Raw genomic sequence first — 57,671 nt, 5'->3', positions numbered from 1 at the left:
GGCGAGCGATCCGAATCGTCGTGCGAGATGACCACCTGCGCGGCGTCGAGGCCGAGCTGCGTGGCCACGACGGGAGCGAACGTCGTCTCGTGACCTTGACCGTGAGGCGACGTTCCCACCACCACCTCGACGGTGCCGTCTTCGAGCAGCAACGCCGTCGCGCGCTCGCCTTCGCCGCCGCCGGTCACCTCGGTGGTGCAGCTCACGCCGATGCCGAGCAGCGTGTCGCCGTCGCTGTCGCCGACTCCGGCTGATCGGCGAGCGGTCTGCTCTGCCCGCAGGCCGTCGTAGTCGGCCAGCTCTGCTGCCATCAGCAGTGCATCGGTGTAGTTGCCGCTGTCGTAGGTGGCACCCACAGCCGTGCGGTAGGGGAACCGGTCCGCGGGCACCAGGTTGGCGAGTCGCACCTGCAGCGGATCGCGGCCGATCGCCGCAGCGAACCGATCCACGGCTCGTTCGATTGAGCACGCGGCCTCGGGGCGACCGGCGCCCCGGAAGGCCACCGTGGGGGTGGTGTTGGTGACCACCGAAGTGCCGCGCAGTGTGGCGTGCGCGATGTCGTAGACGCCGGTGCCGCTGTTGCGCAGGTTCGTCGTGACGTTCGTGCCCATCGCCGGAAAGGCCCCGCTGTCTTGGAGGGCGTCCACCGAGTAGGCCACGATGGTGCCGTCGAGGTTGCCGCCGATGCGGACCCGGTGACGTGATGCTCGCCCATGGCCCATCGCCAGGGAGGCCTCCGAGCGGGTTTGTGCCCAGCGAATCGGTCGGTCCAGCCGGCGTGCCGCCCACGCCACCACGACGTCTTCGGGATAGCAGCCCCAGCCGCCCTTGGCGCCGAAGCCGCCGCCGACGTCGGGCGAGATGGCCCGCACGGTGCCGTGTTCGAGGCCGAGCAGCGTCTCGATGACGTGCTTGGCGCCCGCCGGTCGCTGCGAGCACACCCAAGCGGTGCAGCGACCGTCGGGACCCCAGCGCGAGGCGCCGGACAGCGGCTCGATGGGGTGCGGACCGAGCCGCGGATGCCACAGGTCGAACTCCACGGTCACGTCGCAGCCGTCCCACACCTCGCTCGGCAGCTCGGCAAGCTCCCAAGCCAGTGCCACGTTGGTGCCGGCGTGCTCATGCACCAAGGTCTCGCCGGCGAGACTGGCATCGAGGTCCACCACTGGCGGCAGCGGCTCGTAGTCCACGACGACCAGCTCGGCGGCGTCCACGGCAGCGGCGCGGGTCTCGGCGACCACCACGGCGATGGGCTCGCCGACGAAGCGGACGGTGTCGGCGGCCATCAGGGGCCGCCACAGATCGCGGTTCATCGACGGAAGCCGCGGCGGGAACGGCCAGCCGTCCACCTCGGGCCCGAGATACACGGCGACCACGCCGTCGGCCGCCCGAGCCTCGGTGACGTCTACCGAGGCGAGCCGCGCGTGGGCCTCGGCCGAGCGCACGAAGGCGGCGTGCGCGGCGCCGGCCAGCTCGGGGACATCGAGCCCGTCGATGTAGGTGCCGCAGCCTCGCAGCAGCGGCTCATCCTCGCGTCGACCGTCGAATCCCGATGTCGTCATGGCCGCAACGTAGTCTCAGTGAGTTCGTGCCACCCTTGGAGGCACGTCACGTCGGCGTCAGACCGAATCGGTCTCGGACTGCATCGGCTTAAGCCTGCATCGGCTGCAGAATGGGCTATCGCAGATCGAAGCGGTCGAGGTCCATCACTTTGGCCCAGGCTGACACGAAGTCGTCCACGAACTTGGCCTCGGCGTCGTCGCAGCCGTAGACCTCCGCAATCGCTCGCAGCTGCGAGTTCGCACCGAACACCAGGTCGACCGCGCTGGCCGTCCACTTGAGCGCGCCCGAGACGCGGTCGCAGCCGTCGTAGACATGCTCGGCGTCCGCGGCCTGCCACTGCGTGCTCATGTCGAGCAGATTCACGAAGTAGTCGTTGGTGAGCACACCGACACGGTCGGTCAGCACTCCCATCGACGAGCCTCCCGTGTTGGCGCCGAGCACCCGCATGCCGCCGACCAGCACCGTCATCTCCGGCGCGGTCAGCGACAGCAGGCTCGACCGGTCGATCAGCATCACCTCCGGCCGACGCTTGTCGGCAGGCCGCCAGTAGTTGCGGAAGCCGTCGGCGGTGGGCTCGAGCACGGCGAACGAATCAGCGTCGGTCTGGTCTGGTGTGGCATCGGTGCGGCCAGGCGAGAACGGCACCGTCACCTGGTGTCCTCCGGCGCGGGCTGCCTGCTCGACAGCAGCGCACCCGCCGAGAACGATCAGGTCGGCCAAGGACACTCGCTTCGCACCGTCGTGCGCGTCGTTGAACGCCGCTTGGATGCCCCCGAGCACGGCGAGCACGTTCGCCAGCTCGGCTGGGTCGTTGACTTCCCAGCCGTTCTGCGGCGCCAGCCGGATGCGGGCGCCGTTGGCACCGCCGCGTAGATCGCTGTCGCGGAACGTGGACGCCGATGCCCATGCCGCCTTCACCAGTTCGGGGACGGACAGGCCCGCGTCGAGGATCGTGGATTTCAGCGCCGCGACATCGTCGTCGTCCACCAAGTCGTGGTCGACGGCAGGCACCGGGTCCTGCCAGATGAGCTCCTCATCGGGGACTTCCGGGCCGAGGTAGCGCGCCACCGGGCCCATGTCGCGATGGGTGAGCTTGAACCAGGCTCGGGCGAACGCGTCCGCGAACTCGTCGGGATGCTCCAGGAAGCGCCGCGAGATCGGCTCGTAGATCGGATCCATCCGCAGCGACAAGTCGGTGGTGAGCATCACCGGAGCGTGACGCTTCGACGGATCGTGTGCGTCGGGCACGGTGCCGGCCGCGGCGGGATCGGTCGGCACCCACTGGTGCGCGCCCGCCGGGCTGCGGGTCAGCTCCCACTCGTAGCCGAACAACACCTCGAAGAACGTGTTGTCCCACGACACGGGCGTGGGCGTCCACGTGCCTTCGAGGCCGCTGGTGATCGCATCGCCCGCCTTGCCGCTGCCGAACGTGCTCGTCCAGCCGAAGCCTTGCTCCTCCAGGGCGGCGCCTTCGGGCTCGGGGCCGACATGCACGTCGCCGTCGGCGGCGCCGTGGGTCTTGCCGAAGGTGTGGCCGCCTGCGATCAGCGCGACCGTCTCCTCGTCGTTCATGGCCATGCGCGCGAAGGTCTCGCGGATGTCTCGGGCTGCGGCCAGCGGGTCCGGCGTGCCGTTGGGTCCTTCGGGGTTGACGTAGATGAGGCCCATCTGCACAGCGCCGAGCGGATTGGCCAGGTCGCGCTCCCCGCTGTAGCGCTGGTCGTCGAGCCAGACCGTCTCGGGACCCCAGTAGATGTCCTCCTCGGGTTCCCAGACGTCCACGCGGCCGCCTCCGAAGCCGAACGTCTCGAAGCCCATGGACTCCAGCGCGACGTTGCCGGCCAGGATCATCAGATCGGCCCAGGAGATCTTGTTGCCGTACTTCTGCTTGACCGGCCACAGCAGCCGGCGGGCCTTGTCCAGGTTGGCGTTGTCGGGCCAGCTGTTGAGCGGTGCGAACCGATGCGTGCCCGAGCCGCCTCCGCCACGCCCGTCGTGGACGCGGTAGGTGCCGGCGCTGTGCCACGTCATGCGGATGATCAGCGGGCCGTAGTGGCCGAAGTCGGCCGGCCACCAGTCCTGCGAAGTTGTCATCACCGCTGCGAGGTCGGCCTTGACGGCTGCGAGTTCGAGGTTCTCGAATGCCGCGGCGTAGTCGAACCTCTCGCCGTTGGGATCGATCAACGGGGAGTTCTTGCCCAGCGGGCGAAGGTTGAGCTGCTCGGGCCACCAGCGCTGGTTGGCCAGCGAGCCCATGTAAGCCTGCTCGTGCAGTACCGGGCAGCTTCCGCCCGAAGGTGTCGTGGTGGAGGTGCTGTCGTCGCTCACTGTTGCTCCTTGCTGTTAGGTACTGGGCTGTCGAGTATTGGGCTGTCAAGCACCGGGCGCTCACGTACCGGACTTCCCTGTGCTGAACTGCCCGGTTCGGCGCTGCGGTGTTCTGGGGGCGATCCGTGGCCAGTGTACGTCCGGCCCAGGGTGAGCTCGGGCCGCGACGTCCAGGATGCTGGCTGTGGCGAAGGCGAGGTCAGTACCGGCAGATGACGGCTGCCGCGGAACCGCCGCAGCCGAAGACTGTTGGTGACCACGAACAGCGACGACGCCCCCATAGCGCCGGCGGCCACCATGGGGTTCAAGACGCCGAATGCCGCCAGCGGGATAGCTGCTGCGTTGTAGACGAACGCCCAGAACAGGTTGCCCCTGATGGTCGCGAGCGTCCGACGCGCCAGCCCGATCGCATCCACCACGCCCCGCAGGTCGCCGCTGACCACCGTGAGATCGGACGCCTCGACGGCCACGTCGGCGCCGGTGCCGACGGCGATGCCCAAGTCGGCTTGGGCAAGTGCAGGGGCGTCGTTGAGACCGTCTCCCACCATCGCCACTCGCTTGCCGGCGGCTTGCAGTTCCTTCACCGCTGCGGCTTTGTCGTCGGGGTAGACCTCCGCTATCGCCGAATCGATGCCGACTTCGGCGGCTACGCGGTGGGCGGTACGTCGGTTGTCGCCGGTCAGCAAGGTCACCTGCAGCCCTTGCGCCTGCAACGCTGCAACCGCCGCAGCCGACGTCGGCCTGACGCGGTCGGCGACCACCAGCACGATCTCGGCGCTGCCGCCGCGGCCGGCGAGCACAGCGGTTGCTCCTGAGGCCTCGGCGTCTGCGGCGAGCGCTTCGACCGATGCCGCGACATCGTGGAACAGGCTGCGGCGGCCGACACGTATCTCGACGCCACCTACCGAGGCCGTCACGCCCACGCCCGGAGTGAACTTGATGTCGCGAGCGTCGGGCGGTCTGTCGACCGATCCGGCGATGGCCACAGCGATGGGATGGCTGGACAGCGTCTCGGCTGCTGCGGCCAGACGATGCACTTCGTCGCGCTCAGCGGACGGGAGCGTTCCTGCACGTACATCGGCGAGTGTCATGGCGCCCTCGGTGACCGTGCCGGTCTTGTCCAACAGCACGACGTCGATCGACCGGGTGTCCTCGAGGACGTCTCCTCCCTTGATGATCACGCCGAGCTGGGCACCGCGCCCAGTTCCCACCAAGATCGCCAGCGGTGTCGCCAATCCGAGCGCGCACGGGCAGGCAACAATCAGCACTGCGACTGCAGCGCTCACTGCTGCGCCGCCAGCTTCGCCAAGCAGCAGCCACGTCGCCAGCGTCACGATGGCGACGGCCATCGCGACGGGAACGAACACCGCCGACACCCGATCGGCGAGCCGCTGCACTTCGCCTCGGCCGTCTTGGGCCTGACTGACCAGACGGATGATCTGGGCCAGCACCGTGTCGGCGCCGACACTGGTCGCTTCCACCACGAGCACGCCGTGGGCGTTGACTGTGGCGCCGATCACCTCGTCGCCGGGCCCGACCTCGACCGGCGTTTCCTCGCCGGTGACCATCGACGCATCGACAGCGGATCGCCCGTCAATGACGACGCCGTCGGTGCTGATCCTATCCCCGGGGCGCACCACGAAGCGCATCCCAATGGCCAGGTCGGCAATCGGGATCTCGCGGCCGTCGACCAAGCGGGCGGTGCGCGCACCCAGAGCGGCGAGCGACCGGATGGCGTCGCCGGCGCGGCGGGTAGCCCGAAGCTCCAGCCACTTGCCCAGCAAGATCAGCGTGACGATCACCGCACCCGTCTCGAAGTAGACGTGACCGTCGCCGACGCCCGCGACCGTGACCGCCGCCGACCACGCCAACGCCGACAGGGACCCCAACGACACCAGCGTGTCCATCGTCACGCTGCGCTGCCGGAGATTCGCTCCAGCCGCCCGGTGAAATGGCCACCCCGCGCCCACGATCACGCCGCTCGCCAGCATCGCCGCCGGCCACTGCCAGGCGCGGAACTGCAAGGGCGACAGCATCGAGACCACCACGACCGGCAACGTCAGCACTGCGGCGACTGTCAGCCGGACCGAGAGTTCACGAAGGCGGCGCCGCTCGGCAGCTTCGGCGTCGCCTTCAGCAACCGCCGAGTACCCCAGCGCGGCGACCTCGGCCGCGAGACCGGCCATGTCGAGCGATCCGTCGTGAACCACGGTGGCCCGTCGCGTGGCGAAGTTCACCTGCGCTTGCGCGACGGCGTCCAGCTCGTCGAGACGGCTGCGGATCCTGCTCGCGCACGCAGCACACGTCATGCCGCCGACAGCGAACTCGGACCGGGCAGTCACAGCGCCCACCACCCCACACTACGCGCCCGCGCAGCGATGTCCGCGTCTCGCGCCAACCACTTTGCCCACCGCAGCTATGTCTGCAGAGGGCTTTTTCTGCACAGGCCTCGGTTGCCCACCGCTGTCCATTCCTGCCAAGCACACGAGAGTATGCTCTGGTCATGGCTGCCGCACATGTGACGGTGTCGCTCGAAGCTGAGCTGGCGGAAGCTGTGCGCGAAGCCGCCCAAGCCGACTCCCAAGACGTCTCCGCATGGATGACCGATGCCGCTCGTCGTCGGCTGGCCAGCCGCGGGCTGCGTGATGTCCTAGCTGAATGGGAAGCCACGCACGGTCGCCTCTCCGAAGGCGAGCTTGCCGCCGCCCGCGCTCGCACAGAGGAGTGACTGCTGCGATCGTCCTCGATACAGGTGCACTCATTGCGCTCGATCGCAATGACCGTCAGATGTGGGCAGTGCTCCGAGTCGCAGCCGATGCCGGCAGGTCGGTCTATGTGCCTGCTGGCGTCATAGCCCAAGCTTGGCGAGATGGCTCACGCCAGTCGTTGCTTTCGCGAGCACTGCGGTACTGCGAAGAGGTCCCACTCGACGGCGTGGCTGCTCGAGCTGCGGGCTTGCTGTGCGGGCAGGCTGCGACTGCCGATGTCATCGATGCATCTGTTGCGCTGACTGCCAGCATGCTCGCCCGATTCGAGTCTCCGTCAGTCTTCACCTCCGACCCTCATGACATCACACACCTCGTCCACACGCTGGGTGCAAGCGTCCGGCTCGAGTCGGTCTAGTCGCTCGGATCGCGCAAGTCGCCGTGAGCTTGGTCCCCACAACGATCCGCCAAGCCATCCACCTGCTCGCGAACCAAATCCGTCATGGATGAACCGGTGCTTACATCGCTGCGTCATACCGCGACCTTCTTCAGAGCGCCGACGGCGGCAACCCGGCCATGACCAAGGTCAAGCCGTGTCGGATCAATGCCGCTGACACATTGAGCGTGCCGCTTGGCAAGGAGCCAGAAACTATAGTGAAGGATCTCGATACAATCGCCAACATCCTCGGCGAGCCTTCTAAACCTGAACTTAAGGCGCTGGGGCAATTTGTTCTCGTCACGGCACCGGACACAATTGGTGCATTGACATCCAAGCTAAAGGCCGCCATCAACAATCCAGTAAAGGAGAGAATTGCGGTCGACTGGCCCCGCGAGAGAATTCACGACAACGGCACTCCCGCTGCATACAAGCTGACTGGGTTCAGGCGGCGTATGGTTAGACTGTACCAGCAATTGTGTCAATCTACACCTGATGCAGGCAGGTATGCTCATGTGTATCGCGATAGATTTCCCTCGGTTACGCTCGGCATGGCTCGATCAAAATTTGTGAGCTCTGCCGAACTCTATAGTTTTAGCCAAGTGACGCTGACCCGCCTTGATGTTTCTCTTGCTGAGGCAGGCATCAGGTTAACTGTGGTGCCGATTAGGCGCATCTGATTGACGCGAAATGAGTATGACGGGAACCGCCGCCAGCAGACGCTGCGTATAACGGTGGGCTTGCGCGGCGCAGGTCCTCCTTCGACAAGCTCGCCGTTCGACATCACGCCGATGCGGGCGCGTAGGTGCCCTACTACAGCCTAGGCGTGCGCGATGAACAAGTACGACGCGTCAACTATCGCCTCGTGCTCACTCCCGGACGAACAGTGCGGTCGTCTCGATGTTGAGCTGACCGGCCAGCCCTGCTGTGCGGTGCACTGCGGCTTCTTGCCACTCAGGCGACGATGACATTGCCAGCAGCGCCGCCCGGTTCGGATACTTGGCGATTGCAATCTCGTCCCACAGTTCCTCCACCTGTCCGAGCGACAGGAAGGTCACTCTCGCCGCGAACTGGACTTCGCCGCCGTACTCGCCGATGAGCCTCGAAACTGCCCGCCCGTACCGCTGATAGGCCTCGAACCCGGTCAGATCAGTCTCGCGCCCGTCTTCGTACTCCGCCTTGTCCTTGAATTTCAGAAGATTCACCATGTAGATCGGTCCGTCGGGGCCTGGCTGCATCATCTCGTCGATACGCGCCTGGCTCGTCGGCATGACCTCGTTGACAACTTCCATCAGTTCACCATCCTGTCGTTAGCGCGGGTACCATCAGTAAAGTACCATCAGTAACCTAGGTATGTGGGCATGCATGTTCGGCAAGTCCCGCGCAGCTAGTCCTAGGCGCCGAGGTGGAAGGCTCCGCGGGGCAGGACCCGCTACCGCTTCCCCACGTCCAGGTCTCCGGCGATCAGTTGGACATCGGTGTGCGGTTTGCTCCGCAAGCTTCGCCGCGTCGCTGCAGGCGGTAGTCGCGGAACGAGTCGGCGCCGACGAAGGGATCGATCACGACGGTCTCGCCGCATTCGACAGCCTTGCCGCCGTGCCGAAGTCCGTCCTCGCGACCAGACTGGGCCGGCTCGCGGTCCACGGACGCCAACAGATCTGCGCGGCTCTCGAGGCCATGGCCGACTGCTGAGAGCCCCACGTTTCTTTCGCGAATGCACCGATGCCGGAGGCACGACCGCCGGCGAACGTGTCGGAGGGGGGAATTGAACCCCCACGCCCTTGCGGGCACTAGATCCTTAATCTAGCGCGTCTGCCTTATTCCGCCACTCCGACAGGAACCCTGACCACCGGCCGCCGAGCAGCCCATGGGGGGCACGTCAGCATAGCGGCGCTGCTCGAAACAGCTCAGCCGGCAGCGCAGGTGAAGCTCATGCCTTGCCGATAGCGGTGGCCAGCGCTTCAAGGTGAGCCGGGTCCAGCTCGCCGCGCCAGGACCACACGACGACGTCGACGCCAGCGTCGAAGAACTCCTGCGCTCCGGCAACTGCCGCCCGAAGGTCGCCGTCGGTCTCGAAGCCGAGATGGACCGAGCGGGCAATGGCGGACTGGTCGCGCCCCGCCCGCTCGCAGTGCGCCCGCAGCACCTCGTCGAGCTCGCGCCACGCAGCCACGTCTGCGGGGAACGTCATGTCCCATTGATCGGCGTACTTGGCCGCAGTGTGCAGCGTCCGCAGGCGACCCTGGCCGCCGATGACGACGGGGATGCGCTCCTGCAGCGGCTTGGGCTCGCACCAGGCGTCGGTGAGCTGGTAGAAGCGCCCGGAGTGGGTAACCGAGCGCTCGGTCAGCAGCCGGACGATCACCTCCATGCCTTCTTCGAGCCGGTCGGAGCGGTCACGCAGCGGCCCCAGCTCGATGCCGTAGGCGTCGCTCTCCATGAAGTTCCAGCCGGCGCCCATGCCTAGCTCGAAGCGGCCTCCTGAGATGTGGTCCAGCGTCGCTGCCATGTTGGCCGTCACTGCCGGGTGGCGGTGATGCATGCCGTTGACCATGGCGCCGAGGCGCACCCGCTTGGTCGCCTGAGCCAACGCTGCCAGCATCGTCCAGCCCTCAAGGTTCGGTCCGTCGTAGGGCGGCGCCAGCGGGTAGAAGTGGTCCCAGTTCCACGCAGACTCGAAGACCTCGATCTCATCGGCGGCCTGCCAGATGGCCAAGTACTCCGGCCAGGTGCCGTGGTGCGGCGGCGTCTTGATGGCGTGACGTCCCATGCCGGCGCCGTTATGCGAGCAGCAGGCCGAGTATCAGCGTCGTGAAGCCGAACGAGACGGCGACCACGACGGTGATACGACTCAGGTTCTTCTCCGCGACCGTCGAGCCCGCAGCGGTGGAGCCCACCGTGCCGCCGAACATGTCGGACACACCGCCGCCACGTCCGCTGTGGAGCAAAACCAAGCCGATCAGACCGAACGCAGACAGCAGATGCACAGCACCGACGAGCCAGACCATCACGCACGCCCAGACTACCGGCGCGCAGCGCCAGCCATGCTCGCGGCGAATCTCTAGGCGGTGACGTCGGCGGCGGCCCGGACGATGCGGGCGAACTGCACCGCGTCCACCGACGCCCCGCCGACGAGCGCGCCGTCGAGGTCGGGCTGCGCCAGCAGCTCAGCCGCGTTGACGGGCTTTACCGAGCCGCCGTACTGAATCCGGACGCGCTCGCCGGCACCTCGGCGCAGCCCTTCGATCACGTTGCGGACTGCAGCGCACATCTCCTGCGCATCCTCGGGCGCAGCGGTGCGGCCCGTGCCAATCGCCCACACCGGCTCATAGGCGACCACCAGATCATCGAAGCCGGCCTTGGTGAGCTTGGCGAGGCTGCCCCGCAACTGTGTGCTGACGACGTCGACCGCACGACCGGACTCTCGTTCGTCGAGGTTCTCCCCGACACAGACGATGGGGGTCATGCCCGCCTTGGCGACGGCGGCCGCCTTCGCCGCAACGATGTCGTCGGTTTCGCCGAACAGGGCGCGGCGCTCGCTGTGGCCGACGATGACGTAGCGCACGTCGAGCCTGGCGAGCATGGCGGGCGACACCTCCCCGGTGTAGGCGCCGTGGCTGCGTTCATGGCAGCTCTGCGCTCCTAGCTTGAACTGCAGGCGATCCGCGTCGATGACGGTCTGGCAGCTCCGCAGGTCGACGAAGGGCGGGTGAACGCTGACCTCGACCTGGTCGTAGCGGTGGCGGGCCAGCTCGTAGCTCAGCTTCTGCAGCAACTGGATGGCCTCCAGGTGATCGAGGTGCATCTTCCAGTTGCCTGAGATCAACGGCACCCGACTCATCGCGTGTCCTCCATCCTCGTTCGAGAGCCGCTCCAGGCTGGATTGGTCAACATTGTGCTGGTCACCGCGGCGTCGATTCTCGCAGAGCAGCCAGCCCAGGCAGATCGCCACGCTCGATGAGCTCGAGACCCGCCCCTCCCCCGGTCGAGATGTGGTCCATGTACGGGGCGATGCCGAACTGGGCCACCGCTGCGGCGCTGTCCCCGCCGCCGACCACGGTGAACGCCCGCGAGTCGGCCATCGACTGCGCCACTGCACGGGTCCCGGCCGCGAAGCGCTCGTCTTCGAACAGCCCCATGGGGCCGTTCCAGAAAACTGTGCGGGCACCGGCGATCACGTCGTCGAACTCCGCAGCCGAACCCGGGCCGATGTCCAGTCCGCGGCACCCGTCCGGCAAGCTGCGGCCCATCTGACGCACCGTCCCGCCGGCGTCCACAGCCGTGATGTCCACCGGCAGCACGATGTTGGCGCCGCTGTCGAGCAGCCGACGGCACGTTGCGACGAAGTCGGTCTCGCAGAGCGAGTCGCCGATCGGGTGTCCGAGTGCCGCGAGGAACGTGAAGCACATGCCTCCGCCGATGAGCAGCGTGTCGACCACAGACGCCAGCGCCTCGACCACGCCGAGCTTGTCGCTCACCTTGGCGCCGCCCAGCACGGCTACGAACGGCCGCTTCGCTTCGTTGCGCAATCGCCCGAACACCTCGGCCTCTCGGTGCAGCAGGCGGCCTGCGGCACTGGGCAGATGCCGCGGCGGGCCCACAATCGAGGCGTGCGCTCGGTGGCTGGCGCCGAAGGCATCGTTCACGTATCCCTCGAAGGGCGCCGAATCAGACGGCGAAGCGGACGGTGACGCAGGCGACCCGCCACGGAGCGGAATGCCCAGGCGCCCGCTGACCAGCGCATCCACGAAGGCAGGGTCGTTGGCGGTCTCGCCGGGGCTGAAGCGCAGGTTCTCGGCCAGCCCTGATTCGGGGGCGAGCTGTGCCAAGCGCTCGGCCACTGGTGCCAGCGAGCAGCGCTGGTCGAACCGGCCGGCGGGACGCCCGAGGTGCGAGCATGCAGTGACGACCGCACCCCGCTCGCTCAGCCATCGCAGCGTCGGCAGCGCTGCCCGAATGCGCAGGTCGTCTGCGATCTCGGGCTCGCGGTTCGCACCGTCGCGCAGCGGAACGTTGAAGTCGCAGCGAACGAGGATGCGCCGACCGTCGAGACTGCCGAGCCGCTGCTCGAGGTCCTCAAGTCGCGGCAGGCTGCTGGCGGCATCGCTCATCGGTTGCAGGCGATCTCCACGAGATCGACGAGCCGGTTCGAGTAGCCCCACTCGTTGTCGTACCAGCCGAGCACCTTGACCATGGTGCCCATCGCCATCGTCAAGCCGGCATCGAACACACAACTCGCCGGGTTGCCCACGATGTCGCTGCTCACGAGCGGGTCTTCGGAGTACTCCAGGACGCCGGCCAGCGGGCCGCCGGCCGCTGCAGCAGCAAAGGCCTCGTTCACCTCCTCGACGCTGGGGGCGGCGTCCAGCGTCGCCGTGAAGTCGGTGATCGAGCCGTCGGGGATCGGCACCCGCAGCGACGTGCCGTCGAGCTTGCCTGCCATCGAGGCCAGCACCAGGCCGGTGGCGCGGGCGGCGCCGGTCGAAGTCGGAATGATGTTCACTGCCGCAGCACGCGCCCTGCGCAGATCGGCGTGCGGCCCGTCCACCAGCGACTGGTCGCCGGTGTAGGCGTGAATGGTGGTCATCAGGCCCTGCTGGACGCCGAATGCCTGGTCGAGCACCTGCACCATCGGCACGAAGCAGTTCGTGGTGCAGCTTGCATTCGAGATCACCGTGTGCGCTGCGGGGTCGAAGTCGGCATCGTTCACGCCCACCACGATGGTGGCGTCTGCGCCGGATGCCGGTGCCGACACGATGACGAGCGGCGCGCCCGCATCGAGGTGCGCTGCTGCGGCTGCACGCGAGGCGAATCGGCCGGTGGACTCCACCACGACGTCCACGCCGAAGTCGGCCCACCGCACGTCGGCCGGATTGCGCTCGGAGAGCACCGGCAGCACGGTGCCGTCGATCTCGATACCGCCTTCGACGGTGGCGATGTCGTGCGGCAGATTGCCGAGCACCGAGTCGTACTTGAGCAGATGGGCCATGGTGGCGGTGTCGCCGAGATCGTTGACCGCCACGACCTCGACCTCGCAGCCCTGGCGGTCTGCTGCCCGATAGAAATTGCGCCCGATCCGGCCGAAGCCGTTGACGCCCACGCGCACGCTCATCTGGTGTCGTCCTCTTCGCCTTGTGCGGGCCCGGGCCCCGCAGACTGCTTGCAAGCCCTGCCCGTTCCGTCGCTAGCTGTCTAGCGGACGCACAGCGGCTTGTGGGTGAACGGCGTCACTGCGCACCACGACTAGCGGGCGATATCGCGGTGACGACACGCCGGCTCTTGGGCCTCGTCGAGGACCAGACGTGCCACGTGCTCCGCAATGGCCACGCTGCGGTGGCGCCCGCCGGTGCAGCCGAACGCGATCGTCAGGTACGACTTGCCTTCGTTGCGATACCACGGCAGCAGCTCCTGGAGCATCGGCACCAGGTGCGCGAGGAAGACGCCGGTCGCGGGCTGTGCCAGCACCCATTCGCGCACGCTGGGATCCAGGCCGGTGCGATGCCGCAGCTCTGGCACCCAGTGCGGGTTGGGCAGGAAGCGGCAGTCGAAGACGAGGTCGGCATCGGGGGGCACGCCGTGCTTGTAGCCGAAGGAGGTGACCGCTGCGCGCATGTGAGGATCGTCGCCCGGCGTACCGATCTCCTCACGCACCCGGTCACGCAGCTCATGGACGTTCAGATCGCCCGTGTCGATGACGACATCGGCGATGCCGCGCACGTCGGCGAGCAGCTCGCGCTCCAGCTCGATGGCATCGATGACCGACTCCGCCACCGGCTCTGGGCTCGACGGCCCAGCATCGGGCGGTCCGGTATCCGAAGATCCGGCATCCGACGGCCGGCTGTGGCGGACGGCGACCGGCTGGTCGCCGGTGTGCAGCGGGTGACGCCGTCTGGTGTCGTCGTAGCGCCGCACCAGCACCGCGGTCGGTGCATCGAGGTACACCACGCGCACCGACGCGTTGCGCTCGCGCAGCTGGCGAATCGCCGTCACCAGGTCCTCCCGGTACTCGCGGGTACCCGCCACCAGCACCACCCGGCGCAGGCGAGCACCCGGGCGAGCCACCATGTCCGCCACGTCGCCGATGAGATGAGGCGGCAGGTTGTCGATCACGAACCAGCCCACATCCTCGAGCGCATTGGCCGCAGTAGAGCGGCCGGCCCCTGACGATCCGGCCACGATGACGAATTCCGGCCCCCCAGCCACGGGTCGCAGCGTATGGCCGCGCGGAGGCTCAGCCGGGATGAGTTGCTGCATGCACAGCCCTCGCCACGGCGTCAGGAAGCCAGCTCAGCGCCTGCAAGTCCTCCAGCGACGCCGACTTCACTGCACCGACGCCGCCGAGCTCGCTCACCAGGCGCGCTCGCCGCTTGTCGCCGAGCCCTGCGATGCCGTCGAGCACTCCCCGCTTCATGGCCTTGCCGCGCAGCTTTCGGTGGTACGACACCGCGAAACGGTGACTCTCGTCGCGCACGCGCTGCAGCAGGTAGAGCGCCTCGGACTGACGGGCTATGCGCACCGCCTCCGCACGACCCGGCACGAAGACCTCCTCGAACTGCTTGGCCAAGGCACACACCGGTATCTGCTCTCGAAGGCCGAGCGCGTCGAGAACTTCCGCCGCCACGCCCAGCTGCCCTTTGCCGCCGTCCACCACCAGCAGCGAAGGCGGATGGGCGAACCGACCCTGCTGCGAGGCAGGCAGCTCACGCTCGGCCAAGTAGTTCCGCAGCCGGCGATGCAGCACCTCGCTCATGGCTGCGTAGTCGTCGTTGCCTTCGACGCTGCGCACCTTGAAGTGGCGGTACTCGCTGCGCCGAGGCAGTCCGTCTTCGAGCACCACCATGGAACCGACGTAGTCGGTTCCCTGCAGGTGGCTCATGTCGTAGCACTCGATGCGCAGCGGCGGCCCAGGCAGCTCCAAGTGGTCGGCCAGTTCGTTCAGCGCACGCGCCCGGCTGTTGTGGTCGCTGCCGCGACGCAGCCGATGACGCGCCAGGGACTCACGCGCGTTGTGGCTTGCCGTGTCCATCAGCGCTCGCTTGTCGCCTCGCTGCGGCACGCGCAGCCTCACACGGGAGCCGCGCCCGCGGCTCAGCCATTGCTCGTAGAGCGCTGCATCGCCAGGCAGCTCCGGCACCAGCACGGCCTTGGGCCAGCCCAGCGGATTCTCCTCGTGGTAGAGCCCCGACAGCACGCGCGAGACCAGTTGAGGACCGTCGAGCGGCTCCACCTTGTCCATCACGTAGCCGCGCTGGCCCATGACCCGGCCCTTGCGCACGAAGAACAGCTGGACGGCGGCTTCCAGCTCGTCGTCGCCGATGCCGATGACGTCGAAGTCCTCGTCGCGGGTCCCGGCAAGCTGCTGCTTCTCGATCGCGCGCCGAACGCTGGCCAGACGGTCTCGCAGCCGAGCAGCCAGCTCGAACTCGAGCTCGACGGAGGCGTCGGCCATGCGCTGTTCGAGATCTCCCACGACAGCGTCGGTGTCGCCTTCGAGGAACCGCACCAGCTCGCGCACGAGTCGGTCGTAGTCGTCGCGACCGATCTCGCCCACGCACGGCGCTGCGCACTGCTCGATGTGGTACAGCAGGCACGGCCGGCCGAGCCGCTGATGCGTCTTCATCTTGGTGTCGCTGCAGGTGCGGATCGGAAAGGTCCGCAGCAGCAAGTCGAGCGTCTCCCGGATGGCATAGGCGTGGCCGTACGGCCCGAAGTAGCGGTTGCCGCGCTTGCGCCGTCCGCGCATCACCATGGCACGAGGCCATTCGTCCAGCAGCGTCACGGCCAGGAACGGATACGACTTGTCGTCGCGCAGCCTGACGTTGAACCGCGGCTGGTGCCGCTGGATGAGGCTGTACTCGAGCATGAGCGCCTCGACCTCGGTCGACACCTCGATCCACTCCACGGACGCGGCGGCGGCCATCATCTGCGCGGTTCGGTCGTGCAGACCCGCTGGGTCGCCGAAGTAGCTGTTGAGGCGCGAACGGAGGCTCTTCGCCTTGCCCACGTAGATGATTCGTCCGTCCGCGTCCAGGAACTGATAGCTCCCGGGCGCATCCGGCACTGATCCCGCCGTGGGACGCAGGCTCACAGGGGCAGGCTAAGGCAATGCCGCTTGACTGTCCGGGTGCAACGGTGGGGTGCAGCTGCCGGTTGCTGCGGGCGAGTGCGCATGGCGAGGCCGTGTAGTAGGTTGCGCCGGCGGGACACCCCGTCTCGAGTCAGACGAGCTGCGCAGGAGGCTGCACACTATGGAACTCGCACAGGAGCGGGACGCTGGCACCAACGTGATCAGTCCCGCCGGCCGCGTGGACGGATCCAACTCCGCCGAATTCCATGAGGGGCTCGTCGCGGCCATCGCTGACGACGATGAGCGTGTCATCCTCGACTTGGGCGGCATCGACTACATCAGCAGCGCGGGCCTGCGGGTGCTGCTGCTGCTCGCGCAGAGCCTCGGCGGCCAATCGACGCCCTTCGCCGTCTGCTCCCTCGCCGCCTCGGTCGACGAAGTGTTCCGCATCAGCGGCTTCAATCAGATCATCTCGGTGTACGGGACGCTGGACGAAGCGAAGGCGCAGCTGGCGAACTAGGGCCGATGCCACAGCCTTGGCGTATCCTCGTCGTCGACGACGAGCCCGATCTGGAACCGCTGGTCCTGCAGCGCATGCGCAGGCAGATCCGCAGCGGGAAATACGACTTCCAGTTCGCAGCAAACGGCTTGGAGGCTCTGGAGAAGCTGCGGGCCGACGACACCATCGACTTGGTGCTGTCGGACATCAACATGCCGCAGATGGACGGGCTGACGCTGCTCTCTCAGCTCGGCTCGCTCAACCAGGACCTGCGGGCCGTGATCATCTCGGCCTACGGTGACATGGGCAACATCCGCACGGCCATGAACCGTGGGGCATTCGACTTCGTCACCAAGCCGGTCGACTTCGACGACCTGCAGATCACGATCGAGCGCACGGTCGAGCATCTCCGACAGTGGCGGGAAGCCACGGCGTCGCGCGACAAGCTGGTCACGCTCCAAAACGAGCTGGACATCGCCTCCAACGTGCAGCAGTCGATCCTGCCCGACGACTTTCCGGCGACCCAGACCTACGGCATCGACGCCAACATGGTCCCGGCGCGCAATGTAGGCGGAGACTTCTACGACTACGTGGCTGCGGCGGGCGACAAGGTGTTCGCGACCGTGGCCGACGTGTCCGACAAGGGCATCCCGGCAGCGCTGTTCATGATGTCCAGCAGAACGGCGCTGAAGGGCGCCGCCATCGGCACCGGCTCGCCGCGAGAAGCGTTGATCGAGGCAAACCGGGTGTTGCAGGCGGACAATCCCACGCTCATGTTCGTCACCGTCGTGATGGCGCTCTACGAGCCCCGCACCGGCGAGCTGGTCTACGCCAGTGCCGGGCACGACCCGCCGGTGATCGTGCGTGCCGACGGCAGCGCCGAGCGGATGTCGGCCACCGGCGGCATGGCCTTGGGCATCGCGCCCGAGGCCGTGTTCGCGTCGAATCTGGCGGAGCAGCGCCTGACACTCGCGCCCGGCGAGACCCTCGTGCTCTACACCGACGGCGTCAGCGAAGCGATGAACGTGGAGCAGGAGGAGTTCGGCACCGACCGTCTCCTGCAGCTCTTCGCGGACCGCCCGCCGCGCAGCGCCGAGGAAGCCATGCACGCGATCTTCGACGCGGTCTCGGCATTCGCCGGCGAAGCACCGGCATCGGACGACATCACCTGCTTGGCGCTGCACAGGAACATGAGCCCGTGAGGGCGGTGTCCGCGCCTGCGGCGGAACAGTACACATGCGCCGTTCGCTGACCATCACTCCGGTACCGGGAGCGGCGGCCGCTGACGCGTTGCCGCGCATCGTGGCGTTCGTCGAGGAGATGGCCGAGCTGGACGACTGGGCCCCGGATCTGGTCCTGAAGTCCAACCTCATTCTCGAGGAGCTGATCCTCAACACCCTCACGCACGGGCGCACCAGCGGGCTCAGCGACATCGAGATCACCTTGGAGAGCGGGGAGCACTCGGTGCAGATCACCGTCGTCGACGACGGCGCCGCCTTCGACCCGCTGAACGGCAAGCCGCCTCCCGATACCGACGTACCGCTGCAGGAGCGAGCAATCGGCGGCTTGGGCCTGCACCTCGTGCGCTCGATGGCCGAAGACCTCGCCTACCGGCACGCCGACGGCAAGAACCATCTGACGCTGGTCGCACGGGCTGGCGCCTGACAGCACGCAGATGCGACTGCGCCTGCTCTCACGACGGCGCGCAGCCGCGCCGGCGCTTGCCCTTGCTCTCGCCGCCGCAGCCGTCATCGGTGCTTGCAGCGACCCCGGCGCCGGCTCGGCGGTTGCGACCACGACGCTCGCTGCACCGCCCAGCACCGAACCGGCGCCCAAGGCAACAAGCGGCAAGATCGGCGTCTACCCCGACCGCATCGTGTTCGGGCAGTCCGCCGCGTTGAGCGGCCCCGCAGCAGAACTCGGCATCGGCATGCGCCTCGGGATTCTGGCCGCCTTCGAAGCAGTCAACCGATCAGGTGGAGTGAACGGCCGCCTGTTGGAGCTGAGATCGCTCGACGACCGGTACGAGCCCGAAGCCGCCATCGCGAACACCTCCTCGCTGATCGGCAGCGAGGAGGTGTTCGCGCTGATCGGCGCTGTGGGCACGCCGACTTCCCGTTCGGCCACCCCGCTCGCTGCGGCGGCCGGCATTCCCTACGTCGCGCCGTTCACCGGCGCCGGGTTCCTGCGCAACGACGAGTGGACCAACATCGTCAACCTGCGCGCCTCCTATGCCCAGGAGACCGAGCAGATGGTGGCGCGCCTGACGACGGATTTGGGCATCGAGCGCATCGCTGTCCTCTTTCAGGACGACTCCTTCGGCCGCGCCGGCTACTTCGGCGCGCTCGCCGCACTCGAGCGGCGCGACATGGAACCGGTGGCGATCGGCTTCTACCCTCGCAACACCACGGCCATCAAGGCAGCGCTGCTGGACCTGAAGGCGGGCGACCCGCAAGCCGTCATCATGGTCGGCGCCTATGAGCCGGTGGGCACGCTGATCTCGTGGTCACGCAACACCGGCTTCGACCCGGTGTTCATCACCTTGTCGTTCGTGGGCGCGAATGCGCTGGCAAGCCAGCTCGGCGCAGTCGGCGAGGGCGTGCTGGTCACACAGGTCGTGCCCTTCCCGTTCGACGACTCCGCACCGATCGTCGCGGCCTACCAAGCCGCCCTGCGTGAGTTGGCATCACGCCATGACGACTTCGAGCACGTTGGTCCAGATCCGGCGCCGGGATTCGTCTCGCTGGAGGGCTACCTCGCGGGCAGGCTCGCCGTCGCCGGCTTGGAACGATGCGGCACCACGGTGTCACGTCAGTGCTTCTTGGACGCACTGTTGGGGGCAGAGGAGATCGACCTCGACGGCTTCACGCTGAAGTTCGGGAACGACGACAACCAAGGCTCCGATGCCGTGTTCCTCACCCGGATCGGCGCCGACAGCGCCTACCGCCCACTCGACACGCTGACGGCGCCTCGCCCATGACCGAGTCCATCACCCAGTCCATGACCGAGTCCGCATCCGCTCCCCGCGAGCCAGCGAGCGACACCGGGGACGAAGCCGCCGACGAAGCACACCGGCGTCGCAAGCCGGCGCTGCACTTGCGCATCTCGACGCAGATGTACGCCGGCCTCACCGTGCCGCTGATGCTGACGCTGGCGGCGAGCCTCATCGCGTGGATCTCGTTTGCGAGGGTGGGCGAAGCCGAGGAGGAAGTCACCCAAGGCGCCATACCCGAACTCAACGCCGCACTGGGCGCTGCCGAGGCGAGCAACCGGATGGTGGCGGCCGGGCCCCGCTTGACGTCGTCGTCATCGCAGGACTATGCAGACGTCATCACCGGGATCGCACTGGCCCGCCGGGAATTCGAGACGCAGCTCGCGCAGTTGTGGGATCAGGGCACCGACTCCCTGCGACTCGGACTGATGCGCAGCGACGCCTCCCAGCTCGACGCGAACATCGCGGCGATCGTGGACGAGATGCCCGAGTACTTCGCCCTGCGCCGTCAAGCAGACGAGCTGCGCAGCGAGTCCGGCACCGTGCTCGAGGACTTGGTGCATCAGATCGTCCCGGCACTCGACGACCAGCTCTTCTTCCTCGTCGAGGGACGACGACACCTGTGGACCCCTGCGGCGCCCGAGCGCATTCATCGGTCCGACTCCGAGGTGCTGGCCTACCGCCGCTGGTCGGCGCTGAGCGGCGACGTGTCGCAAGCCGAGGCATTGCTGGCGGGCGCATTCAGCGCATCGGAATCTGCGCTGATCGAGCCGCTGCGGGAGAGCTTCGAATCAGCGAGGGACCGCATCGAGATCAATGTTGCTGCACTGGACGAGATCGCTCGCGACACGCTGCGGCCGAAGGTGCAGCGCCTGATCGCGCTCGGCATCGGCAGCGACAGCGTCTTCGACGTCATGTTCCGCCGCCTCCAGATCGAGGAGAACCAGCGCGACCTGCTTGCCCAGAACCAAGAGCTGGGCGTTGCATTGGTGAGCGAGATCGAATCGCTCGTCGAGGCGGTGCAGTCCAACGTGGACGCCGCCACCGCAGCCTCGGCGCAGGCGGTCAGCACCGGCCGTGCCCTGCTCATCGCCATCAGCGTGGTGGGCGTCGTGGGCGCGCTGTTGTTCAGCTGGCTGTTTGTGGGGCGGCGCATCCTGCGCCGCGTGGCCCAGCTCTCCGGCCGCATGCGCACGCTGGCCGACGGCGACCTGGAGTCTCCGGTCGACACCAGAGGCCGCGACGAAGTTGCCGAGATGGCGGATGCCTTGGAGCACTTTCGCAAGGCGGCGCTCGAGGTGCAGCGGCTCAACTTGGTCGAACAGCTCGCCGGGCAGCTCAGCGAACGCAACGAGCAGCTGTCGCAGACGCTCGCCGATCTGGACCGAGCGCAGGATCAGATCGTGGCGAACGAGAAGCTGGCAGCCCTCGGCGAGGTGACGGCCGGCGTGGCCCACGAGATCAGGAACCCGCTGAACTTCGTGAAGAACTTCGCCGAGTCGTCCGACGAGCTGCTCGCCGAACTGCTGGAGGCCATTGCGGATCCGGTGCCGCCCGACGATCACGCCGACTACATCGCCGAGATCACCGGCGACCTCAAGGAGAACCTGACCCGCATCCGCAGCCATGGCGACCGAGCCAACCGCATCGTGGAGAGCATGCTGATGATGGGCCGCGGCGGCGGCGAGTCACGGCCGGTGGAGATCAACGCCCTGCTCGAAGAGCACGCGATGCTCTCCTACCACAGCGCACGGGCGCAGGACCCCGACTTCAACGTGACCATCAAGCGGGATTTCGATCCCGAGTTGGGTGAGCTGGAGGTCATCCCGCAAGACATCGGTCGGGTCTTTCTCAACTTGGTCGCCAACGCCGGCTATGCGGCGAACCAGCGGTGGCACCAACTCGGCGGCGAGCCGGGGAAGATTGCCTCGGTCGCCGACGGCGACGACTCGCCCTACTTCCCGACCATCTGGATCGGCACTCGGCGCACCGAGACGTCTGCGGTGATCACCGTACGTGACAACGGCATCGGCATTCCGCCGGACGTGGTTCAACGGGTCTTCGAGCCGTTCTTCACCACCAAGCCCACCAACGAGGGCACCGGCCTCGGCTTGGCGATGTCGAACGACATCGTGCGGGGTCACGGCGGCCAGATCTCGGTGCGAAGCGAGGTGGGCGAGTACACCGAGTTCACCGTGGAGCTGCCGCTGGTGTCCTCGCCAGAATCGGGATAGGCCCCCGGACTCGCAGCCCGGCGTTCGTTCAGCCGACTGCGCCGAGCAGCGGCGCCAAGTAGCGTCCGGTGTGCGATTCGGCCATCGCCGCGACCTGCTCCGGCGTGCCTGCGGCCACCACGTCGCCGCCGCCGATGCCTCCCTCGGGTCCCATGTCGATGATCCAGTCGGCGGTCTTGATGACATCGAGATTGTGCTCGATCACCACCACGGTGTTGCCGCCGGCGACCAGTCGGTCGAGCACTCCGAGCAGCCGTCGAATGTCCTCGAAGTGCAGACCGGTGGTGGGCTCGTCGAGGATGTAGATGGTGTGTCCGGTGGACCGCTTCGACAGCTCACTGGCCAGCTTGACCCGCTGCGCCTCGCCGCCGGACAGCGTCGTGGCGGGCTGTCCCAGACGGATGTAGCCCAGACCCACGTCGACGATGGTCTGCATGTGCCGCCGAATCGGCGGCTGTGCCGAGAAGAACTCGAGCGCGTCCTCGCAGGGCATGTTCAGCACGTCGGCAATGGTCATGCCCTTGAATCGGATGTCGAGCGTCTCGCGGTTGTAGCGGGTACCCGCGCACACCTCGCAGGGCACGTACACGTCTGGCAGGAAGTGCATCTCGATCTTGAGCGTCCCGTCGCCTGAGCAGGCTTCGCAGCGGCCGCCCTTGACGTTGAAGCTGAACCGGCCTGGCAGATAGCCCCGCACCTTGGCCTCGTTGGTGGCCGCGTAGAGCTTGCGGACGTGGTCGAAGACGCCGGTGTAGGTAGCCGGGTTGGATCGTGGCGTGCGTCCGATGGGCGACTGGTCGATGTCGATGACCTTGTCGAGCGCCTCGACGCCCTCGACTCTCGTGTGCAGGCCCGGCACCTGCTTGGAGGAGTAGATGCGCTGCATCAGCGCCTTGTACAGGATCTCGTTCACCAGCGTGCTCTTGCCCGAGCCCGAAACGCCCGTCACGCACACGAAGCAGCCCAGCGGGAACTCCACGTCGATCTTGCGCAGGTTGTGCTCGCGTGCGCCTTTCACCACGAGGCGCTGGTCGCTGCGAGGCCTGCGCTGCGACGGGATCGGGATGGTCCGCACTCCGGAGAGGTAGTCGCCGGTCAGCGAATCGGGCGCAGCAGCCAGCCCCTCGGTCGGGCCGCTGTAGACGATCCGGCCGCCGTGCTCGCCTGCGCGCGGCCCGATGTCGACCACCCAGTCCGCTACCGAGATCGTCTCCAGATCGTGCTCCACGACCAGCACGGTGTTGCCGAGATCGCGCAGATGCAGCAGCGTGTCGATCAGGCGGCGGTTGTCACGCTGGTGCAGGCCGATGGACGGCTCGTCGAGCACGTACAACACACCTTCGAGCCCGCTGCCGATCTGGCTCGCCAGCCGGATGCGCTGCGCCTCGCCGCCCGCCAGCGTCGCAGCCGAGCGGTTCAGCGTCAGATAGTCCAAGCCGACGTCGAGCAGAAAGTTCAGCCGTGCGTCGATCTCCTTGATGATCGGCGCTGCGATGATGCGCTGTCGCTCGCTCAGTTCCAAGCCGTCGATGATCTTGGCTGCCTCGCCGATCGAGGCTGAGCAGAGCTCGAAGAGGTTGCGGCCTGCCACCCGCACGGCCAGCGACACCTCGTTCAGCCGTGCGCCGTGGCACGTCCCGCACGGCACCTCCCGCATGTAGCCCTCGATGCGGTGGCGCGACCAGTCGCTCTCGGTGTCGCCGTGGCGTCGACGAAGAAAGCCGATGACGCCCTCGTAGTGCGTGGTGTAGCTGCGCGATCGGCCGTAGCGATTGCGGTAGCGCACAGTGATCGGCTCGTCTGGCGGGGCGCCGTCGAGGAGCAGCGTGCGCTGGCCCGGCTCGAGTTCGGCCCACGGCACGTCGAGCGGGATGTCGTACTGCTCGCCGACCGCCTCCAGCAGGCGGGCGAACCACCTGCCGCTCGCGCCTGCCCAGGGGGCGAGCGCGCCGCCGGCCACCGACAGCTCGGTGTTCGGCACGACCAGCTCGGGATCGACTTCGAATCGGGTCCCGAGCCCGTCGCAGGTCTGGCAGGCGCCGTAGGGAGAATTGAACGAGAAATTTCGCGGCGCCAGCTCCTCGAAGGAACGTCCGGTGCTCGGTGAGTACAGATGCTGGCTGAACGTCAGCATCTCGGGCGAGTCGTCGGGGGCGTCGTTCGTGCCGCGGTCGTTCCTGTCGCGGCGGACCAAGTGGATCCACACGTGCCCGTCTGCGAGGCCCAGCGCGGTCTCCACCGATTCGGTCAGGCGCTGTTCCACGGCGCCCCGCATCACCAGCCGGTCGACGATGACTTCGATGTCGTGGTTGACGTAGCGGTCGAGCCGGTCGATCTCATCGGTGCTGCCGAGTTCGATGACTTCACCGTCCACACGCACTCGCGCGTAGCCCTGCCGGGCGAAGTCGCCGAGCTGCGTGTGGTAGTCGCCCTTGCGACCACGCACGACCGGTGCCAGCACCTCGAATCGGGACTCCGCCGGCAGCTCCATGATCCGGTCCACGATCTGCTGGGCCGTCTGCCGTTCGACCACGTCGCCGGTCTCCGGGTCGTGCTGAATGCCGATGCGGGCGTACAGCAGCCGCAGGTAGTCGTACACCTCGGTGATCGTGCCGACGGTGGAACGCGGATTGCGGCTGGCGCTCTTCTGATCGATGGAGATCGCCGGCGAGAGGCCTTCGAGGAAATCCACATCGGGCTTGTCCATCTGCCCGAGGAACTGGCGCGCGTAGGCCGAGAGCGACTCGACGTAGCGTCGCTGCCCCTCGGCGTAGATGGTGTCGAACGCCAGCGACGACTTGCCGCTGCCGGACAGTCCGGTGAACACGATTATGCGATTGCGGGGTAACTCGACGTTCACGTCGCGCAGGTTGTGTTCGCGCGCACCGCGCACGATCAGCTGATCACCCATGCATCGTCACCTGCGCCTGGTCACCCATGCCGCAATCTGCATCGCCGGTCGCGCACCCGCCCATTCGGGCGAAGCCTAGCTGCCGCCATGCCGGTGCTCGCTGTGACGAACGCATGTATGCACCATGCATATCCGGGCGGAGCGTGGGCAGAGGCCTCCGTGCTCAAACAGTTGCGCCGCATGTGTTGGAGCTGTGGGTGCTTGGCGGCGCAAAACTGCGCGCGGAGGCCTCTGCCCACGCTCCGCCCTCGTCGCTCACGGCACTCATGGGCCGGAACTAATGTGGCGTGCATGCCACATGCTGTACGAGGAGTCGTCGCTGCAGCGGCAGGCGAGCCGGTCACCGTCACCGAAGTCGTGGTCCCCGACCCGGGCCCGGGCGAGGTCGTCGTGGACGTCCAGGCCTGCGGCGTCTGCCACACGGACTTGCACTATCGCGAGGGGGCCATCAACGACGAGTTCCCGTTCCTGCTCGGCCATGAAGCTGCCGGACTCGTCTCGCAGGTCGGCGAAGGCGTCACCAACGTCGCGCTCGGCGACTTCGTGATTCTGAACTGGCGGGCCGTGTGCGGCAACTGCCGGTCATGCGAACGCGGGCGCCCGTGGTACTGCTTCGCCACGCACAACGCCTCGCAGAAGATGACGCTCCAGGACGGCACCGAGCTGTCTGCGGCACTGGGCATCGGGGCCTTCGCGGAGAAGACGCTGGTGGCAGCAGGCCAGGCCACCAAGGTGGACCCCGCAACTGCACCCCAAGTAGCGGGACTGATCGGCTGCGGCGTGATGGCCGGGCTGGGCGCCGCACTGAACACCGGCGGTGTCGGACGCGGCGACAGCGTTGCCGTGTTCGGCTGCGGCGGTGTGGGCGACGCCGCCATCTGCGGTGCTCACTTGGCTGGCGCCCACACGATCATCGGCATCGACATCGACGCCCGCAAGCTCGCATGGGCCCGCGAGTTCGGCGCCACCCACACCGTCGACTCGACGGGCATGAGCACCGAGGAGGTGGTCGAGGCCGTCCGCGCCCTGACCGACGGCCACGGCGTGGACGTGGCGATCGAGGCCGTCGGCCTGCCTGCGACCTACGAGCAGGCCTTCTACGCCCGCGACCTCGCTGGGACGGTAGTGCTCGTCGGTGTGCCCAACCCGACCATGCAGATCGAACTGCCGATGATCGAGGTGTTCGGGCGAGGCGGATCGCTCAAGAGCTCGTGGTACGGTGACTGCCTGCCGAGCCGCGACTTCCCGATGCTGATCGACCTGCACTTGCAGGATCGCCTGCCGTTGGACAAGTTCGTCAGCGAGACGATCGAGTTGTCAGACGTCGAGGCTGCATTCGACAAGATGGAACGGGGAGAAGTCCTGCGCTCCGTCGTCGTGCTGTAGGCGCGCTCAACCTATCGAAATCGCGACCGACCGAGCGCGAGCAACGCTCGGTGATGTCTAAAGGTCCAGCTTTCCTTGCACCGGCTGGGGTCCAGCAGAGCCGGAATCTGATGCAGGTGCCTTGGGGTCGTTGCCACTCTCGTTGGGCGCAACTACGGCCGCCTCTAGATCGTCCATCGACGAGATCGCTTCGGCGCCTTGGTCGATGAGCTTCGCATTCCCTGGGCCTTCCCCTGCGCCGCGCCACACGCCCACGCGCCCTGACTTTTGCTTCAGAGCTTCGACGGCACCGGACCACGTTCCCCCTTTGCCGGTATCGCTCGCCACCACCAGAGTCATGAGGGAGAGCGCATAGATGAGCTTGTTTCTGCCCATGGCGCTCCCGACGCTGAAGCGCGCGTCGGGCCTGTAGGGAGTACACATGACGGCTCGCTCATCGTGAATCGCCCGGCGCACATCCGGTGTCTTGAGTCCGCGTATGAGCGAGTCGGCGAGGATTCCCACTGCGCAGCCGTCTGCTTCGATGGCGGCGCTCATGGCGATCTGGTCCACGCCTCGCGCACCTCCCGAGACCAGCACGTAGCCGAGTCGAGCTGCGCGCTCGGCTGCCGCTTTCGCTACTGCAGCACCCTCTTCGCTCACATTCCGGCTGCCGACAGCCCCCAGTCCGGGACGCCGGAGCAGGCTCAGATCGCCAGCGGCATGAAGCAGCGGCGGGGCCCGATGCCCGAGCTGCGTGACCAAGCGTTCCGGATACTCCTCGTCGAACGGCGTGAGCGTGTTGATGCCCGACTGCGCAAGCTTGTCGAGTTCGAAGGCCATCGCCGTGGCCCGATCAAGCAGGCGCACAACTCGTATAGCAAGCTCCGATTCAAGCCCGTGCTCCTGGGAGAGCTGGGTCTCGGTCCGCCCGAGCAACTCCTGCGGATGCTCAACTTGGTCGCGCAGCTTCCAGTACTCCGAGGCCTTGAGCGGCTGCACGCCCTCACTGCAAAGCGTGCTGACGAGCGAAATCGTTGCAAGAGAATTGTCGTTGGCCATTGCTACGACTTCCCCGCCGAATCAGCCAGCGCAAACGGATAGATGTGCGAGACACCAGCCGCTCGCAGCTTGTACCCGATGGCAGTCAGGGTCCAACGAGAGTCAACGATATCGTCGACCAGCAGCACCGGCCCACGCCGTACCGGGGGCAGCAAATTGAACACTCCCCGGACGTTTTCGTATTGATGGTGGCTGTTCTGCATGGTTTTCTGCGGCTCAGTGTCACGCACCTTCATCACGACCCTTACGCAACGCAGATCAAGCACGGCGGCCAAACGCTGGGCAAGATCTTCCACGAGCAAGGGGTCTCTCAGCGACGGCACGAACGTCACCCATTCAAGGGGTGGATCGGGATACCAGCGATTACGGATCAAATCAGCTGCAGCGGCAACCAGTTCATCGTCGAAGCGTCCGTGGTCCTGCTTGCCCGCACGGACCAGATTGCCCCACCCCCCATCTCCCCAAATCGCAAGCACTCTTCCGACTTCGAGCCGGCGGTCGGCTGCGATCTTCTTTCCATCAGGCAACTGCTTTCGAGGTTCAATCGCTTGCGCCGCTGCGCCAGAGCGCAAGAACTGGACTGCCCTTTCCTCATCTGTACGCGAGGGCACGACACTCAGCCAATCAAGATCGGCGGTGTTATCACAGATGCCACACGGCCTAGCAGTAGGATCGTCCAAGAACTCTCGCAAGAGCTGCATCCGGCAGTCACTTGTCCGAATGTACTGGCGCATCTGATGCTGTTCAGTACGTCTCAGGGCGGTAACCTGCTCAGTCCGGTTGTGATCGTAGGTCCACGGTTTGAGTGTGCGCTGCCACCCTGCGCCATCACCCTCCACGGCCCCTTCCACCTCCAGAGTCTTCAATAGCTTCTCGAGCTGTGTCGGCCGTATGTCGATGGCATCCATAATCTGCTTCATGGTTATGGGTCTCGCGTGCTTTTGCAACAAGCTCACGACCTGTGCAGCAGTGTCTCCGTCGGGGAACGCTGTACGGATGAAGTAATCTTGGATGCTGGCATCCTCCGCCCCAGCCAACAGGATCCCAAAGGACTCCTTGAGTGCCCTGCCTGCGCGGCCGACCTGCTGGTAGTAGGCAATTGGCGAACTCGGCGACTGGTAGTGGATGACGAACGCAAGGTCGGGTTTGTCAAATCCCATTCCCAGCGCCGTTGTCGCCACCACCACCTTGAGCCGGTTGTACAGCAGATCTTGTTCAATCTTGACCTTTTGGTCAGAATGAACATCACCGTAATACGCGACAGCGGAGATGCCATTGCTCTGAAGCCAATCAGCGACCCGTTCCGTGTCTGCCACCGTCAAACAGTAGACGATGCCTGTACCCGGCAGTTTCGGCACCTGTTCAGCCAGCCATGCTAGCCGAGTCGCTTGCTGAGGCATATCGATTGCAGCGAGACTGAGGCCGTCGCGTGCTAGCGGGCCTCTCATCGGTACGAGGCTGGAACCAAGTTGGGACGAAATATCGTCAACCACTCTATTGTTTGCCGTGGCTGTGCAGCAGAGCACCGGAACTCCCACGGGAAGCAGATCGAGTACCCGAACGATTCGCTGGTAGTCCGGTCGGAAGTCATGACCCCAGTCCGAGATGCAGTGCGCCTCGTCGATGACCAGCAATCCGCTTCGACGGCCAACTTGTGGCAAGACGTCGGAACGAAACTTCGCGTTGGCGAGACGTTCCGGCGAGATCAAGAGGAGATCGACTTTGTTCGCATCGAGTTGCGACTTAATCTCTTGCCACTCGGCAGTGTTCGCGCTGTTGATCGACACGGCGTGAACACCCATGCGCTGCGCTGCCTCGATCTGGTTGCGCATGAGCGCCAAGAGCGGCGACACCAGCAGCGTGGGCCCAGCGCCTCGATCTCGCAGCAATTTGGTTGCAATGAAGTAGACAGCGCTCTTGCCCCAGCCCGTACGCTGCACGAGGAGCATTCTTCTGCGATCTTCAACGAGACCGAGAATCGACCCAAGCTGATCATCGTCACGAAAATTGCTGCCTGCGTCACCGGTGAGGCGGCGGAGCAGGGCTACGGCCTCGGCAGCCGTTGAAAGGGACATACCCCGAGACTAGGTGTTGGCGTCGCGGAGGTCGCGGCGGAGTTCTCGGAGTTCGTCGCGCAGGCGGGCTGCGTACTCGAACTTCAGTTCGGCCGCGGCTTCGGCCATCTCCTCCTCTAGCGAAGCGATGAGACGTGTGAGGTCGTCGGCTGGCAGGTCGCCGTAGGCGGCCCGCACACGTTCCGCGCTCGCTCGGCCCGACACCAGCTTGTCCGGCACAGGCGCTGTCTCGGCAGGGCCTCGCAGCACTTCGAGGATGTCGGTAACGGCCTTGCGGATCGTCTGCGGGTCGATGCCGTGCTCGGCGTTGTAGGCCTGCTGCAGTCCGCGCCGGCGGTTGGTCTCCGACACGGCGCGACGCATCGAAGGCGTGAACTCGTCCGCATACATCACGACCTGGCCGTCCACATTGCGCGCGGCTCGGCCGATGGTCTGAATGAGCGACGTCTCGCTGCGCAGGAACCCCTCCTTGTCGGCATCCAGTATCGCCACGAGGCTGACTTCGGGCAGGTCGAGGCCCTCTCGCAGCAGGTTGATGCCCACCAGCACGTCGAAGTGGCCCAGCCGCAAGTCCCGGAGAATCTCGATCCGCTCGATGGTGTCGATATCGCTGTGGAGGTACCGAACACGCACGCCCAGTTCCAACAGGTAGTCGGTGAGGTCCTCGGCCATCTTCTTGGTGAGCGTGGTGACCAGCACTCGCTGGCCCGCAGCCGTGACTCGCTCAATCTCGCCCATCAGATTGTCGATCTGGCCAGTGGTCGGCCGCACCACGATCTCCGGGTCCACCAGCCCGGTGGGCCGCACGATCTGCTCCACGACCTGCGAACTCATGCGCAGCTCGTAGTCGCCCGGCGTGGCAGACAAGAAGACCACCTGGTTCAGCCGGTCCATCACCTCGTCGAAGCGCAACGGCCGGTTGTCCCGCGCCGAAGGCAGCCGGAATCCGTGCTCCACCAGCGTGTCCTTGCGCCGTCGGTCGCCGGCGAACTGGCCGTGCAGCTGCGGCACCGCGACGTGACTCTCGTCGATGACCAGCAGGTAGTCGTCTGGGAAGAAGTCCAGCAGGGTGTACGGCGGCTCGTCGTAGACCCGACCGTCGAGGTGCATTGAGTAGTTCTCGACGCCGTTGCAGTAGCCCAGCTCGGCCAGCATCTCGAGGTCGTACTCGGTGCGCATCCGCAGGCGCTGCGCTTCGAGCAGCTTCTTCTCCCGCTCGAAGTGCTGCAAGCGCTCGGTGAGCTCGGCCTCGATCTTGGCGATCGCCACCCGCAGCTTGTCCTCGCCGGTCACGTAGTGCGAGGCGGGGAAGACGGTGACCTCCTCCAGGTCGCCCAGCCGCTCACCGGTCAACGGATCTATGCGGCAGATGCGATCGATCTCGTCGCCGAACAGCTCCACTCGGACCAAGAACTCCTCGTAGGCGGGGTGAACTTCGAGCGTGTCGCCGCGCACCCGGAATCGACCCCGGACCAGGTTCATGTCATTGCGCTCGTACTGCATGTCCACCAGCCGGCGCAGCACCGCGCGCTGATTCACCGTGTCCCCCACCCGCAGGTACAGCATCTGGCGCAGGTACTCCTCGGGCGCGCCGAGGCCGTAGATCGCCGACACGGAAGCCACCACGATCACGTCGCGCCGCGTCAACAGCGCAGCAGTGGCCGAGTGCCGCAACCGGTCGATCTCGTCGTTGACGCTGGAGTCCTTCTCGATGTAGGTGTCCGAGGCCGGCATGTACGCCTCGGGCTGGTAGTAGTCGTAGTAGGAGACGAAGTACTCCACGCGATTGTCGGGAAAGAACTCGCGGAACTCGTTGGCGAGCTGTGCCGCGAGAGACTTGTTGGGCGCGAGCACCAGCGTCGGTCGCTGTACACGCTCGATAGTCCACGCCATGGTGGCGCTCTTGCCTGATCCCGTGATGCCCAGCAGCGTCTGAAATCGGTCGCCCCGCACGACCCCGTCCGCCAGCTGGACCACGGCGCGGGGCTGGTCGCCGGCCGGCTCGAAACCCGCGGTGACCCGAAACGGGTGAGCGGCAGTCGGCGTCGGCAGCCCCTCACACAGCGGCCGCGAGCTATGTCGGTACAGTGCATCGGGCTGTGGCGGCATCGTCGAAACCGTTGCCATGAGCGCGAGGCTAGAGCGGGGATGAGCTCCGGTTCGCAGAGCGCGTCATCGCCCGCCGCACGACGCTTCGACGGCAGACCTCCAAGCGACCCGCCGAAATGCGCTTCCCCGAGCGCGGCGAGCGTGGTTATCCTGCCGCGCTGACCGCCGACCTGACCAGACCCGAGCCCCTGACCAGACCCGGCCTGACCATACCTGAGCCCTTGACCAGAGCAGGCAGCCCATGAGCCGCGACGAACCAGACACGCCGGAGACCCAGGACGACGCGCTCGATGACGACATGCTTGACGCCGACCTGCTGGACGACGACATCGAGCCGAAACCCGAAGACCTCGAAGACGACGATCTCGACGACGCGGACCTCGACGACGAGCACTTGGAGACCGTCGGCCTCGACGACGAAGACGACGACCCAGACGACCCAGCGGCATCGCCCGACGACGACGCGCAGGTTCGAGAGGTGCCGGCCGGCGTGCGCCCGACCGACGACGAAGACGAAGAAGAGGACGACGAGTTCGAGGCAGACCTGGACGACATCCTCAAGGAGCGTCTGGCATCCCAAGACGAGGACGAAGACGACGAAGACGACGAAGTCGGCGTGGTCTCCAGTTCAGCCAGCGCGTCGAACCAAGAGGACGAGATTCTCTGCACGAGCTGCTTCACGCTCGTCAAGCCGTCCCAGTTCGACACCCGAATTCCCAACGAGCCCAGCTGTCCCAACTGCGGATTGCCGATTCCCGGCTGAAACGGCAGGTGGCGGCTCAGCGGCCCGCCTGCGCTGCAACCGGCTCGACGTGGGCCAACCCGCTCGCCCAGCGGTACGCCGCATCGACAGCAGCATCGAGCGCATCGACGCCTCCGGAGTTGTCGATCACCCAGTCTGCGAGTGCGAGTCGCTCCTGGCGCGGCAGCTGCGAAGCAACACGCGCCCGTGCGTCTTGCTCCTCGAAGCCCCGAAAACGGACGAGTCGCTCCACGGCAACATCGATCGGGGCGTCCACCACGAGAATCCCGCTGGTGCGATAGCGAGGCGCCTCACCGCTCGCGAGTCGCTCGCCGAGCAGCGGGATGTCGAGGACCACCAGCCGATCCGTCGCTTCCAGTTCGCTGATCCGCCGACGTATCTCCCGACCGACGGGCGGATGCGTGATGGCGTTCAGATCGGCGAGTGCGTCGGGGTCCGCAAAGACGATCGAGGCCACCGCGCTTCGGTCCAACGTGCCGTCCGGCGCCACGATGCCGTCGCCGAATCGCTGCACCATCTGCACGAAGACGGGACTCGACGGCGCCTGCTGTCGGCGCACGATGGCATCGGCGTCGACGAGCACTGCACCCCGACGGACGAAGCCCTCGGCCACCGTGCTCTTGCCGCTGCCGATGCCGCCGGTGAGGCCGATGGCGATCATCAAGCGGCGTCCGACCCGGCGGGCCCGTCGGGACCGGTGAGGCGGAGCTAGCGGTCGCTCGCTGCAGCGGTGGCCGCGGGATCGGCCGCGTCGGCGCCGTCGGCCCCTTGGTTCTCATAGTGGGCGAGCGCTTGGCGGTACGCCTCCTCGCCGTGCTCCTCGTAGTACTCGCGCCACGCCCGTTCTGCCTCTGACTCCTCGCCTTCGGCAGCCGTCTCGTAGCTGAACTCGCCGATGAAGTTGCCTTCCTCGTCGTAGGCGTGGTCGCCGAACGCCTCGCGGTACTCCTCGGCCACCACGCCGCCCTCGGCTGCCTGCTTGATCGACAGGCTGATGCGGCGGCGCTGCAGATCGAGATCGATGATCTTCACCCAGAGCTCTTCGCCTGGGGTCACTACCTGCTCGGGCAGCTCGACATGGTGTGCCGACATCTCCGAGATGTGTACCAAGCCCTCGATGCCGTCGCCGACTTGCACGAACGCACCGAACGGCACCAGCTTGGTGACGCGGCCATAGACCAGCTCCTCGACCCGGTGAGAACCCGCGAACACCTCCCACGGATCCTGCTGAGTCGCCTTGAGCGACAGCGAGATGCGCTCGCGTTCACGGTCGATCTCCAGCACCTCCACGTTCACTTCGTCACCGATGCTGACCACCGAGCTGGGGTGATCGACATGCTTCCACGACAGCTCCGACACGTGGATGAGGCCGTCCATGCCGCCGAGGTCGACGAAGGCCCCGAAGCTGACCACCGAGGAGACGCGGCCGGTGCGTCGCTCACCGCGCTGAAGGTCTCGCAGGAAGCCCTCGCGCTCCTCCTTGAGGCTCTCTTCCAGCCAGGCACGTCGGCTGAGCACGACGTTGTTGCGGTTCTTGTCCAGCTCGATGATCTTGGCTTCGAGTTCGCGGCCCACATACGGTGCCAGATCGCGGACCCGGCGGAGCTCGACCAGCGACGCCGGCAAGAAGCCCCTCAATCCGATGTCGACGATCAAGCCGCCCTTCACTACCTCGATGACGGGACCCTTGACGATGCCGTCGGACTCGCGGATCTCCTCGATGCGACCCCAGGCACGCTCATACTGCGCGCGCTTCTTGGACAGCACCAGCCGGCCTTCGAGGTCCTCCTTTTGGAGAACGAGCGCTTCGATCTGATCGCCGATCTCCACGACCTCAGACGGATCCACGTCGTGGCGGATCGAGAGCTCTTTCGACGGGATGACGCCCTCGGACTTGAAGCCAATGTCCAGCAGCACCTCGTCGCGGTCGACCCGCACGATGGTGCCGGCCACGATGTCGCCGTCGTCGAACTCGACGATGGTCCGTGCCACTGCGTCCTCGAACGAGGTGTCGCCGAGATCGTCTTCGGTGACGGTCCGCGGCACGTAGTCGCCCGCATCGGTGAAGGTGCCGAAGCCACCGTTGGAGGCGCCATTGCTCCCCTCATCAGCCCGCCCGCCGTCAAGTCCGCCGTCGAGCCCACTGTCGAGCACAGAGTCTCCCAAGCTGCGGCCGGCCAGCGGGTCCGGCGGGATCTCTGCGGCATGGTCGCCGGACGGGAGATCGAGGTCTGGAGCATGGGCAGTGGTGTCGGTCACAGAGGAAACGCTCAGGTCGGGAACACGGGCGCGCACGGCCGAGCATGCCGCTGCCAGCGCGCCGACAGGCTACCGGCCTGGCAACGGATGAGGTCATGGCTTGGCATCTGCCCACGTGGCACCGACCGCGACATGCACATCCAGCGGCACCGCCAGATCGGCGGCAGTGCGCATGGTGTCGACCGTCAACTCGGTCACTGCGGCGGTGTCGCAGGAACGCACCTCCAGGATGACTTCGTCGTGTACCTGCAACACCAGGCGGGCATCTGCGGAGCGCGCTCGCAGCGCTTCGTCCAGTCGAATCAGCGCCACCTTGAAGATGTCGGCCGCGAGGCCTTGAATCGGTGCGTTCATGGCCTGTCGCTCGGCGGCTTGGCGTACGCGGAAATTGCGGGACGTCAGCTCGGGCAGCGGACGGCGTCGACCGAATGCCGTCTCGGTGTAGCCCCGTTCGCGGCTTTGGGCCACCACCTCCTCCATGAACGAGCGCACCTTGGGAAACGCCTCGAAGTAGGCGTCCAAGATCTCCGCTGCCTCGCCGGTGGGCACACCGAGGCGTTGACCCAGGCCGTATGCCTCCATGCCGTAGGCCAACCCGTAGCTCACCATCTTCGCCACCGACCGCTGGCGCGGGTCGACCTCGGCAGCGCTGACGCCGAACAGCGATGCCGCTGTGGCGCTGTGAATGTCCTCGCCTGCCTCGAATGCACCCACCAGGCCCGGGTCGCCGGAGAGGTGCGCAATGACCCGAAGCTCAATCTGGTTGTAGTCGGCGATCAGCAGCTCGTGGCCCTCGGCCGGCACGAAGGCTCGACGGAACAAGCGGCCCTGTTCGGAACGAACCGGGATGTTGTGCAGATTCGGGTCTTCGGAGCTGAGCCGGCCCGTACGCGCCACCGTCTGGTTGAACGTGGCATGGATTCTGCCGTCGGGCTCGACGCATTCGAGCAGGCTGACGCCGTAGGTGGATCGCAGCTTCTCCGCCGCCCGGTATGCCAGCAGCCGCTCCACGATGGGATGCGCTCCTTGCAGGGCCTCCAGCGCCGCGGCGCTGGTGGAGTAGCCGGTCTTGGTCTTGCGCTGCGGCGTCAGCCCGAGGCCCCCGAAGAGCACGTCTGCCAGCTGCTTGGGCGAGTTGACGTTGAGGTCGTCACGTCCGGCCAGCCGGCGCACCTGCACCTCGAGCGCGTGCACTTCGCCGGTGAGGTGGTCGCGCAGCGACTCCAGCTCGCCGCGGTCCACGCCGATGCCGGCGGCTTCCATGCGGGCCAGCACCGAGATGAGCGGGCGTTCGATGCGCCAATACAGGTCGCGCATGCCGAAGTGCTCGAGCTGTTGGCCCAGCACCGGCGCCAGCGTCGCCACGGCGAGCGCATCGCGACCGGCCTCAACGGCGCTCGAGATGCCGTCGGCGGCTGGCCGTTCGAAGTCCAGCTGGCCGCGGGTGCCCTCGTCGGCCGGCTGCGCACCGCAATGGCGCGCGAGCAGCATGCTCAGCTCCTCACGCCCGTCCGACGGGTGGAGGAGATAAGCGGCGATCGACGTGTCGAGGGCGAGGCCCGCGAGCGCGGCGCCGGCGTCCGGCTCGCCGGACCGTCGAGCGAGCGCTCGCATCAGGAGCTTTGCGTGATGGACGTGAACGCCGGGACCGTCAGCCCCGAGCAGACGACCGAGCGTGTCGGCGATCGCGGGCACGGCCAGCTCGTCGTCGCCGAGCGCCAGCACGGTTCCCGCGCAGGGGTCCACCGCCACCGCCAACGCGCCCACGGTGCCGTCAGGCCGAATCGTGAATCCCAGCGAGACCGGTTCGTCGCGGCGCGACAGCTCGCCCAGCAGCGCCGCGACGCCGGCGCCGGGCAGATCAGCCTCGACATCGACGGGAAGCAGTTGCAGGTCGGCAAGCCGTACCGTCTCGGCCGCGGCTGTGGCGGGCGCGGCCAGTGCGCCCATGGGTGTCCCGGCCAGTGCGTCACGCAGACGAGCGAGCAAGCTGTCGAATTCCAGGAACTCGAACGTCCGCACGGCGAGTTCAGCGTCGAAGTCGTCCCAGCGGAGTTCGTCCGGTCCGATCTCGACGGGGACGTCGGATCGCAACGTCATCAAGCCGACGTTGCGCCGTACGTTGTGACTGTGTGCCGCCAGGTTCTGCGCGAGCTTCGGCGTCTGCTCGGCTGTCGCAGCCAGCAGTGCCTCGACGCTGCCGTACTTGTTGAGCAGCTTGGCAGCCGTCTTCTCCCCCACGCCGGGCACGCCAGGCAGATTGTCGGAAGGATCGCCGCGCAGCGCGGCGTACTGCACGTAGAGATCCGGGGTGACGCCGGTGCGCTCGACGATGCCTGCTTCGTCGTAGAGCGAGTAGTCGGTGACGCCCCGCCGGTTGTAGAGCACCCGCACCTTGGGGTCGCGCACGAGCTGGTACACGTCGCGGTCGCCGCTGACGATCAGCACGTCGTCGCCGCGTCGCTCCGCTGCCGATGCCAATGTCGCCAGCAGGTCGTCGGCCTCGTAGCCGGCGCAGTCCAGCGCCGGAATGCTCAGCGATTCGAGCACCTGGCGCACCAGTCCGAGCTGATCGACGAGCGTTGCCGGCGTCTCGTCGCGATGCGCCTTGTAGGCCGGTTCTGCTGCGTGGCGAAATGTCGGCTCCGGCCGGTCGAAGCACACGGCGATCGCGTCCGGACGATGGTCCCGCACCAGGTTGATGAGCATCGAGGTGAACCCGAACACCGCGCCGGTGCGCTGCCCCGAACGCGTTGCCATGTCCTCGGGAACAGCGAAGTAGGCCCGATAGGTGAGCGAGTTCCCGTCGAGCAGGAGGAGCTTGGACATGGAGGATCTCCCAGCAGTGCCGGTCGGCGGGCAGGCTCAGGGGGTCAGCAGTCCGTCCACGATCTGCTGCGCAATGTCGCCCATGCTCGATCGGTTGGCCATCGCCGTCGTGCGGATGAACTCGAACGCATCGCGCTCCGACAACCGATAGTCGTCCATGAGACAGCCCTTCGCGCGGTCCACCGCCTTGCGGGTCTCCAGCTTCTCCTCGAGGCTCTCGACCGCGTCCTCGAGTGCTCTCATCTCGGTGAAGCGCCCCCACGCCACCTCGATGGCCGAGACCAGCTCGTCGCGCTGAAACGGTTTCACCAAGTACGAGAGCACGCCGGCATCGCGTGCCTCGGCGATGAGATGGCGTTTGCTGAATGCAGTGAGAATGAGCACTGCGGAGTGTCTGTCGCCTGCCACTTCGCGTGCCGCATCGAGCCCGTCGCGACCTGGCATCTGGATGTCGAAGATGCACACTTCTGGCCGATGCCGCCGTGCGAGCTCCACTGCCTCGTCGCCGCGACCGGTCTCGGCCACGACGACGTAGCCCTCGTCTTCGAGCATTTCGCGCAGATCCAGCCGAATGATGGCTTCGTCCTCTGCGATCACGACTCGCTTGGGCACTCACACTCCCCTCGGGGGACCACACCGCTGGCTGGCCTGGCCGGCTGGGTGCCCGGGGCGGGATTCGAACCCGCACGCCCTAGCGGGCAGAGGATTTTGAGTCCCCCGTGTCTGCCATTTCACCACCCGGGCTTTGGGCACGGCGCAGATAACGCGCGAGCGTATCTCCCGAAGCATCGCGCGTGGCCCGAACAGCCGTCTACCCTTGCGCAGTCAATGATACCCGACCGCAAGCCCGGCGTCCATTGCAGTGACGCGGAGGAGGCCGAGTGCTCGCATTCACATTCCCGGGTCAGGGCTCACAGCAGCCCGGCATGGGGGCAGCCTGGACGTCGCATGCGTCATGGGAGCTGGTAGCCGAGGCCTCCGACGCCTGCGGGCGTGATGTCGCTGCGCTGCTGCTGGAGGCCGAGGCCGACGAGCTGCGCCATACGCGCAACTCGCAACTGTCCACCTTCGTGCTGTCGATGGTGGTGCTCGATGCGGTCGAGCGCACCGGTGCCACCTTCGACTGTGCCGCCGGGCATTCCTTGGGCGAGTACAGCGCGCTGACGGCAACCGGCGCCTTGGCCTACGACGACGCGGTGCGCCTCGTTGCCGAGCGCGGCGAGGCGATGCAAGTTGCAGCCGACGAGCAGCACGGGACGATGGCGGCGGTGCTGGGCCTCGACGACGATCTCGTCGCAGAGGCCTGCGATGCCACGCTCGGCGACGTCTGGGTCGCCAACTACAACGCCCCCGGCCAAGTGGTCATAGCCGGCGCACCTGACGCGGTCGCCGTCGCCGGCGACGAAGCGAAGGCGGCGGGCGCAAAGCGGCTCATGGCACTGCCCGTGGGCGGAGCATTCCACACGCCGTACATGGCGCCGGCCAAGGAACGACTGCGCAAAGCGCTGGCCGAAGTCGAGATTCGGGCGCCGAGCGTGCCGGTCGCCGCGAACGTCGACGCATGCCTGCGGTCCGACGCCGACGAGTGGCGCACGCTGCTGGCACAGCAGCTCACGAGTCCGGTGCTGTGGCGTGCCAGCATGCATGCGCTGGCCGATGCCGGAGTCGCCACGTTCGTCGAGCTCGGCCCAGGGCGGGTGCTCACCGGCATGACCCGCCGGATCCATCGAGATGCCACGTCGGTGTCGGTCACAGCGCCTGCCGAGATCGACCAGCTGATGGAAATGCTCGCCAAGGACGCGCCCACAGCACCGACCGCGCCGATTGTGCTGGGCGGAGAGAACCTGTACGTCACCGAGCGCCTCATTGTGAGCCCGTGCGCCGGAATCTTCGCGCTCAGCCCCGACATCGGCAACGGTCAGCACATCGGGGTGGGCGATGTGGTCGGCTACGTTGCCGGCGAAGAAGTGCGCTCCTCGTTCGCGGGTACTGTCATGGGCATCATGGCCGCAGAAGGCGAACGGGTGACCGCACGGCAGCCCGTTGCGTGGCTGCGGACCTCGTCCGTCGGCTGACGGGCGCACGCAGAGCGCAAGCGCAGACTGCGAGTCGGATCAGACGTCAAGCTGAAGGGGGGGGCCGCTGATGACGCTCAGCGCGCGAACTGCATCGAATGCGCGGATGGTGGGCATCGGCACCGCGCTCGGGGAGCGGACGCTCACCAACGAGGAACTCTCCGAGATGGTCGACACCTCCGATGAGTGGATCACCGAGCGCACCGGCATCAAGCAGCGGAACATCGGCGGCACCACCGCCGGCTTGGCTGCACGCGCCGGCGCGGCGGCGCTGGAGGTCGCCGGTGTCGATCCGTCGAGCATCGACATGCTCATCTTGGCCACGACCACCCCGGACCGCTGCGTCCCGGCGTCGTCGTCGCGGGTGCAGCAGACACTCGGCCTCGACTGCGGCGCCATGGACGTAAATGCCGCATGCTCAGGCTTCGTCTATGCACTCGCGACCGGCCACGGCTTGATCGCGATGGGCCACGAGCGGGTGCTGGTCATCGGCGCCGAAGTGCTGTCGCGCATCACCGACTGGACCGATCGGGCCACCTGCATTCTCTTCGCCGACGGTGCAGGTGCTGCGGTGCTCGAGCGCAGCGAGCTGGGCTCGGACCTCCTCGGATGGCACGTCGCCAGCGACGGCACCATGGAAGAGCACCTGTACTGCGACCACGGCGGCTACATCCAGATGGCAGGCCAAGCAGTGTTCAAGAAGGCCGTGCTGGTGATGGAAGAGTCGGCACGCCAGTCCATGAAGCAGGCCGGCCTCACTGCCGAGGACATCGACGTGGTCGTGCCCCACCAAGCCAATGTGCGCATCGTGGAGACGGCGTGCAAACGGCTGCGCATTCCGTTCGAGAAAGCGGCCATGGTGATCGAGCGAACGGGCAACACCTCGTCGGCCTCCATCCCGCTTGCACTCGACGACGCCGTGCGCGGCGGCCGAGTCCATGCCGGCGACAACGTGCTGCTGGTCGGATTCGGCGCCGGCATGACCTCGGCCTCGATGCTGCTGCGCTGGTCGGGTGCCCCGGCCCGAGCATCCTGAAGACCGGGCATCCTCAAGCTCCGGCACGCCGAAGACCGGGCATCCGCAAGATCGGGCATCCTGAAGACCGGGACCCTCAAGACCGGCTCGGAGCAGCAATGCAAGCACCGCGTACCGCAGATCTGCAGCCGCCGACCGCACGCACGGTGCTGGTGACCGGCGGCAGCCGAGGCATCGGATTGGCCACTGCCCAGCTGTTCGCCGACGCCGGGCACCGTGTCGCAGTCACCAGCCGCACCGAGGCGCCTGCCGACGACCGTCTGATGTGGGTGGCATGCGATCAAGCCGACAGCGAGGCAGTCGACGCCGCCTACGAGGTCGTCCAGGCGGAGCTGGGCCCCGTGGAGATCTTGGTCGCGAATGCGGGAATCACTCGCGACCAGCTCGTGCTGCGCATGGCCGACGAGGATTTCGCAGCGGTCGTGAACACGAACCTGACCGGTGCCTACCGCATGGCCAAGCGGGCCGCCCGGCCCATGCTGCGAGCACGCTGGGGGCGACTGATCTTCGTGTCGTCGGTGGTCGGGCTGCTGGGCTCGGCCGGTCAGGTCAACTACGCCGCTGCCAAAGCAGGCCTGGTGGGCATGGCACGGTCGCTGGCTCGAGAACTCGGTTCGCGCGGCATCACGGCCAACGTCGTGGCGCCCGGGCCGGTCGCCACCGACATGTTCGGCGCTCTGCATCACGACCAGCAAGCCGCAGTCGTAGAGGCCGTGCCGCTGGGACGGGTAGCGGAACCGTCCGAGATCGCCGCCGTCGCGGCGTTCTTGGCATCCGACAGCGCAGCATTCGTCACCGGTGCGGTGATTCCGGTCGACGGCGGCCTCGGCATGGGTCACTGACTGCACGACCTACACTGCGCATTCGCACGGCCGCTGGGGCCTCGTGCGCGTGACCGCCTACACATGAGGGGATCAGCATGAGTGACACGTTGGATCGATTCCGCAGCTGCGCCGTCGAGGTGCTTGCCGTGGATGCCGAGCAGGTCACGCCCGAGGCCAGCTTCGCCGACGACCTCGACGCGGACAGCCTGGACCTGGTCGAGCTGGTGATGGCGTTGGAAGAGGAGTTCGACATCAGCGTGGACGAGGAAGAACTGGAAGACGTCAGCACCGTCGCCCATGCGATTCAGCTGGTCGAGTCCAAGCTGTGACTGAGGGCCAGTGACCTGTGTCCGAAGATGTGGGTCCCAGCGAGCACCGGCGGATGAGCGTCGAATGAGCAGCAATAGGCACTGCATGAGCCTCACTGCATGAGCCCAGACCGTCGAGTCGCTGTCGTCGGACTCGGCGTGGTGTCGTCCGCCGGCATCGGCATCGACGACTTCTGGACCGGTCTGAACACCGAGCCGCCGCAAGGCGAGCGACGCGTCGCCGATTTCGATCCGTCGCTGTACTTCGACAATCCCAAGGAAGCCCGGCGCACTGATCGGTCCGTGCAGCTCGCCTTGGCCTCGGCGGCGCAGGCGATCGCATCGGCCGGCGAGCTGGCGGCCGGCCCTGATCGCTGCGGGGTGATCTTCGGCACGGGTGTCGGCGGGTTGCAGACATTCGAGGACCAAGTGCTCGTGCTGGATCGCAAGGGCGCTCGGCGGGTGTCGCCGTTCATGATCCCGATGATGATGCCGAACGCCCCCGCCGCTGCCATCTCCATGAGGCACGGTTTGGCCGGCCCGTGCGAGGTCCTCACGACGGCGTGCGCAGCGGGAACCCACGCCATCGGCTACGCAACGCGGCTCATTCGCTGCGGCGCTGCGGACGTCATCGTGGCCGGCGGCTGCGAGTCGGTGATGACGCCTGTAGGCACCGCCGGCTTCGTCAACATGACGGCGCTGTCGACCAGCGGTGTGTCGATGCCGTTCGACAAGCATCGGGACGGCTTCATGATGGCCGAAGGCGCTGCGACGCTGGTGCTCGAAGAGTGGGGCTCGGCCGTCGCCCGAGGCGCCGAAGTCTTCGGCGAGGTCCTCGGCACTGCGTCGAATGCCGACGCCCACCACATCACTGCGCCGGCGCCGGGCGGCGCAGGCGCACTTCGCTGCATGCAACTGGCCATCGAGGACGCAGACCTCACGCCTGATGACATCGTCCACGTGAACGCGCACGGCACCTCCACCCCGCTGAACGACGCTGCCGAGGCGGAGGCGCTCCACCGGCTGTTCGGCCCGCACGGCCCGCTGGTGACCTCGACCAAGGGGGTCACCGGGCACGCCCTCGGCGCAGCCGGCGCATTGGAGGCAACTGCGGTGCTGCTGGCGATGCGCCACCGCAAGATCCCCGCAACGGCGGGCTGCACCACGCCCGATCCGGACCTGGCCGAGTTCCGTTTGGTGACCGGACCGGCCGCGGATTGGGAACCCGGCCCGTCGCTCAGCAATTCGTTCGGCTTCGGCGGCCACAACGGCTGCATCGTGCTCGGCCCGGCCTGAGGGTCAATCTCTGGGGTCCGGTCGCCGGCTGTGCCCCAGCTCGCCGCCTTGCGCCGATCGGTCTGCCGACCGGCAGTCCCGATCCGGCGGCTACAGCTCGGCGTAGGCGGCGGTCTCGATCGCCTCGTACAGCCCGTAGGAACGCGGGTCGGCGAACGGCACTTGCTGGCTGATGTAGCAGCCCGCGACCTGGTTCGCCAAGTCGATCCAGAAGTACGAGTTGGCCAGACCGGCCCACATGAGTCCACCAGCGGGTCGGCCGGTGGGCGCGGGCGCCTCGTTGATCTGGAAGGTGAGGCCCCACGACTTCTCCACGCCTGGGAAGAACTCTGCGTCGAAGGAGAACGGCGGCGCCGCAGTCACGAGCTTCGTGACGCGCACGTCGCCCATCGCATTGGCGGTCATCTGCGCGTGAGTCTCCGGCGTCACGATCTGGTTGCCCCCCAAGCTGCCGCCGTTCAGCATCATGGCCAAGAAGCGGCAGTAGTCGTCCAGCGTGGAGTAGAGGCCGCCGCCGCCCATCTCGAACTCCGGTTCCTGCGGGATCTCGAAAGGCATCTCGACCAGCGTGCCGTCGTCGGTGCGGGTGTGCATCGCCGAGAGGCGGGAACGCATGTCGTCGCTGATCTTGAAGGCCGTGTCGGACATGCCCAGCGGTTCGAAGACGTGCTCGGCCAGGTAGGCACCGAGCGACAGTCCCGAGGCTGCCTCCACCATCTGGCCTGCGCAGTCGATGCCGGTGCCGTAGAACCAGCGGTCGCCGGGGTCGAACAGCAGCGGCATGCGCAGGGTCGCCTTCTGGCACTCGATGACACCGGGCGTGCCGGTGGCCTCCGCGTACTGGCCGAGTTCAGCGCTCCAGATGTCGTAGCCCATGCCGGAGGTGTGGGTCAGCAGGTGGCGCAGCGTGATGTCGCCCTTGCGCTGCCGCGTGACCGGTTTGCCGTCTGGGTCGAAGCCGGTCAGCACTTCGAGTTCGCCCAGCAGCGGCAGCACCTCCGCGCCCGGATCGTCGAGCGAGAGCTTGCCCTGCTCGACGAGCTGCATCGCGGCGGTGCCGGTGATGGCTTTGGTCATCGACGCAATCCAGCACACGGTGTCCGAACTCATGGCGATGTCGCTGCCGGCACCGCGGGTGCCTGCCGCGGCTGAGCAGATCACGCCGTCCGGCCCGATGACGCTCGCCACCGCGCCGACCACATCGCCGTCTGCGACTCCCCGATCCAGAATTCCCTGCGCGGTGTCTGCCAACGTCATCTCCGACTCCTGCTCGCTCGAGGACGAACCGCGCGACAGTCCCACTGCCGGGCCCCGGCCATCGGCTACGGCGCCGACGAGAGGGGACGACCGGCACGACATGGGTGCGTGCGCACAGCCCTGCTGCTCAACAGTAGTGCGGTGCGCCAATAGCGCGTACCCAGCAGGGCGCGGGACGCGACCGGCGGTGATGCGCGCCGTCGGTCGGCCGTAGGGTGCCTGCCGTGGTGGGACTGCGAGCGGTCGCCCTCGGCTGTGCAGGCCTGTTCGCGGCCGGCGTGGGGTGCGCCAGCAGCCCGTTGCGGGTTGCTCCTCCCCCGCCGACGTCGGCCTCGACGCCTGCCGTCGCCCAGCCGACAGCCACGCCATTGCTGATCCACGACGATGACGGGCCGCCGCCGGCGCCAGTGGCGGCGATCCAAGCGGCGACGACCGATACCCCGGCTGCCCAGATTCCCAAGACGCAGCCCCCGACGACCCAGCCTGATGCGAGGTGGACGCTGCTGACAGGCGGCGACGTGCTCATGGATCGCAGCGAAGCAGCCGGCATCGATCCGTTCGCCGACATCGAGCCGGCGCTGCGAACAGCCGACATCGCCATCGTCAACGCGGAGATGGTGATCAGCGCACGCGGTCGAGCCGCGGACAAGAGGTTCGTGTTCCGGGCACCGCCTACCGCAGCCGACCGCATCGCTGCCGCCGGCGTGGACGTCGCCAACCTGGCGAACAACCACGCCATGGACTACGGCACCGAAGCGTTGACCGACACCGTTGACCACCTCGAAGCCCGAGGCGTGATTGCGCTCGGCGCAGGCTCAACCGGCACCGATGCCTACCGACATCGCGTCATCGAGGTGCGGCCCGGCCTGCGAGTGGCATTCGTGGGTGCCTCTCTGGTCGTTCCGCACGGCTTCCCAGCGAGCGATTCACGGCCCGGCATCGCCTCGGCCTACGAGCGCGACCGGGTGCTCGCGAGCGTCCGCTCGGCTGCCCGAGACGCCGACGTGGTCATTGCAGCAGTCCACTGGGGCATCGAGCGCACGACGTGCCCGAATCGTCGTCAGCGCGACCTCGCGCAGGAACTGCTGCGCAGCGGCGCCGATGCGGTGGTGGGCCATCATCCCCATGTGCTTCAGCCGGTGGCCTTCGACGACGGGAAGCTCGTGGCCTACTCGCTCGGCAACTTCGTCTGGCACTACCGCTCCGGCATCACCGGCGAAACGGGCGTCCTGCAGATCGATTTCGACGGCGCCGAGATCACGGGCTGGTCGTTCCATCCGCACGTGCTCGACCTCAACGGCGCGCCGGTGCCGGTCTCGCCAGGTTCGCGGGCCGACCGGATTGCTGACATCATCGCCGGCGACTGCGCTCGACACCAGCCGCCGCCGACCACTGCGCCACCCACGACTCCCCCGACATCAGCGCCGCCGACCACTGCGCCGCCGACCACTGCGCCGTCCACCACGACCACAGCGCCCACGACGACCGCGCCCACCGCGCCCACTACCTCAGTACCGACGACCGGCGTTCAGCCCAGCACTTCGGCCGCTGCCAAGTCCGCGACGCGGTCAGCTTCGTAGCCCAGGAACTCGGTGAGCACTTCGTAGTTGTCCTCGCCGAGGCACGGCCCGCCGCGCCGCACGACCGCCGGCGTCCTGGACATGCGCGTGCGGCAGTTCTGTGTCCACATCGTGCCGCGATGGCTCTGCGGCACCTCGATGTGGTGCTCGCGAGCCTGCAGCTGCGGATCGTCGCAGCAGCCCTGCGCATTGTTCACCGGGTAGGCGTCGATGCCGACGGACTGCAGCGCCTCGGCCGCTTCGGTAGTGCTGCGCTGCGCAGTCCACGCCGAGACGGCCGCATCGATCTGCGCTGCACGCGATCGCCGCTCGGGCTGATCCCAGCCCACGGCCCCCTCGCTGTCGCCGTCATCGCCCAAGCCGACCGCTGCGGCCAGTGCGGACCATCGCTCGTCGGTACAGGCGATGGCCACCCACTGATCGTCGCCCGAGCTCGGATACACGCCGTGGGGGCTCAGGTGCGGATCGTCGTTGCCGCAGCGCTGCGGATCACGGCCATTGATCGAGGCGTCCAAGATGGCCGGCGCCAGGTAGTGCAAGGCCGATTCAGTCTGCGACACGTCGATGCAGCAGCCCGTGCCGGTGCGGTCGCGCCGCTCGAGGGCCGCCATCAGCGCCGCCACGATGACCCGCGGCGCCAGGAAGTCCGTGTACGGGCCGTAGGGACCCGCCGGGCCTCGGTCCGGCCATCCGGTGATCTCGTAGAACCCGGCCAGTGCCGCCGCCATGAAGCCGTAGCCGGCGAGCTTCGAGTACGGACCGGTCTGGCCCAACAGCGAACTCGACAGCATGATGATTCCGGGATTGATGGTCGAGAAGTCGTCGTACCCGAAACCCATGCGCGCGGCAGCACCTGGCGCCCACGACTCCGTGACGATGTCCGCCCATCGGATCAGATCCTCCACCACTGGACGCGCCTGCGGATTGCTGAGGTCCAAGCTCAGGCTTCGCTTCCCCGCGTTGTACACGCCGTAGCCGACGCTGTTGTCGGGATGCGGGTCTTCGTCCACGAACGGGTTGACGGTGCGCATCGTGTCGGGACGGCTCGCGGTCTCGACCTTGACCACCGTCGCGCCGTAGTCCGCCAAGATGCGCACCGCGGACGGCGTGGCGATCACCCAAGAGAACTCCACGACCTTGAGGCCCGTCAGCGGCAATGTGCCCTCGTTCGACGGCTCGGCTTGCGACCCGGGCACCACGCCACGCTCGGCGACCGCTGCGGCGTAGGGCCGCCGTTCGGCGCCGATGAGGTCGTCGTCGGCCCCGAGCTGCGGCACGGTGAGCGCGCGCTGGGGTGGGTCGTCGCTGAAGCCGGCCAGCGGGCCGCAGAAGCGCGCCGTGCGTCCCGTCTCGAACTCGACGTCCCGCCAGAACCCGCGGTGCGCGAAGTGCGGGTTCGTCAGCAGGTCGCTGACCAACGCGGACGGGGTGATCAGCAGGTCTCGGTCGAATGCTGCCGCCCACAGCTCGTCCGTCGATTTGGTCGCCAAGAAGCGAGCGTGGGTAGCGAACGACTTGGCGATGATCTCCGGCGAGCGCTGCCCGCTGAGCACTTCGTGGGCGACGGTTTCCCAGTCCACCGCCTGCAGCTCCTCGTCGGCGAAGCCCTCCTGCGCCTCCCACTCCACGAGCCGCTGCGTGTATGGCGCGAACGCGACGCCCATCAGCGCGACGCAGATCGTGTTGCCGTCCGCGCACGGGAACATCATCGGCACGTCGATGCCGCCGAGGCTGAGACCGCCGGCGAGCCGGTCGATGGGGTTGGCGTTCACCCGAGGCGACAGGTTCTGCGGCTGCCCGTGGGTCATGGATTCCATCGCGGAGACGTCGACGTGCTGGCCGCGGCCGCTGCGCTGGGCCTCGCGCAGCGCAATCAAGGTCGCCGCGGCGGCATCGCCGGCGGCCTGCAGGAAGCTCTGGGGCACGCCCGAGACCCGCACCGGAGCGCGGTCCTTGTCGCCGCTGGCGTGCAGGAAGCCGCTGCCCGCAACGGCGGTGAGGTCCGAGCCGGCCCAGCTGCTGCGCGGACCGGTCGAGCCGTAGGGCGTGATTGACGCGTGGACGATGGCCGGGTTGACGGCGGCCAGCTCGTCATAGCCGAGGCCCAGCGCGGCTAGGTGGCCGACCGGCGCATCCTCGATGAGCGCATCTGCGCCCCGCACCAGCTCGAGCAGTCGCCGCCGGCCCGCATCGCCGGCCACGTCCGCCGTGACGCTGCGCTTGCCCTGGTTGAACGCCCAGTGCGTCAGCGAGCGCTCCGGGTCCGGCTCGTCGTCGACGAATGGGCCGAGATGTCGGCTGCGCACACCGCCGGGCGGTTCGACAGCGATCACCTCGGCACCCAGGCTGGCGAGCAGGTAGCCCGCGAACTGACTGATGCCCTGGCACAAGTCCAAGACCCTGTAGTGCTGCAACATCTGAACTTCGGCTCCTCTCGCCCGTGGCCGCCCCAGCGCATGATCTCACGTGCGCGCAGCCTCGCTGAGTTACCTGCTTGACGCTAGGTCAGATGCCGACGCCGCCCTGCCAGGCCACGCCGCCGTGCAGCGCGGCGCGTGCCCAGCGAGACTCGACGAGCGAGGAGACTGGGAGAGAGCAGTCCTGAGAGAATCCGCGAGGAGGTCCCGATGGCGACAATAGCGGCTGACCGGCGAGTGGAGCGCGACCAACTGCGAGCCTTCGTGCGCGAACGTCACCGTGGAGTGCTGTTGACCCTCCGTCGGGACGGTCGCCCCCAAGCATCGCTGGTGACCATGGGTCTCAGCGAGTCCGGCGACGCAGTGCTCGTGGCCAGCTATCCCGAGCGGGCCAAGTCGTTCAACCTGCGGCGCGACGAGCGCGCGTGGGTGGTCGTGATGTCCGATGCATGGAACGGCGAGTGGGTGCAGCTGGAATGCCGCGGCGAAGTGGTGGACCTGCCGGAGGCCATGGATGGGCTGGTGGAGTACTTCCGTGTCGTCAGCGGCGAGCATTCCGACTGGGACGACTATCGGGCAGCCATGACTCGCCAAGGCAAGGTGCTGCTGCGCCTGCACATCGTCTCGTGGGGGCCGATCTCCAAGGGCGGCTTCCCCGCCCGTCTCGCCGCCGACTAGCTGTCAGTTCGCGTGAGTTGTCGACTGGTTGCTGAGCACATGATGGAGTCGCTGCCGCGCTGTAGACAGCCTTGGTGCATGGCTATGGGGCTTTGGTCCACCAGAAGACGCGGCGTATCGCGGACCAGCGCTTGCAGGTCTCCGAATAGGCCACGACGCTGACACGCAGCCGATACCCGGCGCCTGCGGCGTGGCCGGTGAGCGTCACGGTGCGGGTGAGGGTGGGGCCGGCGGACTCGAAGGTGCCCGCCCCCACGCGTTCGCCGGTAGTCACATTCACCACCTCATAGGCGTAGCGGACGCTCTTCGCATAATGCGGCACACCCGCACGGGTGTACGCGCAACGCACATCACGCTGCACGTCGGGCGTGGCAGCCGGCTTCGACCAAGTGACCGTCACCCGACCCGGCTTGGCAGCATCGACTTTCAGTTCTTGCACCGGCATTGGGCTCATCAACGGACGTCTCGGCGGACCGGGCGGCCTGCCCGCCGCGGTCACTGCGAACGTGCGCGTCACCGGCAGCGAAAAACTCCAGCACACAGCACTGTACGCCAGCACTTCCGCGGTGTAGCTCACCCCGGGGTCGAGACCGGTCACCAGCCAGCTCGTGGTGCCCGACAGCACCAGCGACTCCGCCACCACACGCCCCACACCCGACCCGCCGCGAGACCGTTCGCGGACACGCACCAGAAACCCCGAAGCCTCACAAGCACCGCCGCCCGGCACCGACCACGACACCAGCAGCACACCGCCGCCAGACTCGACGCGCACACCTGACGGCTGCCACGGCCTCCCAGACACCGCCACACCACCCGAACCAACCGAACCGCCGGAGCCACCGCCGCCTGAACCGCCCCCGCCGCCGGAGCCTCCTCCCGACGAAGACCGCGGCGCCGCCGCCGTCGTGCTGGTCGTCGCAGCAGTCGTCGAAGTCGGCGATGTCGTCGTAGTCGTCGTAGTCGTAGTCGTCGGTGCCGTAGTGGTCGTCGTAGTCGTGGTGGTCGTCGTAGTCGTGGTGGTCGTAGTAGTGGAAGTCGTCGTCGTGGTGGTTGTTGTGGTCGTGCTCGTTGTCGTCGTCGTGGTGGTGGTGGCACCGACGTTGAACACCGCCCAGTCCGACACCGGCCCCCAGCCGGACGGATTACGAGCCCGAATCTGCAACCTCCACCTGCCATCAGTAATCCCCGACACCGGACCGAACGCCAACGACGTCGTCGAACTGCCCGAACTCGGCACATTCCTCCACGTCGAACGCGTCCCATCCGGATACTCCCACCGATACGCCCACCGATTGATCGTCACGTCATTCGGATTCGTCCACGACGCATCAAACGTGTTCGTACTCCCACGCCGACCGAACGACAACCCCGACGGCTTCGCAGGCACCCCCGCCGCAGTCGTCGTCGATGTGGTCGTAGTCGTGGTCGTAGTTGTCGTTGTGGCGGCGGCGACGGTGAACGACGCCCAGTCCGACGCAGGCCCCGTGCCGGTCGCGTTCACCGCCCGCACCTGCATCCGCCACACACCCGCAGCCAAACCCCCCGACCGCCTAATCGTGTGCGACGTCGTCGACGCCCCCGAACCCCCAATCGAATACCAACCACTGTCAGACCCGCCCGGAGGCCGCCACTGATACTGCCAACCCGTAATCGACGCATCACCCGGATCACTCCACGACACCCTCAACCGATTAGACGTCCCAACCCGCTGCAACCCCACACCCGACGGCTTCCCCGGCACCGGCACCGTCGTCGTCGTCGTTGTGGTGGTGGTAGTCGTCGTTGTGGTGGTCGGCGCCGTCGTCGTAGTCGTAGTCGTCGGTGTCGTCGTGGTCGTAGTCGTCGTAGTCGTAGTGGTGGTCGTCGTAGTCGTGGCCGGCGCGTTGTCGCCGTCGTCGTCGGTGATCAACAGCCGCGCCCAGCCATTCAATTGGAACGGGGGGCTGCCGGTCAAGATTCTGATCACCAGGTACTCGGTCGCGGACTCCTGCGTCGCGTCACCCCGCACGCTGAACGTCAACGAACCCTGCGTCTGCCCTTCGTCGATCGTGATCGTGCGACCGTTCGGCCAACAAATGTCAGCCGCAGCAGGATTCGGCGCCGAACACGACGTCGCCTTCGTGTAATTCGAGTTCCACGTCGCCGCCGCCGCAGCCGATCCCGACTCATTAACCAAGGCCATCGTCCTGCCTCCCGACGGCGCCGCAGCAGGCAACGTCACCGACAACGTCACGTCCGCCGTCACACCCGCATTGCCCTCGCCCGTCCGCCCCGGGCTCACACTCATCGCGATCAACGTATTCGGAAAAACCCGCGGCTGCACCGCGATCACCGCAGAAGCCGCGCCGTTGCCAGTCGCGTTCACCGCCCGAATCTTGATGAAGTGCTGCTCCGTGCTCGACACCGACACAGTCAACGAAGTGGTCGACGCACCCGAACCCGACAACGCCAGCCAATCCGACGACGACACCACCGGACTCCGAGCAGTGCCGAGCACGTACTCATACCGAATAATCGACGCATCCCCCGGATCATGCCAATACAGCCCCACCGCACCATCACCACCGAACGGCACCAACCCCACCGGCGCCACAGGCACCGAACTCTGGCCACCCACACCCGTAGGAACCACCACCACCGACCCCACCAACAGCACTACCCCAACCAACCCCCAGCCCCAACCACGCCAACCGCACCGCCGCCCATCAGCCACGCACCGACCCCCCCCCCCCCCGAGGACGGCATCCCAAACGCGCAACACGACTACGACCAAGCATCAACACCACACCCAACCCAACAACTCCCGCGAATACGCCGGCAGCCTCATGCATACCCAGCCCAGGCAAGGATACACCCCGCGCACCGGCACACCCACGATGCATCACAGTGGCAGTCGCAGCCGAGACCAACCGCAACACCGAGCAGCTCAGGAGCTGTCGAGCCGGCGCAGGAGGCTCGCGGGCGCACGGCACCGGTAGCTCTCCTCAATCCAGTCGGCCAGGTCGTCCAGCTCCACGTCGGCCATGCGGACCAGCACCGCTCCGTAGCCGTCGTAGTGCGGCACGGTGAACAGCGCTTCGGGATGCTGCTCAAGCAGCGCCTGCTTCATCTCGAGCTCGCAGAACAGCACCAGCACCTCAGTGTCATGCACCGAGTCGCGGCGGTACTCGCGCTCGCTCCACATCCGGCACACCAGTTTGCAGCGGACCTTCAGCGCCGGCGTCCCGTACGAGGTCGATTCGGTCATTTCGGGTAGCGTCGACCCCAGGCGCCGAATGTCGTCGAACGTCGCCATCTGCTCAAGCGCTTCCGCTCACAGCCTCGCCGGTTGAAGTCGCGCCGTCCGACATGCCCGCGTCGCTCTCAGCACCTAGGTACGCAGCGCGCACCGCCGGATCGGCCTGGACCTCGTCGGGCGTGCCGACGCTGATGACCCGCCCCTGATCGAGCACGTAGATGCGGTCGCTGATGCCGGTGATGAAGTTCAGGTCGTGATCGATCACCAGCACTCCGGCGCCGACCGCAGCAGCCATGTGCCGAATGCGCCCGATCATCTCGGCCGACTCTGCGTCGCTCATGCCGCTGGTGGGCTCGTCGAGCAACAGGTACGCGGGTGCCATGGCAGCTGCACGCGCCAGCTCCAGCCGTCTGGCACGTCCGTAGTCGAGTTCGCGTGCGCGCCGGTCGCGCACCTCCCACAAGCCCGCCTCCGCAATGAGCGCGTCGGCTGACGGATGGTCCCCGGGCCGATGCCGGGCAGCAACACGGCCGGCCAGCTCCACGTTCTGGCGCACCGTCAACGCCGCGAACAGGCGCAGATTCTGGAAGGTCCGCAGCAGCCCCGCACGCGCGATCTCATGGCTCGACGCGGCCGCCAAGTCGCGCTCGCCGAGCCTGAACCAGCCGTGCGCGGGCTGCACCACGCCGGTGATCACGTTGACCAGCGTGGTTTTGCCGGCACCGTTGGGGCCGATCAGCCCGACGACTTCGTCGGAAGCGACGCGCAAGCCCGCTCCGTCGAGCGCCCGGAAGCCGCCGAAGTCCACGACGATGTCGCCCGCCTCCAAGGCAGCGCCGTCTGGAGATGCCTGGGCTGGAGATGCCTGGGCTGACGACGCCGGCGCGTGCAGTCCCACCGGCGCTACCTCGGCCAGCGGCACCGGCCGCGCCTCTGGCCTGCGGCTCTGCCAGCGACGCCACAGCCACCCGTCCAGCTCCCAGTCCCCCACGAGGCCTTCGGATCGAAAGATCATGAAGCCGAGCATCGCAAGGCCTAGGAAGACCGTCTGCAAGTTCTCGCGGAAGATCCAGTCCAGCGGTCCAGCATCCAAGCTGAGCCCGAACACCTCGAAGCCGTCCTGTCCCAGCCGGCGGGCCGCCTCGCGCCCGACCGTCATGACCGCGACGCCGACGAGCGCGCCGGTCACGCTGTTGCGGCCTCCAACGATCAGCATGGCCAGTGTCAGCAGCGTGTAATTGAAGAAGAAGTCGCCGGGCAGGATCGAGCCGTTCTCGTAGACGCGCAGCGACGACCCGACGCTCACCACCACGACCGAAATGAGCAGCGCCGCGGTCTGCTGCACGAGCGGATTCACGCCCATGGCACGTGCGGCCAGATGGTCTTCACGCGCCGCTGCGGCGAGCTTGCCGCTGCGACTCTGCGAGAACAGTCGCGCGAGGATCAATGCGCCCAGCAAGCAGCAGTAGATCGGCAGCCTGCTGTCCAGAGCGGCGCCGACCTTGAACGTGAGACCGGCACGTTCGCCGCCGGTGAGGTCCGGCCAGTTGCGAGCCACCTCGTGGCTGACGAACAGCAGCGCCAACGTGATCACGGTGGCTGCGACGGCACCGGACTCTGCGCCCGAGCGCGCCAAGCCGATGCCCACCACCGTCGCCACGGCCGCAGCGACGGCGACAGCAGCACCGACGGCGAGCGCCGGGTGCACCACGATGCCCTCCAGACCGAACGGAGCGTCAGGAATCCGGGTGAGCTTGGCCTCGGGACTGATGGCAAAGACCGCGAAGGCGTAGCCGGCGACTGCGCCGAAGCCGATGTGCCCGAACGACAGCACGCCGGTGTTGCCGACGTAGATCTGGATGCCGACCACGATGATGGCGTCGATCAGCATGACGGTCACCAGACGCTCGGCGGCGCGGCCCCCGAAGCTCTCGTAGAGCAGCCCGCCGGCGACGAAGACGGCACAGAGCGCCGCGCATCCGGCCACGGGGAAGCCGACATCGCGTCCGAAGCGGGGGAACATCAGACCCGCTCGCTCACACCCGCACCGCGCGTTTGACAGTGAGCAGACCCTGAGGCCTGAAGATGAACAGCAGCGCGATCAGCACGAACACGACCCCTTCGGTGAGGCCGGCAACGCTGTCGGGCAAGCGCGAGCGCAGCAGCACCTCTGCCACGCCCAGCACCAGACCGCCGACGACCGCGCCTCGCAGACTGCCCAGACCGCCGATGAGCGCCGCGAGCACTCCCTTGAGCATCGGCGTGATGCCCGCGCTGGGGCCGATACTGCCTGCCCGCATCAGCCAGAACACGCCGGCGATGCCCGCCAGCAGGCCCGACAGCGCGAACGCTCCTCGGATCACGGTGTCGGAGCGCACGCCCATGAGCCGAGCGGTGTCGAAGTCCGCAGCTGCGGCCCGCAGGGACAGCCCGAACATCGTCCTCTGCAACAGCAACGTCGTACCGACGAGCGTCACGACCGTGGCCGCGATCACGACGGTGTCGTACACCTCGATCTTGAGCGGTCCCACGGCGTAGGTGGCAGTCACCCACGACGGCCGGTCGAAGGGCTTGATTGCCGCGGACACGTACAGCAGGAAGATCGCGGAGACCACGAAATGGACGCCGAACGACGTCAGCAGCAAGGTGAAGTCCGAGCTGCCGCGCACGCGCGAGAAGGCGACGCGCTCGATGGCCAACGAGGTCAGCACTGCGCTGATCACGATCAGCGGCGCCACCACGTACCACGACCAGCCGGCGCCGAGGGTCCACAGGGCGACGTAGCCGCCGACGGTGATGAGCTCGCCGTGAGCGAAGTTCAGCAGGTGCATGACGCCGAAGATGACGGCGACGCCCAGCGCCAGCAGCGCATAGATGCTGCCCCGACCGAGACCGTCGATGAGGTTCTGGGCGAATTCGGTCACGAGACGCCCTGTCCCCCGACGAACGTGTCGAAGAGGTCGTCTCGCCGGCGCAGCTCGGCGCCGGTGCCTGTGGCCACCACTGCGCCGCTGCGCAGCACGTACGCACGATCCGCTGCTGCCAGCATTCGTGCGGCGTTCTGCTCCACGACGAGCAGGGTGCGACCTTGTTCGCGCAACGTGGCGATGAGCTCGAACACGGTGTCCACCAGCATCGGGGCGAGACCGAGCGAGGGCTCGTCCATCATCAACAGGCGAGGCGCCGACATCAGCGCTCGCCCGATGGCCAGCTGCTGCGCCTCCCCGCCCGAGAGGTAGCCGGCCGGTACGTCCCATTTCTCTTTCAACACCGCGAAGCGCTCCGCCATTTCGTCGAGCAGCTCCGCTCGTTGTACCGCAGGCACAGTCACGCCGCCGATCCGCAAGTTCTCCTCCACGGTGAGGTCGGCGAAGATGCGGCGGTGCTCCGGCACCAGCGCGATGCCCGAGCGCAGCAGCTGCTCGGGCGAGCGGCCGGTGATGTCGTTGCCTTCGAACGTGATCCGTCCGACAGCGGGTGCCAGCAGTCCGCACACCGACGACAGCAAGGTGGTCTTGCCCGCACCGTTTGGCCCGATGAGGCCCACGACCTCCCCGGCGCCGACGCTCAGCGACGCGCCGCGCAGTGCTGCTATCGAGCCGTAGCGCGCGGTGAGACCCTCGATCTCGAGCATCTGCGACGCAGAGCGTCAGGTCCCGCGGCGTCTGGTGACGGCCGCTGATGCGGCGCCCGGAGCTGGCTTGCTCGCGGGCCTACTCGATCGTCGCGACGAGCACGTCGTCGCCGGCCACGATGCGGTTGATCGGCACGGCCTTGGCCGGGATGCCGTTCGTGCCCGCGTAGGTGATCTCGCCCGACAGTCCTGCGAAGCCTGAGATCTGCTTCACGGCTTCGCCGATCTCCGCGGTGTCGTCGCAGTCGCAATCGAGCATCGCTTGGATGCCGAGCAGCATCGAATCGACGTACAGGGCCATGAATCCGCGGCTCTCCAGCGCCTCGCCCTTGGCAGCTTCGTAGCCGGCGAGCATCGAATCGATCCGGTCGCCCGCGGTGATGCTGGTGTGCGGCGTGTGGGCGATGCCCTCGTTGTTCGCCTCGACTTGGATGCCGGTGGCGTCCAGCGCGTCGGTGCCGACGTAGGTGAGGCCGTCGAGGCCTTGACCCTCGAGCTGCCCTCGCAAGGCCGTCACCTGGAAGGCCAGCGCAGCGGAGAAGACCACTTCGTTGTTCTGCGATATCTGAGCGATCTCGTTCACCTGCGAGGAGAAGTCAGTGTCTTGGAACCACACGTAGGTCTGCTCGCTGACGACTTCGCCGCCGCCGGCTTCGAACGCCTCCATGAACGCGTCGGGATTGACGCCGGTATAGGGGACTCCCTCGCCTTCGGTGAACACGATCGCCCGGGCGATGCCCTCGTCGAGCGCCCACTGTGCAGCTGCGCCCGACATCTGGTGATCGTCGAAGGTGACCAAGTAGGAGTTGATCGACGCGTCCGCCAGCGTCGGCTCCGTGGACGCCGCGACGAACAGCGGCACCTTGCCGTCAGTGGTCTGCAGGATCGGCAGTGCGAAGTCTGCAAACGGCGGGCCGATCAGGAAGTGCGCCCCCCAGTCCAGCAGGTCGTTGGTGGCGAGCGCAGCGTCCTCGCCCACCTCGGCGACCCGAACTTCCACGGGCCGGCCGTTGAACCCGCCGCGGCAGTTGGCGAGCTCCGCGATGTAGGGCACCAGCTTCGAGCCGGGAATGTCGACGAATCCGACGACATCGCTGAAGTCCATCGCCATCCCGACCCGTATTGGATCGCCGGTCGGCGCCCCAGCACAGTCGCTGAGATCGGCGCTCAGCAAGTGGTCGATGTCGATGCTGGTCATCGTCGCTGCCGCCGCAGGCGCTTCGGTGGCAGCTGGGGCGCCAGGCGCCGAAGGTGCTTCGGTGGACGCAGGCGCTTGCGTGGCAGTCGGCTCGCTCGCTGTCGTGTCGGTCGAGTCGTCGTCGCCGCCGCAGGCTGCAACGACCAGCGCAACGACGGCCAGCACGGCCCAGACGCGTCTCCCCATGATGGTTCCCTCTTCCTGGAAGCGGCCGGTGGAACTGGTCCATGGACCTGGCCTGTGGATCTGAAGGCAGACTAGCCCACTTGTCCACGGGGTCGCATCAGCGGCATCTCCTATAGCTTCTGCTCATCGTCGCGGCAACAGATTGACGGCTCGCACTGAGGCCGCCGAGGACACGCGGCCGCCAAGCGCACGCATCCGATGACAACAACATTGTTGGGGAACGCTGATGAACCATGAACGTGTCCGCATGCTGTGGCCCGATCATCTCGGCCTCGCTCGGGGGAAGTACGTGCCGGCAGCCTTCGCCGGCGATGGCACCGGCCATGCTGCTGCGGTGTTCAGCCTGGCCTACGACCGCTCCTTCATTCCGGCCCCCGGCTCCGGCGTGCTCGACGGATTTCCCGACATCCACGCCACCTTCGAAGAGTCCGACCTGCGGCCCGGCTGGGATGACGACCGGACCCAGGTGGCAGTCTGCGATCTCAGCCAGCACGGCGAGCCCTTCCGTTACTCAGCCAGGTACGCATTGCGCAAGGCCGTCGCGGACTGGGAAGCGGTGGGCTATCGGCCGATGGTCGGCATCGAGTTCGAGGCCTACGTGCTCGAGCGCACCCAAGAGCACGGCTGGCAACGGTGGGACACGCCCGAGTCGTACGTATACGGTACCGGTCGATTCGTGGACCCGATCGGCCTGATGGACGAGATCGCCGACCTCGCGGCGGCCAGCGAGATCGTCCTGGAATCCGT

45 protein-coding genes and 2 tRNA genes (2 of these 47 running past the window's edge) are annotated in these 57,671 nt (G+C 67.1%); 17 read left to right on the top strand and 30 right to left on the bottom strand.

What is annotated here, in order from left to right:
- From ACOGI4_RS07820 to ACOGI4_RS07810, 3 genes are all read right to left on the bottom strand, one after another.
- A protein-coding gene (locus ACOGI4_RS07820) for a xanthine dehydrogenase family protein molybdopterin-binding subunit (protein WP_419841116.1) crosses the window boundary here: on the bottom strand, positions 1-1,562 show its 5' portion. The gene continues 724 nt to the left of window position 1, outside the view; the window shows 1,562 of its 2,286 coding nt (coding positions 1-1,562); the start codon lies at positions 1,560-1,562; the stop codon falls past the left edge of the window.
- A gap of 115 nt (positions 1,563-1,677) precedes the next feature.
- The gene (gene katG / locus ACOGI4_RS07815; protein WP_419843111.1) at positions 1,678-3,819 is read right to left on the bottom strand and encodes a catalase/peroxidase HPI; all 2,142 of its coding nucleotides are present in this window, start codon (positions 3,817-3,819) and stop codon (positions 1,678-1,680) included.
- 68 nt (positions 3,820-3,887) lie between these two features.
- Positions 3,888-6,233, bottom strand: coding sequence for a heavy metal translocating P-type ATPase (locus ACOGI4_RS07810; RefSeq protein WP_419841115.1), 2,346 nt, complete (start codon positions 6,231-6,233; stop codon positions 3,888-3,890).
- 161 nt (positions 6,234-6,394) lie between these two features.
- Here ACOGI4_RS07810 and ACOGI4_RS07805 point away from each other — a divergent pair, with 161 nt between their 5' ends.
- Together ACOGI4_RS07805 and ACOGI4_RS07800 are read left to right on the top strand one after the other, a co-directional pair.
- Positions 6,395-6,619, top strand: a complete 225-nt coding sequence (locus ACOGI4_RS07805; protein ID WP_419841114.1) for a hypothetical protein — start codon at positions 6,395-6,397, stop codon at positions 6,617-6,619.
- A 499-nt stretch (positions 6,620-7,118) separates the two neighbouring features.
- The gene (locus ACOGI4_RS07800) at positions 7,119-7,712 is read left to right on the top strand and encodes a DUF6119 family protein (protein ID WP_419843110.1); all 594 of its coding nucleotides are present in this window, start codon (positions 7,119-7,121) and stop codon (positions 7,710-7,712) included.
- A 189-nt stretch (positions 7,713-7,901) separates the two neighbouring features.
- On the opposite strand, the gene ACOGI4_RS07795 is transcribed toward ACOGI4_RS07800, so the two are convergent.
- From ACOGI4_RS07795 to uvrC, 10 genes are all read right to left on the bottom strand, one after another.
- On the bottom strand, positions 7,902-8,324 hold the full coding sequence (locus ACOGI4_RS07795) for a DUF1330 domain-containing protein (RefSeq protein WP_419841113.1): 423 nt from the start codon (positions 8,322-8,324) through the stop codon (positions 7,902-7,904).
- A 172-nt stretch (positions 8,325-8,496) separates the two neighbouring features.
- Positions 8,497-8,733 (bottom strand): hypothetical protein, encoded by a 237-nt coding sequence (locus ACOGI4_RS07790; RefSeq protein WP_419841112.1) that lies wholly within the window; start codon positions 8,731-8,733, stop codon positions 8,497-8,499.
- A 49-nt stretch (positions 8,734-8,782) separates the two neighbouring features.
- Positions 8,783-8,867 (bottom strand) — tRNA-Leu (locus tag ACOGI4_RS07785).
- Positions 8,868-8,962: 95 nt separating this feature from the next.
- Complete coding sequence (locus ACOGI4_RS07780) at positions 8,963-9,802, bottom strand: TIGR03560 family F420-dependent LLM class oxidoreductase (protein ID WP_419841111.1); 840 nt, start codon at positions 9,800-9,802, stop codon at positions 8,963-8,965.
- A 10-nt stretch (positions 9,803-9,812) separates the two neighbouring features.
- Entirely contained in the window at positions 9,813-10,040 is a 228-nt protein-coding gene (gene secG, locus ACOGI4_RS07775) for a preprotein translocase subunit SecG (protein WP_419843109.1), read from the bottom strand.
- 53 nt (positions 10,041-10,093) lie between these two features.
- On the bottom strand, positions 10,094-10,873 hold the full coding sequence (gene tpiA / locus ACOGI4_RS07770; protein ID WP_419841110.1) for a triose-phosphate isomerase: 780 nt from the start codon (positions 10,871-10,873) through the stop codon (positions 10,094-10,096).
- 61 nt (positions 10,874-10,934) lie between these two features.
- Positions 10,935-12,143: a phosphoglycerate kinase gene (locus tag ACOGI4_RS07765; RefSeq protein ID WP_419841109.1), complete on the bottom strand. Its 1,209-nt coding sequence runs from the start codon at positions 12,141-12,143 to the stop codon at positions 10,935-10,937.
- Positions 12,140-13,144 (bottom strand): type I glyceraldehyde-3-phosphate dehydrogenase, encoded by a 1,005-nt coding sequence (gene gap, locus ACOGI4_RS07760; protein WP_419841108.1) that lies wholly within the window; start codon positions 13,142-13,144, stop codon positions 12,140-12,142. Before gap ends, ACOGI4_RS07765 begins: the two co-directional genes overlap by 4 nt.
- 131 nt (positions 13,145-13,275) lie before the next feature.
- A complete protein-coding gene (gene rapZ / locus ACOGI4_RS07755; RefSeq protein WP_419841107.1) occupies positions 13,276-14,235 on the bottom strand; it encodes an RNase adapter RapZ in 960 nt (319 codons plus the stop codon).
- 28 nt (positions 14,236-14,263) lie between these two features.
- On the bottom strand, positions 14,264-16,120 hold the full coding sequence (uvrC, locus tag ACOGI4_RS07750; RefSeq protein WP_419841106.1) for an excinuclease ABC subunit UvrC: 1,857 nt from the start codon (positions 16,118-16,120) through the stop codon (positions 14,264-14,266).
- A gap of 160 nt (positions 16,121-16,280) precedes the next feature.
- On the opposite strand from uvrC, the gene ACOGI4_RS07745 reads away from it, so the two are divergent.
- Genes ACOGI4_RS07745 through ACOGI4_RS07725 form a run of 5 tightly spaced genes read left to right on the top strand, consistent with a single transcriptional unit; the run spans position 16,281 to position 21,824 of the window.
- Positions 16,281-16,619: an STAS domain-containing protein gene (locus ACOGI4_RS07745; protein WP_419841105.1), complete on the top strand. Its 339-nt coding sequence runs from the start codon at positions 16,281-16,283 to the stop codon at positions 16,617-16,619.
- A 5-nt stretch (positions 16,620-16,624) separates the two neighbouring features.
- Positions 16,625-17,800, top strand: a complete 1,176-nt coding sequence (locus ACOGI4_RS07740) for a PP2C family protein-serine/threonine phosphatase (protein WP_419841104.1) — start codon at positions 16,625-16,627, stop codon at positions 17,798-17,800.
- Positions 17,801-17,834: 34 nt separating this feature from the next.
- Positions 17,835-18,263, top strand: a complete 429-nt coding sequence (locus ACOGI4_RS07735) for an ATP-binding protein (protein WP_419841103.1) — start codon at positions 17,835-17,837, stop codon at positions 18,261-18,263.
- A gap of 10 nt (positions 18,264-18,273) precedes the next feature.
- Positions 18,274-19,578 (top strand): ABC transporter substrate-binding protein, encoded by a 1,305-nt coding sequence (locus ACOGI4_RS07730; RefSeq protein ID WP_419841102.1) that lies wholly within the window; start codon positions 18,274-18,276, stop codon positions 19,576-19,578.
- A complete protein-coding gene (locus ACOGI4_RS07725) occupies positions 19,575-21,824 on the top strand; it encodes a sensor histidine kinase (protein ID WP_419841101.1) in 2,250 nt (749 codons plus the stop codon). The genes ACOGI4_RS07730 and ACOGI4_RS07725 overlap by 4 nt, the downstream gene beginning before the upstream one ends.
- A gap of 28 nt (positions 21,825-21,852) precedes the next feature.
- On the opposite strand, the gene uvrA is transcribed toward ACOGI4_RS07725, so the two are convergent.
- Positions 21,853-24,735: an excinuclease ABC subunit UvrA gene (gene uvrA, locus ACOGI4_RS07720; RefSeq protein WP_419841100.1), complete on the bottom strand. Its 2,883-nt coding sequence runs from the start codon at positions 24,733-24,735 to the stop codon at positions 21,853-21,855.
- 291 nt (positions 24,736-25,026) lie between these two features.
- On the opposite strand from uvrA, the gene ACOGI4_RS07715 reads away from it, so the two are divergent.
- Complete coding sequence (locus ACOGI4_RS07715; RefSeq protein ID WP_419841099.1) at positions 25,027-26,121, top strand: S-(hydroxymethyl)mycothiol dehydrogenase; 1,095 nt, start codon at positions 25,027-25,029, stop codon at positions 26,119-26,121.
- Positions 26,122-26,178: 57 nt separating this feature from the next.
- Here ACOGI4_RS07715 and ACOGI4_RS07710 read toward each other — a convergent pair whose 3' ends face one another.
- The 3 genes from ACOGI4_RS07710 to uvrB form a co-directional block, all read right to left on the bottom strand.
- Positions 26,179-27,102, bottom strand: coding sequence for a DNA-processing protein DprA (locus ACOGI4_RS07710; protein WP_419841098.1), 924 nt, complete (start codon positions 27,100-27,102; stop codon positions 26,179-26,181).
- 62 nt (positions 27,103-27,164) lie between these two features.
- Entirely contained in the window at positions 27,165-29,237 is a 2,073-nt protein-coding gene (locus tag ACOGI4_RS07705; protein ID WP_419841097.1) for a RecQ family ATP-dependent DNA helicase, read from the bottom strand.
- Between the two features lie 9 nt (positions 29,238-29,246).
- On the bottom strand, positions 29,247-31,364 hold the full coding sequence (gene uvrB / locus ACOGI4_RS07700) for an excinuclease ABC subunit UvrB (protein WP_419841096.1): 2,118 nt from the start codon (positions 31,362-31,364) through the stop codon (positions 29,247-29,249).
- Between the two features lie 223 nt (positions 31,365-31,587).
- Here uvrB and ACOGI4_RS07695 point away from each other — a divergent pair, with 223 nt between their 5' ends.
- Positions 31,588-32,109 (top strand): hypothetical protein, encoded by a 522-nt coding sequence (locus ACOGI4_RS07695; RefSeq protein WP_419841095.1) that lies wholly within the window; start codon positions 31,588-31,590, stop codon positions 32,107-32,109.
- A 16-nt stretch (positions 32,110-32,125) separates the two neighbouring features.
- On the opposite strand, the gene coaE is transcribed toward ACOGI4_RS07695, so the two are convergent.
- The 5 genes from coaE to ACOGI4_RS07670 all read right to left on the bottom strand — a co-directional run bounded on the left by coaE (position 32,126) and on the right by ACOGI4_RS07670 (position 37,941).
- On the bottom strand, positions 32,126-32,770 hold the full coding sequence (gene coaE / locus ACOGI4_RS07690) for a dephospho-CoA kinase (RefSeq protein WP_419841094.1): 645 nt from the start codon (positions 32,768-32,770) through the stop codon (positions 32,126-32,128).
- Between the two features lie 47 nt (positions 32,771-32,817).
- Positions 32,818-34,155: a 30S ribosomal protein S1 gene (gene rpsA, locus ACOGI4_RS07685; RefSeq protein ID WP_419843108.1), complete on the bottom strand. Its 1,338-nt coding sequence runs from the start codon at positions 34,153-34,155 to the stop codon at positions 32,818-32,820.
- Positions 34,156-34,461: 306 nt separating this feature from the next.
- Positions 34,462-37,197, bottom strand: a complete 2,736-nt coding sequence (gene polA, locus ACOGI4_RS07680; RefSeq protein WP_419841093.1) for a DNA polymerase I — start codon at positions 37,195-37,197, stop codon at positions 34,462-34,464.
- Between the two features lie 36 nt (positions 37,198-37,233).
- Positions 37,234-37,809 carry an ANTAR domain-containing response regulator gene (locus ACOGI4_RS07675; RefSeq protein ID WP_419841092.1) on the bottom strand — a complete coding sequence of 192 codons (576 nt, stop codon included), beginning with the start codon at positions 37,807-37,809 and terminating at the stop codon, positions 37,234-37,236.
- A 49-nt stretch (positions 37,810-37,858) separates the two neighbouring features.
- Positions 37,859-37,941 (bottom strand) — tRNA-Leu (locus ACOGI4_RS07670).
- Positions 37,942-38,078: 137 nt separating this feature from the next.
- On the opposite strand from ACOGI4_RS07670, the gene fabD reads away from it, so the two are divergent.
- The 5 genes from fabD to ACOGI4_RS07645 all read left to right on the top strand — a co-directional run bounded on the left by fabD (position 38,079) and on the right by ACOGI4_RS07645 (position 42,736).
- Positions 38,079-39,272 (top strand): ACP S-malonyltransferase, encoded by a 1,194-nt coding sequence (fabD, locus tag ACOGI4_RS07665; protein ID WP_419841091.1) that lies wholly within the window; start codon positions 38,079-38,081, stop codon positions 39,270-39,272.
- Positions 39,273-39,342: 70 nt separating this feature from the next.
- Positions 39,343-40,308 (top strand): beta-ketoacyl-ACP synthase III, encoded by a 966-nt coding sequence (locus ACOGI4_RS07660; RefSeq protein ID WP_419841090.1) that lies wholly within the window; start codon positions 39,343-39,345, stop codon positions 40,306-40,308.
- Between the two features lie 98 nt (positions 40,309-40,406).
- Complete coding sequence (fabG, locus tag ACOGI4_RS07655) at positions 40,407-41,150, top strand: 3-oxoacyl-ACP reductase FabG (RefSeq protein WP_419841089.1); 744 nt, start codon at positions 40,407-40,409, stop codon at positions 41,148-41,150.
- Positions 41,151-41,227: 77 nt separating this feature from the next.
- Positions 41,228-41,461: an acyl carrier protein gene (acpP, locus tag ACOGI4_RS07650; protein WP_419841088.1), complete on the top strand. Its 234-nt coding sequence runs from the start codon at positions 41,228-41,230 to the stop codon at positions 41,459-41,461.
- Between the two features lie 99 nt (positions 41,462-41,560).
- Positions 41,561-42,736, top strand: a complete 1,176-nt coding sequence (locus ACOGI4_RS07645) for a beta-ketoacyl-[acyl-carrier-protein] synthase family protein (RefSeq protein ID WP_419841087.1) — start codon at positions 41,561-41,563, stop codon at positions 42,734-42,736.
- A gap of 90 nt (positions 42,737-42,826) precedes the next feature.
- On the opposite strand, the gene ACOGI4_RS07640 is transcribed toward ACOGI4_RS07645, so the two are convergent.
- Positions 42,827-43,993: a serine hydrolase domain-containing protein gene (locus ACOGI4_RS07640; protein ID WP_419841086.1), complete on the bottom strand. Its 1,167-nt coding sequence runs from the start codon at positions 43,991-43,993 to the stop codon at positions 42,827-42,829.
- A gap of 224 nt (positions 43,994-44,217) precedes the next feature.
- On the opposite strand from ACOGI4_RS07640, the gene ACOGI4_RS07635 reads away from it, so the two are divergent.
- Positions 44,218-45,573, top strand: coding sequence for a CapA family protein (locus ACOGI4_RS07635; RefSeq protein ID WP_419841085.1), 1,356 nt, complete (start codon positions 44,218-44,220; stop codon positions 45,571-45,573).
- Here ACOGI4_RS07635 and ACOGI4_RS07630 read toward each other — a convergent pair.
- Positions 45,522-47,990 carry a CaiB/BaiF CoA transferase family protein gene (locus ACOGI4_RS07630; RefSeq protein ID WP_419841084.1) on the bottom strand — a complete coding sequence of 823 codons (2,469 nt, stop codon included), beginning with the start codon at positions 47,988-47,990 and terminating at the stop codon, positions 45,522-45,524. The genes ACOGI4_RS07635 and ACOGI4_RS07630 overlap by 52 nt on opposite strands.
- Positions 47,991-48,200: 210 nt before the next feature.
- Here ACOGI4_RS07630 and ACOGI4_RS07625 point away from each other — a divergent pair, with 210 nt between their 5' ends.
- Positions 48,201-48,668 carry a PPOX class F420-dependent oxidoreductase gene (locus ACOGI4_RS07625; protein ID WP_419841083.1) on the top strand — a complete coding sequence of 156 codons (468 nt, stop codon included), beginning with the start codon at positions 48,201-48,203 and terminating at the stop codon, positions 48,666-48,668.
- An 82-nt stretch (positions 48,669-48,750) separates the two neighbouring features.
- Here ACOGI4_RS07625 and ACOGI4_RS07620 read toward each other — a convergent pair whose 3' ends face one another.
- From ACOGI4_RS07620 to ACOGI4_RS07595, 6 genes are all read right to left on the bottom strand, one after another.
- Complete coding sequence (locus ACOGI4_RS07620; RefSeq protein ID WP_419841082.1) at positions 48,751-51,324, bottom strand: fibronectin type III domain-containing protein; 2,574 nt, start codon at positions 51,322-51,324, stop codon at positions 48,751-48,753.
- A gap of 270 nt (positions 51,325-51,594) precedes the next feature.
- Complete coding sequence (locus tag ACOGI4_RS07615) at positions 51,595-51,915, bottom strand: MmcQ/YjbR family DNA-binding protein (protein WP_419841081.1); 321 nt, start codon at positions 51,913-51,915, stop codon at positions 51,595-51,597.
- A 52-nt stretch (positions 51,916-51,967) separates the two neighbouring features.
- Entirely contained in the window at positions 51,968-53,929 is a 1,962-nt protein-coding gene (locus ACOGI4_RS07610) for an ATP-binding cassette domain-containing protein (protein WP_419841080.1), read from the bottom strand.
- Between the two features lie 13 nt (positions 53,930-53,942).
- Positions 53,943-54,830, bottom strand: coding sequence for a branched-chain amino acid ABC transporter permease (locus ACOGI4_RS07605; RefSeq protein ID WP_419841079.1), 888 nt, complete (start codon positions 54,828-54,830; stop codon positions 53,943-53,945).
- Positions 54,827-55,540 (bottom strand): ABC transporter ATP-binding protein, encoded by a 714-nt coding sequence (locus tag ACOGI4_RS07600; protein WP_419841078.1) that lies wholly within the window; start codon positions 55,538-55,540, stop codon positions 54,827-54,829. Before ACOGI4_RS07600 ends, ACOGI4_RS07605 begins: the two co-directional genes overlap by 4 nt.
- A 79-nt stretch (positions 55,541-55,619) precedes the next feature.
- Entirely contained in the window at positions 55,620-56,924 is a 1,305-nt protein-coding gene (locus ACOGI4_RS07595; protein WP_419841077.1) for an ABC transporter substrate-binding protein, read from the bottom strand.
- 247 nt (positions 56,925-57,171) lie between these two features.
- Here ACOGI4_RS07595 and ACOGI4_RS07590 point away from each other — a divergent pair, with 247 nt between their 5' ends.
- Positions 57,172-57,671, top strand: the 5' end (the start) of a protein-coding gene (locus tag ACOGI4_RS07590) for a glutamine synthetase family protein (protein ID WP_419841076.1). Its footprint extends 784 nt past the window's final position; the window shows 500 of its 1,284 coding nt (coding positions 1-500); it begins with the start codon at positions 57,172-57,174; its stop codon lies beyond the right edge, outside the window.

The sequence above is a fragment of the Candidatus Poriferisodalis sp. genome (genome assembly GCF_965205175.1).
Lineage (GTDB): Bacteria > Actinomycetota > Acidimicrobiia > Acidimicrobiales > Poriferisodalaceae > Poriferisodalis.
This window is presented reverse-complemented; position numbering and strand designations above follow the sequence as displayed.

Coding starts and splice junctions, on each gene's coding strand:
- ACOGI4_RS07615 (WP_419841081.1), bottom strand. CDS start 51,915: ATGACCGAATCGACCTCGTACGGGACGCCGGCGCTGAAGGTCCGCTGC.
- katG (WP_419843111.1), bottom strand. CDS start 3,819: ATGGGCTCGCTGGCCAACCAGCGCTGGTGGCCCGAGCAGCTCAACCTT.
- ACOGI4_RS07660 (WP_419841090.1), top strand. CDS start 39,343: ATGACGCTCAGCGCGCGAACTGCATCGAATGCGCGGATGGTGGGCATC.
- ACOGI4_RS07730 (WP_419841102.1), top strand. CDS start 18,274: ATGCGACTGCGCCTGCTCTCACGACGGCGCGCAGCCGCGCCGGCGCTT.
- ACOGI4_RS07740 (WP_419841104.1), top strand. CDS start 16,625: ATGCCACAGCCTTGGCGTATCCTCGTCGTCGACGACGAGCCCGATCTG.
- ACOGI4_RS07600 (WP_419841078.1), bottom strand. CDS start 55,540: ATGCTCGAGATCGAGGGTCTCACCGCGCGCTACGGCTCGATAGCAGCA.
- ACOGI4_RS07625 (WP_419841083.1), top strand. CDS start 48,201: ATGGCGACAATAGCGGCTGACCGGCGAGTGGAGCGCGACCAACTGCGA.
- secG (WP_419843109.1), bottom strand. CDS start 10,040: ATGGTCTGGCTCGTCGGTGCTGTGCATCTGCTGTCTGCGTTCGGTCTG.
- ACOGI4_RS07705 (WP_419841097.1), bottom strand. CDS start 29,237: ATGTCCCTTTCAACGGCTGCCGAGGCCGTAGCCCTGCTCCGCCGCCTC.
- ACOGI4_RS07630 (WP_419841084.1), bottom strand. CDS start 47,990: ATGTTGCAGCACTACAGGGTCTTGGACTTGTGCCAGGGCATCAGTCAG.
- ACOGI4_RS07595 (WP_419841077.1), bottom strand. CDS start 56,924: ATGGGGAGACGCGTCTGGGCCGTGCTGGCCGTCGTTGCGCTGGTCGTT.
- acpP (WP_419841088.1), top strand. CDS start 41,228: ATGAGTGACACGTTGGATCGATTCCGCAGCTGCGCCGTCGAGGTGCTT.
- ACOGI4_RS07745 (WP_419841105.1), top strand. CDS start 16,281: ATGGAACTCGCACAGGAGCGGGACGCTGGCACCAACGTGATCAGTCCC.
- uvrA (WP_419841100.1), bottom strand. CDS start 24,735: ATGGGTGATCAGCTGATCGTGCGCGGTGCGCGCGAACACAACCTGCGC.
- fabG (WP_419841089.1), top strand. CDS start 40,407: ATGCAAGCACCGCGTACCGCAGATCTGCAGCCGCCGACCGCACGCACG.
- gap (WP_419841108.1), bottom strand. CDS start 13,144: ATGAGCGTGCGCGTGGGCGTCAACGGCTTCGGCCGGATCGGGCGCAAT.
- ACOGI4_RS07695 (WP_419841095.1), top strand. CDS start 31,588: ATGAGCCGCGACGAACCAGACACGCCGGAGACCCAGGACGACGCGCTC.
- ACOGI4_RS07715 (WP_419841099.1), top strand. CDS start 25,027: ATGCCACATGCTGTACGAGGAGTCGTCGCTGCAGCGGCAGGCGAGCCG.
- uvrB (WP_419841096.1), bottom strand. CDS start 31,364: ATGGCAACGGTTTCGACGATGCCGCCACAGCCCGATGCACTGTACCGA.
- ACOGI4_RS07725 (WP_419841101.1), top strand. CDS start 19,575: ATGACCGAGTCCATCACCCAGTCCATGACCGAGTCCGCATCCGCTCCC.
- ACOGI4_RS07780 (WP_419841111.1), bottom strand. CDS start 9,802: ATGGGACGTCACGCCATCAAGACGCCGCCGCACCACGGCACCTGGCCG.
- ACOGI4_RS07805 (WP_419841114.1), top strand. CDS start 6,395: ATGGCTGCCGCACATGTGACGGTGTCGCTCGAAGCTGAGCTGGCGGAA.
- tpiA (WP_419841110.1), bottom strand. CDS start 10,873: ATGAGTCGGGTGCCGTTGATCTCAGGCAACTGGAAGATGCACCTCGAT.
- ACOGI4_RS07795 (WP_419841113.1), bottom strand. CDS start 8,324: ATGGAAGTTGTCAACGAGGTCATGCCGACGAGCCAGGCGCGTATCGAC.
- ACOGI4_RS07645 (WP_419841087.1), top strand. CDS start 41,561: ATGAGCCCAGACCGTCGAGTCGCTGTCGTCGGACTCGGCGTGGTGTCG.
- coaE (WP_419841094.1), bottom strand. CDS start 32,770: ATGATCGCCATCGGCCTCACCGGCGGCATCGGCAGCGGCAAGAGCACG.
- polA (WP_419841093.1), bottom strand. CDS start 37,197: ATGTCCAAGCTCCTCCTGCTCGACGGGAACTCGCTCACCTATCGGGCC.
- ACOGI4_RS07765 (WP_419841109.1), bottom strand. CDS start 12,143: ATGAGCGATGCCGCCAGCAGCCTGCCGCGACTTGAGGACCTCGAGCAG.
- ACOGI4_RS07610 (WP_419841080.1), bottom strand. CDS start 53,929: ATGTTCCCCCGCTTCGGACGCGATGTCGGCTTCCCCGTGGCCGGATGC.
- ACOGI4_RS07640 (WP_419841086.1), bottom strand. CDS start 43,993: ATGACGTTGGCAGACACCGCGCAGGGAATTCTGGATCGGGGAGTCGCA.
- ACOGI4_RS07735 (WP_419841103.1), top strand. CDS start 17,835: ATGCGCCGTTCGCTGACCATCACTCCGGTACCGGGAGCGGCGGCCGCT.